Genomic DNA, 56980 nt, shown 5'->3' on the forward strand with positions numbered 1-56980 from the left:
ACTAATCTGGCGTTGATTTTTGGCACGCTGTTGAGTTCTCAAGGTGCGGACGCTTCCTTCGTTCCTGTTTCCAGGCCCTCCGGGCGCTTCCTTCGGTATTTCGTGTTTCCAGTCTAGCAGATCCGATTTCCGTTTCTGCCACCCGCTGGAGCGGGCTGCTGGGATTGGAATTGGCTTTCGCTTTTCCCGTTCCCGGCGGGGTCAAACATTACCAGGCTTTCTCGGTCCCGCTGACCACGTCCTCCGCGAGCATGCAGAGGTGTAGACCACTGGGGTTAGGATCTGGCTTGATAGGTGCTGCCGACCCGCGACTCAAGGCCGCGTTGGGGTCAGGCAGGAGTACGACAGTACATCCCACCGCCAGTAGAGGCAAATCATCGCTGGTGGTCCCTAGCTCCGCCCAACTGGTACGTCTCGTGCGGAACTGGGACTTCCTATGACATACGCTTCAGAACAGTACGCCGTCCAGGACAGGTAGTGACGGCGCCACACAATCTCCGCCCCTGGGAGGCTTCCCATGACAACCGTGACGTCGCCGCTTGTTGGACGCGCCATCGGTCTCTCCGCAGTTCCCGACCCGGTCTTCTCCGGTGCGATGGTCGGTCCGGGTACCGCCATCGATCCCGTGCGCGAGCCTTCGGAGGCGGTGTCCCCCATTGACGGGGTCGTCGTCTCCATGCACCCGCACGCCTTCGTCGTCGTCGACGATCAGGGACACGGTGTGCTGACCCATCTGGGCATCGACACCGTCCAGCTGAACGGGGAGGGCTTCGAGCTCCTCGTGAACAAGGGTGACACCGTGACGCGCGGACAGGCCGTCGTGCGCTGGAACCCGGCCGCGGTCGAGGCCGCCGGCAAGTCCCCCATCTGCCCGATCGTGGCCCTGGAGGCCACTGCGGACTCGCTCGTCGACGTCGTCGAGGACGCCGACGTGAAGGCCGGCGACCAGCTCTTCGGCTGGAACTGAGCCGGTTCGTCCTGGTGACGACCGCGAGTTCGACATTCAACGCGGCGGCCGGGGCCGTCGCTCAATCGGAGACGGGTGAGATGGAGACAACGCTGCGAGGCGTCGGCGTCAGCCACGGGGTGGCGATCGGCGAGGTCCGGCACATGGGCACGGCGGTCCTCGAGCCGCCGGCCAAGCAGATTCCGGCCGATGAGGCGGAGCGCGAACAGGGGCGCGCCCGTCAGGCCGTGGAGGCTGTGGCTGCGGACCTCAATGCCCGGGGCAACCTGGCCGGTGGTGAGGCCCAGGCGGTGCTGGAGGCCCAGGCGATGATCGCCCAGGACCCGGAGCTCATCGCCGACGTCGACCGCCGGATCGCGGTCGGCAGCACGGCCGAGCGCGGTATCTACGACGCCTTCTCGCACTATCGCGAGCTGCTCGCGGGTGCCGGTGAGTACATGGCCGGGCGGGTCGCCGACCTCGACGACGTGCGGAACCGGATCGTCGCGCGGCTGCTGGGCGTGCCGATGCCGGGCGTGCCGGACAGCGACGAGCCGTACGTGCTGATCGCGCGGGACCTGGCGCCGGCCGACACGGCGCTGCTCGACCCGGCGCTGGTGCTCGGCTTCGTGACGGAGGAGGGCGGGCCGACCAGCCACAGCGCGATTCTGGCGCGGGCGCTGGGTGTGCCGGCCATCGTGGCGCTGCCGGGTGCGGGTGAGCTGGCCGAGGGCACGCTCATCGCGGTCGACGGTTCCACGGGTGAGCTGTTCGTGGACCCGAGCGAGGAGAAGAAGGCGGAGCTGACCGAGGCCGCCGCCGCGCGGAAGGCCGCGCTGGCGACGTCCAGCGGTCCGGGTGCGACGTCGGACGGTCACAAGGTGCCGCTGCTGGCCAACGTCGGTGGTCCGGCGGACGTGCCCGCGGCGGTGGAGGCCGGTGCCGAGGGTGTCGGTCTGTTCCGTACGGAGTTCCTCTTCCTGGACGACAGCAAGAAGGCGCCGTCCGAGGAGAAGCAGGTCGAGGCCTACCGCAAGGTGCTCGAGGCTTTCCCCGAGGGCCGTGTGGTCGTGCGGGTGCTGGACGCCGGTGCGGACAAGCCGCTGGACTTCCTGACGCCGGCGGACGAGCCGAACCCGGCGCTCGGTGTGCGGGGTCTGCGGTCGCTGCTCGACCACCCGGACGTGCTGCGGACGCAGCTGACCGCGCTGGCGAAGGCGGCCGAGGGGCTGCCGGTGTACCTCGAGGTCATGGCGCCGATGGTGGCCGACCGTACGGACGCGAAGGCGTTCGCCGACGCGTGCCGTGAGGCGGGGCTGCGGGCGAAGTTCGGGGCGATGGTCGAGATTCCCTCGGCCGCGCTGCGGGCGCGCTCGATCCTGCAGGAGGTCGAGTTCCTGTCGCTGGGCACCAACGACCTGGCGCAGTACACCTTCGCGGCCGACCGCCAGGTCGGTGCGGTGTCCCGGCTGCAGGACCCGTGGCAGCCTGCGCTGCTCGACCTGGTGGCGCTGTCCGCCGAGGCGGCGAAGGCCGAGGGCAAGAGCTGTGGTGTCTGTGGCGAGGCCGCCTCGGATCCGCTGCTCGCCTGTGTGCTGACGGGTCTGGGGGTCACCTCCCTGTCCATGGGTGCGGCGTCGATCCCGTACGTACGGGCGACGCTGGCCAAGTACACGCTGGCCCAGTGCGAGCGGGCCGCGGCCGCGGCGCGTGCGGCGGACACGGCGCACGACGCGCGGATCGCCGCGCAGGCGGTGCTGTCCGGGGAGTGATCCCGGGCGTCCGGCACTGATCGAAGGGGCTTTCCGTCATGTGGGTGATGGGAGGCCCCTTCGGCATGTGCGGGGTCAGTGGTGGAAGGGGTGGTCGTCGTCGGGGTCGGGGGTGAGGGGGAAGCCGGCGCGGTAGGCGACTCCCGGTTCCGGGGGGAGGGGTTCGCCGGTGCGGGCGTCGGTGCAGTAGGCGGCGAAGACCTCGGCTTCGGTGAGCGGGGTGAGGGTGCCGTCCGTGAGGCGCCAGCCGTGGAGGTGGTCGGGGACCTCGGGGGTGGCGGTGCGGAGGACGAGTCCCGCAGGTGCGGCGAGGGCGATGCCGGCGGCGAGGACGGCGGTGAACTCGGTGGTGCTCGAGTCGTCCGGTCGGGTCGTGCCGTCGGTGTGGAGGACGGCGAGGAGTTGGTCGTCGGCGGCGGGGACGCTGCAGACGAGGTGGTGGGTGCCGGGTCCGGCGGCTTCCAGGAGTCGTCCGAGCAGGCGATCGGCCCGTTCGAAGGCGGCGCGGCCGATGTCCTCGCCGCAGTCGGCGCAGGAGCCCGCGGTGGCGAGGACGGTGGTGGCGTACTGCCAGGTGGCGTGGCGGACGGCGGTGTCGACGAGCTCGGGGAGGAGGGCGGTGAGGGGCTGCCCGGTGTAGGTGACGCGGGCGCCGGTGGCGGCGAGGTGGGCGGTGAAGCGGCTGCGGCTGGTGGGGTGGTCGGGGTCGAGGGCGGTCTCGGTGCACCAGGCCGCGTACTCCTCGGGGTCGAAGAGGGTGACGGTGGTGTGGCCGCCCTGGCCGGCGAGGGTCTTGAGGAGGGCCTCGACCTGCTGGAGGTAGGTGGTGTGGTCGTCGAAGGCGAAGGTGCGGTAGCGGCGCATGGCCGTGAAGTCGTGCTCGTCGGCGAGGAGGCCGACGGTGCTGGGGACCTCGCGGCGCAGGGCGCGGCGGAGGCGGGTCGTGGTGGTGCCGGTCCGGGTCATGTCTCCCCCTGGTGACGCTTCGATCAGTGCTCACTCACCGTAACCTTCGCCACTGACAGTGACGGTCCGGTGAGGCGTCGGCGGACCAGGCGGTGCTGTGCGGCGCAGGTGGCGACGAGGGCGGCGCCGAGGAAGGGCCAGGCGAGGGGGCCGGCGGAGACCAGGCCGGTCACGACGAGGGGGCCGGCGAAGCGCTGGGTGGACTGGGCGAGGCCGTGGACGCCGAGGTAGGCGCCCTGGGCGTCGTCGGGTGCGAGGGCGATGGAGATCTCCCAGGACGCGATGGTGTGGAGCATCTCGGCGAAGGTGAGGACGACGGCGGCGGTGACCAGGGCGGTGACGGCGAGGGTGGGGCCGCCGAGCGGGGAGACGGCGAGGCAGAGGGTGCCGGCGGCGAAGAGGGTCGCGAGCGGGGTGAAGAGGCGGCGGGCCGCTTCGGTGGTGCCGCCGTAGCGGGAGAGCGGGACCTGGAAGACCACGACGAGGGCGCTGTTGAGGACCATCAGGAGGGGTGCGAGGCCGACGGGGGCGTCGGTGGCGTGGACGATCCAGAGCGGGAGGGCGACCTGGAGGATCGAGTCGTGGAGGAAGAAGACGGACTCCCCCGCGGTGAAGGCGAGGAAGCCCCGGTCGCGCCAGGGGTTGGAGCGCTCGGCGGCGGGGGGCGCGTCGGTGGAGGCGGCGGCGACGCGGGAGGGGGCCGGGGAGGGCGGTTCGGCGCAGCGGAGGGTGAGGGCGGCCATCACCAGGTAGGAGAGGGCGTCTCCGACGAGCAGGAGCTGGAAGGCGGTGGTGGAGCCGACGGCGAGGGCGGCCGCGGCGCCGAGTCCGCCGAGGGTCCAGCCGATGTTGGAGGTGGTGCGGTTGATGGCCTGGTAGCGGACGCGGTCGGGGCCGGCGACCCGGGCCGCGTACAGCTTGGTGAGGACGTTGGTGGCGCGGTCGGGGAGGGCGCCGGCGGCGGAGAAGAGGACGAGGAGGAGGTAGTCGTCGGTGGTGAGGAGGGAGAGGAGGGCCGCGGCGCGCAGCAGTTGGGTGCAGATGATGACGCGGACGAGGGGGAAGCGGTCGGCGAGTCGGCCGCCGAGGGGGGCGCCGGCGATGCCGGCGGCGCCGGAGAGGGCGACGAGGAGGCCGACCTGGGCGAGGCCGAGGCCGGTGACGTAGGTGAAGTAGAGCGCCATGGCCGTGGACCAGAGTCCGCTGCCGCACTTGTCGATGAAGCCGATGACGAGCATGCGGCGTCCGTCGCGGCCTCCCGGGATGCGGTCCCTGAAGGGTGGGCGGGGCGGGCGGGTGGTGCGGCTCATGGGTCCCCCTTGCGCATTCTTTTGTATTGATACATAATTGGTTACGTGGCAGCACAATATGTGATCGAGGGCACGACAGCCAAGGGGATTTCCGCGTCCGTCGAGCGGGGCGTGGCCGAAGGGGGGCTGGCTCCGGGAGACGCCCTGCCTCCCGTGCGACGGCTCGCCGACATGCTGGGGGTGAGTCCGGGGACGGTGGCGACGGCCTACAAGGAGCTGCGGCAGCGGGGGCTGATCGTCACCCGCGGCCGGGGCGGGACGGTGGTGGCGGAGGCGCCTTCGGTGGCGTCCCGGCGTCCGCCGCGCGTGCCCGACGGTCTCGTGGACCTGGCCGGCGGCCATCCGGATCCCGCCTTCCTGCCCGTACTGCGGCCGCCGTCGGCCGTCTCCCCCGTGTACGGGTCCCATCGCGCGGCGCCGCGCCTGGCCGTCCTGGAGGACCTGACCAGGGAGTGGTTCGAGCGGGACGGGGTGCCCGCCGAGTACGTGACGTTCGCGCACGGCGCGCTCGACTGCATCGCGCGGCTCCTGTCGACGGAGCTGCGGCCCGGTGACGCGGTGGCCGTGGAGGATCCCGGTTTCCACCACCTGCTCGACCTGGTGCCCGCGCTCGGGCTGCGGATCGTCCCGGTGGCGGTCGACGGGGAGGGGCTCGTACCGGACGCCCTGCGGACGGCGCTGCGGGCCGGGGTGCGCGCAGTGGTGTGCAGTCCGCGGGCCCAGTCCCCGACCGGGGCGTTCTTCACCCGGTCGCGGCGGGACGAACTGGTCTCGGTGCTGAGGGAGTTCCCCGAGGTGCTCGTCGTCGAGGACGACCACAACGCGGAGATCGGCGGAGCGGCGGCCCACACGCTGGCGGCGGCGGGGCTCGGCCGGTGGGCGCAGGTGCGGACCGTGTCGAAGCACCTGGGCATCGACCTGCGGTGGGCCGGGGTCGCGTGCGACGCGGTCACGGCGGCGCGCCACGACGGGCGGATGCTGATGACGTCGGGCTGGGTCAGCCACGTGCTCCAGGAGACGGTGGCCGGCCTGTTCGCCGACCCGGCCGTACGGGAGCTGGTGGCGGCGGGCGAGGCGGCGTACGGGGAGCGGCGGGCGGCACTGATCGACGCGCTCGGCGCACACGGGATCCGTGCCGTCGGCGCCAGCGGGCTGAACGTGTGGGTACCGGTGCGGGACGAGTCGGCGGTGGTGAACGGGCTGCGGACGCAGGGCTGGTGGGTCGCGGCGGGCGCGCGGTTCCGGATCGCGGCGCCGCCCGCGGTACGGATCACGACGGCGACGCTCGCACCGGCGGACGCGGTGCGCCTCGCGGCGGACTTCGCCGAGGTGCTCGGGGACGCGCAGGCGACGTACGGCGGGTGACGTGCCCGCAGGTGACGCGCGGACGCTCCGGGGAGGGTCGAGGCCTTTCCCGGAGCGTCGGCGCGTGTCGGGGCGCGGTGCGGTTCAGCGGGTGCGGTAGGCGTTGCGCAGGGTCTGGGTGAGCGTGTTGCCGTTCGTGTCGGTGAGTTCGGCGCGGAGCGAGACGGTCCGGCCGGCGGCGGGGGTGCGGAAGCCCACCTGGCCGTCGACGACGGGGACGCGGGTCCAGGTGGCGCCGAGGTCGGTCGACATCGACACGGCCAGGGACCGTACGCCGGTCGTGGCGGCCGCGCCTTCGACGGTGACCGGGACCCGGACGGGGGTGCCGGCCGGGGCGGTGCCGTCGAGGGCGAGGTCCGGGGCGAAGCGGACGGTGCTGAGCGGGAGCGCGGTGGGGCCGGAGGTGCCGGCCGAGGCGAAGGTCCAGGACGCGGTGACGCGGCCGCCGGCGCTCGGGCCGCTGCCGTGGGTCGCCGTGGCGGTGAGCCTGTACGCGGCGCGGCCGGGCGTGGTGGTGAACCGCGCGCGGCCGGGGTCGCCCTGCCGGGTGCCGATCAGGACGCCGTCGCGGTGGAGCGTGGTGGTGGCGCCGTGGAAGCGGGGCGCGCTCGGGGCATGGCCGTCGCCGTCGGCGAGCAGGGGGATGTCGAGCGCGAGGGTGTCGCCGTCGCGGACCCCCGCCGGGCGGGCGCCGGGCGTGCCGGCGAGGACGGGGCCGAAGACGGCGTTGCCGAAGGTGTGGGTGGTGGTGGCGCCGGCGCGTACGGCGATCCCGTCGGCGGAGTAGCGGTTGGGCGGCGTCTCGGGCGCGGCGGGGCCGGAGTGGGTGACGTCCCACCGGCCGCGCTCGGGGGTCACGAGGACGGTCGCGGTGTCGAGCGGCTCGAGTGGGGAGGCCAGGCCGATCGTGGGGCCGGCGCTGGGCTGGATCGAGACGAATCCGGGGTCGGTCGATCCGTCGGGGGCGGCTCCGCGGATCCTGACGGTGGCCAGGTCGGCGGTGGCGGGGCGCTTGACGAGGCCGGTCAGGGCGCGGCCGGAGGTGAAGGTGTAGCCGAGCGCGTAGTCGGCGCTCGCGCCGGACCAGTAGGTGTCGAACCATTCCTTGACCGAGCCGGACTCGGCGTCGGGGCCGAGGTGCGCCACGCGCAGTCCGTCGCGCGCCACCATGACGTTCGCGGAGCGGGTCGTGCCCTCGTGGGTGACCTCGACGACGGCGATGCTGTTCAGGTAGCGGGCGGCCCGGTCCGGCGGGCGGACGTCCACCGGCGCGGTCGTGCGGGCGTCGACGGTCACGGTCGTGTCGCCGGTCAGGTCGAGGCGGGGCTGGACGACCCAGTCGGTGCCGGTGGCCGGGTCGGGGCCGTTCAGCGTGGAGTCGAGCAGGTAGCGGCCCTTGGGCAGGCGGACGGTGACCGTGCCGGACGCGTCGTAGGGCGCGGCCTCCTCGGCGGCTCCGGGGCCCGAGACGCCGGTGACGTGGGTGAGGTAGCCGCCGGTGGCGGCGCCGGTGCGGTCGAGGTGCCGGATCGTCAGCGCGTACGTCTCGGGGGTTCCGGTCGCCGCCACGGCGCTCGGGGGCAGTGCTGACAGGGTCGTTCCGGCGAGGACGGTGGCGACGGCCAGGTTGCGCAGGACCGTGCGGCGGCTCGCGCCGGGGGTCGTGCGGCCAGCGCCCGCCGAGCTCGCGGCCGGGTTCGTACGGGGTGCGTTCCAGTGATCGTTCATGCTCAGCACTGCTCGCGGCGGGCCGGGCGTTCCCGTGACCTGGGCCACATCGGCGCGGCGTGTGGCCCAGGTCACGGGAACCCGGACGAACCGGCGCCCAGTGCCAGATGTGGAATCACCTATGAGAGATCGTTTCCGCGCCGGGGACCCCTCGGCGCTCGGCGAGGCGTACGACGAGCACGCTCGTGTGCTGTACCACTACGCCTACCGGGTGTGCGGGGACCGGGCGGCCGCGGAGGACGTCGTCTCCGCCGCGTTCCTGGAGGCCTGGCGCTGCCGCGACCGGGTGCACGCCGACGGCGGGAGCCTGCGTCCCTGGCTGCTCGGCATCGCCACCAACATCATGCGCGGGGCCGCGCGGGAGGCGCGCCGGCGGGACGCGGCGCTGGCCAGGCTCCCGGAGCGGGGCGTCCTGCCGGACTTCGCCGACGACGTCCTCGCCCGGATGACGGACGGGGAGCAGGTACGGGCGGCCCGCGTCGCGCTCGGCAGGCTCCGGCGGCGTGAGCGGGAGGTCTTCACCCTCGTGGTGTGGGCCGGCCTCGACTACGCGGCGGCCGGGGAGGCGCTCGGCGTCCCCGTCGGGACCGTGCGGTCCCGGTTGTCCCGGGCCCGCGAGCGGCTCCGGAAGCTCGCCGAAGCGGAACTGCGGGCGGCGCGGCGGCGGGAGCGGTCGGCGGCCGTCGCGGTGCGCTCGGGCGGGCGGGTGGCCGCGCGCGGTGCCACGGCCGGGGGTCCCGCCCCGGGGCCGGGCGGCGTGGCCCGCGCCGCGGAGGTCGCCGCTGGATCCGCGTCGGAAGGCCGGGCTTCCCCGGGTGTCGGGGCGCTGCCCGTACCCGGGTCCGAGCTGTTCGACGTATCCGGGGTACTGCCCGGATCCGGGCCCGGGCGCCTCGACACAACGGGGGCCCCGCCCGGGCCCGGCCGCCTCGACGCAACCGGGCCGACGCCCGGATCCGGTACCGCGCCCTTCGTCGGGTCCGGCGCCGTCGCCGTCCGCTCGACCGTCCGACCGGCCCTCGCGCCCCGACCCAACACGGAGAACCAGGCATGAACGCCTTCACGCCCCGCACGACGCACGCGGACACGGACGACCTCCTGCGTTCCGAGCTCACGGAGTTGCTGCCCCCGCCGCCGGTGCCGGACCTGACGCCGGAGCGGGAGCGGCACCTCAGGTACGCCGTCCTGCGGACCGCCCTGGAGGCCGGGGACGGCGTGGGGGCCCGTCCGGTCCGCGCGGCCCGTCCGCGGCGCGGGCGCGGGCGCGGTTGGATCGCCGCGCCGGCGGTGGCCTGCGCGGTGATCGCGGGTGTCGTCGTGCTCGCGCCGCGGGAGACGCCGGCCGGGTCCTCCACCGGGCGGGTGTCGGCCGGGGAGTCGGCGTCTCCCGACGCCGTGCGGGTCCTTTCCGGAGCGGCGCTCGCCGCGGCGGCGGCGCCCGCGCCGGACGCCGGGCCCGGCGGCTACGTGTACATCCGCAGCCTCGTCGCGTACGCGGGGCGCGGTGCGGACGGCGGGACCGCCGCGCTGCCGCCGGCGCACCGGCGCGAGGTGTGGCTGTCCTCCGACGGCAGCCGGCCCGGGCTGCTGCGCGAGCCCGGGGTCGCCGACTCCCCGCTCGGCGCGGAGCTGCCCGTGTACGAGCTCGACCACCGCGGGGCCACCCCCCGGAAGTCCACGCTCGCGACGGCGCCGCCGTCGGTGACGAACCCGACGCACGCGTACGTGGCGGCCCTTCCCACGGATCCGGACGTGCTGCTGCGGCTCGTCCGGGACGGCACGCGCGCGGGTGGCGGCGACGCCGACCAGCGGGCGTTCACCGCGATCGGGACCCTGCTCGCGGAGACCTGGGCCCCGCCGAAGGTCACCGCCGCGCTGTACGGGGCGGCGGCGCGGATCCCCGGCGTGACCGTGCTGGCGTCCGCGCGGGACGCGGCCGGGCGCGAGGGCGTCGCCGTGGCCCGTACCGCTCACGGCGAGCAGACCCAGTGGATCTTCGACCGGAGGACGTCCGCGTTCCTCGGGGAGCGGACCGTGCTCGCGGAGGACACGTCGGCCGGACGTGCGGGGACGGTGCTCGGGGTCTCGGCGGTGCTGGTCAAGGCGGCCGCCGGTGCCACGGGAGAGCTGCCCGAGGGGGTTGACGCGAGGGGTTGACGTGAAGGGTCGGCCAGCCCGGCAGGTCGGCCGGAAGGGGCGGCCCGTACGGCCGGGGGCCCGCTGATCCTGTCGGATCGGCGGGCCCCCGGTCGTGGGCGGGAGCGGCCGGGGCCCGTCACGGCCCCTGCCGCGGTCTGCCGGGCGGGCCCGAGCCGAGCGGGACTTTCCGGACAGGACCTGACGAGCTCGTCAGCCGCGGCGGTTGGCCGCGAGGGACTCGTAGAAGTGGAGGAGGCCGAGGTCGTCGACGGAGCCGGCGTTGACGGCCTTGGCCAGGGGGGTGCCCTGGAGGAGGCGCTTGACCGGGACCTCGATGCGCTTGCCGGTGAGGGTGTGGGGGACGCCGGGGACCTCGATGATCTCGTCGGGGACGTGGCGCGGGGAGAGTTCGCTGCGGATCGTGCGCTTGATGCGGCCGATCAGTTCGTCGTCGAGGGTGGCGCCTTCGACGAGGTGGACGAAGAGCGGCATCCAGTAGCCGCCGTCCGGCTCCTCCAGGCCGATGACGAGGGACTCGCGGATCTCCGGGAGGCGTTCGACGGCCTCGTAGATATCGGCGCTCCCCATCCGGACGCCCTGCCGGTTGAGGGTGGAGTCGGAGCGGCCGTGGATGACGACCGAGCCGTGGTCGGTGATCGTGATCCAGTCGCCGTGGCGCCAGACGCCCGGGAACATCTCGAAGTAGCTGTCGCGGTAGCGGCTGCCGTCGGGGTCGTTCCAGAAGTGGATCGGCATCGAGGGCATGGGGTTGGTGACGACCAGTTCGCCGACCTCGCCGATGAGGGGCTTGCCGGACGGGTCCCAGGACTGGAGGTCGGTGCCGAGGCCGGCGGCCTGGAGCTCGCCGATGTGGACCGGGAGGGTGGGGACGGCGCCGGCGAAGCAGGAGCAGACGTCCGTGCCGCCGCTGACGGAGGCGATCCAGAGGTTGTCGCGGACCTCGTCGTGCAGCCAGCGGAAGCCGTCGGGGGGTAGCGGCGAGCCGGTGGTGGCGACGCACTTCACGGCCGAGAGGTCGAAGTCGCGGCCCGGGTGGACGTCCGCCTTGGCGCAGGCCATCACGTAGGCGGCGGAGGTGCCGTAGAAGGTGGCGCGGGTGCGTTCGGCGACGCGCCACTGGGCGGCGGTGTCGGGGTAGCCGGGGCTGCCGTCGTAGAGGACGACGGTCGTGCCGGTGAGGAGGCCGGAGACGAGGAAGTTCCACATCATCCAGCCGGTGGAGGTGTACCAGAAGAACACGTCGTCGGGGCCGAGGTCGCAGTGCAGGCCCAGCTGCTTGACGTGCTCGACGAGGATGCCGCCCTGGGACTGGACGATCGCCTTGGGCAGGCCGGTGGTGCCGGAGGAGTACAGGACCCACAGGGGGTGCGCGAACGGCACCTGCTCGTAGACCGGCTCGACGTCGGCGGCGACGAGGTCGTCCCAGGCGAGGGTCCCCTCGGGGGCCGGGGTGCCCAGGAGCGGGATGTGGACGACGGCCCGGAGGGTGGGGAGCTCGGCCCGCAGTTCGGCGACGGTGTCGCGGCGGTCGTGCTCCTTGCCGCCGTAGCGGTAGCCGTCGACGGTGAAGAGGACGACCGGCTCGACCTGCTGGAAGCGGTCGAGGACGCTGCGGGCGCCGAAGTCCGGGGCGCAGGACGTCCACACGGCGCCGACGGCGGCGGTGGCGAGCAGGGCCACGACGGACTGCGGGACGTTCGGCAGGTAGCCGCTGACGCGGTCGCCGGGGCGTACGCCGAGGGCGCGCAGTTCGGCGGCGAGGGAACCGACCTGGCGGCGGAGCTCGGCCCAGGTGGTCGGCGCGGGGTCGTGCGTCTCGTCCACATGGAGCAGCGCCGTGTCGTGGGGACGTTCGTCGGCGGCGCGCAGGGCGTGCTCGGCGTAGTTGAGGGTGGCTCCGGGGAACCACTCGGCGCCGGGCATCGCGCGGTCGCCGAGGACCCGCTCGTACGGGGTGGCGAAGCGGATGTCGAACCATTCGGCGATGGCCTGCCAGAAGGCTTCGAGCTCGTCGACCGACCAGCGGTGGAGCGCCGGGTAGCCGCCCTCGGCCGGGGCGCCGTGGTGTTCGGCCGCCCAGGACTGGAAGCGGGTGACGGCAGCCGAGGCGATGCGTTCGTCGTCCGGCTGCCAGAGCGGATCGGTCTGGGCTGATGTCATCGGGTGGCTCCCTGGCTGTACGCGGGGTCGGCGTGTGTCGGGCGCACGTGCTGGGGTGTGCGCGTGACGCGGCTGACAGGACGATGCCATGTGATCGTCTTTCGCACCAGGGCTGGCCGCCCATGGTCGGCCAGTTGAATATGTGCTCCCACCATGGGTGAACGGAAGTTGAACGAAGCTTGTATCGCCCCAGGTGGGTGGCAGGGTGATCGTCATGGACGGTCGTGAACGGGTGCGTTCGATCAAGGTGTTCGGTTCGATCAAGGTGTTCGGTTCGGTACAGGGGTTGCGGACGGTACGGGCGGCGTGGCGGCGGCACCGTGCGGACGCGTGGGGGCTGCCGCCGCGCGGGGCGGAGCGGGCGCGCGTGCCGGGGCTCGCGGTGGAGGCGGAGGCGGGGCCGGGTGGGGGAACCGTCCGGTTCGCACGTTCCTCGCTGCGGATCTGCGTGTCGGCGGGCGGCACCGTGTTCTGGGGTTGGGACGGGGCCGGGCCCCTGCCCTCGTACGCCGTCGCCGCGGGGGCGCCTGAGCCTGATCCGCGGGCCGTGCTGGAGCCGGACACGGACGGCGGGTGGCGGATCGTGTCCGAGCGGGTGACGGTCGCGGTGTCCCGGCACGGGGCCGTGGAGATCCGCACGCCCGGTGGGGTGATGCTGCGGCGGGACCTGCCGCCGCGCTGGTGGGAGCCGGTGGCCGGCGGAAAGGACGAGCGGCCCGGCGGGACGGAGGCGCGGTGGGTGCAGCGCAGTGAGGTGCCGGCGGACGCGCGGTTCTTCGGGCTCGGCGGGCGGTCGGCGGGGCCGCGGCTGCGGAACGGCTCGTACCGGCTGTGGAACACGGACCCCAAGGGGCGCTTCACGCCGGGCGACGATCCGCTGTACATCACGATGCCGGTGCAGTTCGTGGTCGCGGACGCCGGCACGCACCTGGCGTTCCACGACAACTCCTGGGAGGGCCGGGTCACGCTGGCCGAGGGCGAGGAGGGGGACGGCTCGGGCCACGACCGGCCTGGCAGCGTCGAGGTGCGGATGGGCGGCGGGCCGCTGCGCTGCTGGGTGGTGGTCGGCACCCCCGCGCGCGTGCTGCACGGCTGGGCGGCGCTGACGGGCGCGCCCGCACTGCCGCCGTCCTGGGCGCTCGGCCCGCAGCACGCGCGCTGGGGGTTCGGCAGCGCGCGCGAGGTGCGGCGGGTGGTCGCCGGGTACCGGGAGCGGGGGCTTCCGCTGTCCGCCGTTCACCTGGACATCGACCACTACGACGGGCACCGGGTGTTCACGGTGGACCGGGAGCAGTTCCCCGATCTGCCGGGACTCGCCGCGGAGCTGCGGGAGCAGGGCGTGCGGCTGGTGTCGATCGTGGACCCGGCGGTGCCGGCCGAGCCGGGGAACGCGGTGTACGAGGAGGGGCGGGCGGCCGGGGCGTTCGTGCGGGACGGGCGGGGCCGGGAGGTCCACGGCGAGGTGTGGCCGGGCACGTGCGCGTATCCGGACTTCACCGATCCCGCGGTACGGGAGTGGTGGGGCGGGCTGTACGAGGAGCGGCTGCGGCAGGGCTTCTCCGGCGTCTGGCACGACATGAACGAGCCCGTGTCGTTCATGCCCTTCGGTGACCCGACGCTGCCCCGTTCGGCGCGGCACGACCTGGACGGACGGGGCGGTGACCACCGGGAGGCGCACAACGTGTACGGGCTCGCGATGGCCCGCGCCGGCTACGAGGGGCTGCGCAGACTGCGGCCCGACGAGCGGCCGTTCCTCTTCTCGCGTTCGGGCTGGGCGGGCATGCAGCGGTTCGGGGGCACCTGGTCGGGCGACGTGTCGACGGGGTGGCCGGGGCTGCGGGCCTCGCTCTCCCTGGTCCTGGGGCTCGGACTGTGCGGGGTGCCGTACTCGGGGCCCGACGTGGGCGGCTTCGACGGGAGCCCGTCACCGGAGCTCTTCCTGCGCTGGTACCAGCTGGGGGCGTGGCTGCCGCTGTTCCGTACGCACGCGGCGATCGACGCGGGGCGGCGCGAGCCGTGGGAGTTCGGGCCCGAGGTCCTGGAGCACGCGCGCGTGGCGCTGGCCGAACGGGAGCGACTGCGGCCGTACTTCGAGACGCTCGCCCGGCTCGCGCGGATGACGGGTGCCCCGTACGTGCGGCCGCTGTGGTGGGGGACGCCGGAGGACCGCCTGCTGCGGGACTGCGAGGACGCGTTCCTGCTCGGCGACTCGCTGCTGGTGGCGCCGGTCCTGACGCGGGGGGCCGACCGGCGGGCGGTCCGGCTGCCGCGCGGGCACTGGTACGACACGGCGACGGGGCAGGTGTACGAGGGCCCCGGGCAGGTGCTGCTCGACGCCCCGCTGTCCCGGGTGCCGGTGCTGGCCCGGGCGGGGACGGTGCTCGCGGTGCGCGGCGACGACGGCGGCCTCGCCCTGGAGGTGTGGGCGCCCGCCGCGGGGCGGACCGGCGGCGGGCTCGTCGTACGGGACACGGGGGACGGCTGGGAGCCGGCCGAGATCGAGCGGTACCAGTCGCGTCTCGTCGACGGCCGGGTGGTCGTCGAGCGGGTGACGGACGACGGGGTGGAGGAGGCGGGGCTGCCGGTGCGCGTCAGGGGCCTCGACGGCTGGGGGACGCGCCCGGCCGCCGGAGCGGAGGTGCCGGCTGCCCGGGCCTGAGACGCGTGCGGGTCTCGGCCGGGCGGCTTGGGCCGCACGGGGTGGACTTCTCGGCCGCACGGGGGGCCGTGAGCCGTCCGGGGTCCGGTGGGCTCTCGGCCGCACGGGGTGGGCCGTGAACCGTCCGCGCCGGGCCGTCGGCCGCACGGGGTGGGCCGCCGGTCGCCGGTCACTCGTAGCGGCCCGCGAACCATCTGCGTACCGCCTCCGTGTGGAGGGGGAAGGCCAGCTCCTGGGGTGAGTGGAGCACGTGGTGGCCGCTGGTCTCGTCGGTGGGGACGGAGGGCGGGAGGGTGGCGGCCGGGCGGGGCGGGAGGAGGCCGAAGAGGAGGAGGTGGCCGGCGGGGGAGCTGAGGGCGTCGGCCAGGCGGACGTCGGCGGCGGAGGCCGTGATGCCGGTCTCCTCGCGCAGTTCGCGGGCGACGGCGGCGCGCCAGTCCTCGGCGTGGTCGATGAAGCCCCCGGGGAGGGCCGTACCGCCGCGCATGGGCTCGATGGTGCGGGTGATGACGACGAGTCCGGTCCCCGGTCCATCGGTGACGGGGAGGAGGGCGACGGCGACGGGCAGCGGGTTGCGGTAGGCGGTGTCGCCGCAGGCCGGGCAGGTGCGGGGCCAGCCGGCGCCGGCGGTGTGGGCCGCGCCGCAGGAGGAGCAGTGGGAGTCCTTCACGGCCCGACCGTACGCGATCGGCCTTGCCCGCGTACGCGATCGCCCGTTCCCGCGTACGCGATCGTCCCTTCCCGCGTACGCCACATCGGCCTTCGCCACGTACGCCATCGGCCTTTCCCGCATACGCGATCGCTCTTTCCCGGCGCTGCCGGAACTGGTAGACGGTGCGCATGACAGGACTCGCATCCGCTTTACGTACCCTCGCCGTCACGGCCGCGGCCGGGCTGCTCGCCGTCTCGGGAGCCGTCGCGGCCCCCGCTCCCCCGGCGTCCGCCGCGCCGGAGCCGAAGGCGCCACGGGAGTTCGTGGCGCTGAGCTCGGTGGACCGGACGATCATCCAGGAGATGCGCTACACGACGGCGCACAACTTCGTGGGCGAGCCGGTCGACGGCTACCGGCAGCCCTTGTGCATCCTGACCCGGCCGGCGGCCGAGGCGCTGCACCGCGCGCAGGTGAGGCTGCTGGCCCGGGGCTACTCGCTGAAGGTGTACGACTGCTACCGGCCGCAGCGGGCCGTCGACCACTTCGTGCGCTGGGCGAAGGACCTGGCGGACGAGCGGATGAAGGGGGAGTTCTATCCGCTGGTCGACAAGTCCCGCCTGTTCGCGGACGGTTACATCGCGGAGAAGTCGGGGCACAGCCGGGGTTCGACGGTGGACCTGACGGTGGTGCGGCTGCCGGCGGTGCCCACGCGCGCGTACGTGCCGGGCGAGCGGCTGGTGGAGTGCTACGCGCCCCGCGAGGAGCGGTTTCCGGACAACTCCGTGGACATGGGGACCGGGTACGACTGCTTCGACACCCGGTCGCACACCGACGACCCGCGGATCCAGGGGGTCCAGCGGGCCAACCGGCAGCTCCTCAAGGGGGTGCTGGCCGAGCAGGGCTTCGTGAACCTGCCGGAGGAGTGGTGGCACTTCACGTTCAAGCCGGAGCCGTTCCCCTCGACGTTCTTCGACTTCCCGGTGGCGAGGCGGTCGGTGGCCGGGCACTGAGTCTTCCGCGTCGGGGCCGGCCCGTGCCACACTCCTGACGGTTCGTCAGATCAGTGGTGATCGGCGGTACGGGAGGCCTCGATGGCGCGGACGCGCAGACCGGTGGTGGACGGCTGGTTCACCGACGACACCGTGCCGGAGGCGGAGTTCCGGCTGCTCGGCACCCGCTGCTCGGCCTGCGCGTCGGTCTTCTTCCCGCGCGAGGACGGCTGGTGCCGCAACCCGGGCTGCCCCGGCGGCGGCGAGCTCGCGGAGGTGCCGCTCTCGCCGCGCGGCCGGGTCTGGTCGTACACCGACGGCCGCTACCGCCCGCCCGCCCCCTACGTCTCCGACCCGGAGGCGCCCTGGGAGCCGTACACCCTCGTCGCGGTCGAGCTGGCGGCCGAGGCGATGGTGGTGCTCGGGCAGGCCGCGCCCGGCGTGTCGACGGCCGATCTGACCGTCGGCACGGAGGTCGAGGTGGTGCCGGGGATCCTGAACGAGGACGACCGGCACGTCTGGACCACCTGGAACTGGCGGCCCGTGGCACAGGAGCGGCGGGAGGAGCGGTCGTGAACGACATCGCCGTCCTCGGGGCCGGGATGCACCCGTGGGGCAAATGGGGCCGGAGCTTCGTCTCGTACGGGACGGCCGCCGCCCGCGCCGCGCTCGCCGACGCCGGTCTGGAGTGGTCCGACATCGGCTCGGTCGTCGGCGCCGACACCGTGCGGTGCGGATACCCGGGATACGTGGCCGGGGCGACCTTCGCCCAGGCGCTGGGGTGGCAGGGGGCACGCGTCACCAGCGTGTACGCCGCCTGCGCCTCGGGCGGCCAGGCCATCGGGACCGCGCGGGCGCAGATCCTCGCCGGGCTGGCGGACGTGGTCCTGGTCGTCGGCGCGGACTCGACGCCCAAGGGGTTCTTCGCCCCGGCGGGCGGCGAACGCCCGGACGACCCGGACTGGCTGCGGTTCCGGGTCCTCGGGGCGACCAACCCCGCGTACTTCGCGCTCTCCGCGCGCCGCCGGATGGACCTGTACGGCGACACCGCCGAGGACTTCGCCCGCGTGAAGGTGAAGAACGCGGCGGTGGGGGCGCTCAACCCGCTCGCCCGGTACCGGAAGGCGGTGACCGCCGAGGAGGTCGCGGCCTCCGCCGTCGTCGCCGACCCGCTGCGGCTCCTCGACATCTGCGCCACCTCCGACGGCGGCGCCGCGCTCGTGCTCTCCAGCATGGAGTTCGCACGGCGCCACGGGCACCCCGACCCGGTCCGGGTGCGGGCGGTGTCCACGGTCTCCCCCACCTACCCGAAGGCGGTGCTCGACCTCCCCGACATAGCGACCGACTCGGCGGTGGCGGTCTCCCCCGCCGCGCGCACCTTCCGCGCGTCGATCGCCCGCGCCGCGTACGAGGAGGCGGGGATCGGGCCCGACGACCTGTCCCTCGCCGAGGTGTACGACCTGTCCACCGCCCTGGAACTGGAGTGGTACGAGGACATCGGGCTCTGCGCGGCCGGCGAGGGCGCCAAGCTGCTCCGGGAGGGCGCCACGGCGCTCGGCGGGCGGCTGCCCGTCAACACCAGCGGTGGGCTCGCCTCGTTCGGGGAGGCCGTGCCCGCCCAGGCCATCGCCCAGGTCTGCGAGCTGACCTGGCAGCTCCGGGGTACGGCGGGCGACCGCCAGGTGCCCGGGGCGCGGGTCGGCGTCACCGCCAACCAGGGTCTGTTCGGGCACGGCTCGGCGGTGGTGGCGGTGCGCTGAGGGCGCGCGGCGGGCGGTCCTCGCGGCGTGGGTCGACGGTCGCCGTCCGCCGAGGGCGCGCGCCCGGTGCTGGTCGCGGAGGAGGCCCCGGTGGGGGCCTCCCGTCAGGTCGTCGCCGCCGCGTGGGTCCGGTCGGCGAGGACGAGGGCGTGCTCGACGACGGCCACGAGGACGTTCTTCACCGACTCGCGGTCGCGCGCGTCGCACATCAGGAGCTCGACCTCCGGGTCGAGGTCGAGCGCGCCGCGCACGCTCTCGGCGGGGAACCGCTGCGCGCCCTCGAAGCAGTTGACGGCCACCGTGAACGGGATGCCGCGCCGCTCGAAGTAGTCGATGGCGGCGAAGCTGTCCTCCAGGCGGCGGGTGTCCGCCAGGACGACCGCGCCGAGCGCGCCCTGCGCCAGCTCGTCCCACAGGAACCAGAAGCGGTCCTGGCCCGGCGTGCCGAAGAGGTAGAGGACGAGGTCCTCGCGGAGGGTGATCCGCCCGAAGTCCATGGCGACCGTGGTGGTCGTCTTGGCCTCGACGCCGTGCAGGTCGTCGACGGGACGGCCCACCTCGCTGAGGATCTCCTCGGTCCGCAGCGGCCGGATCTCGCTGACGGCGCCTACCAGCGTCGTCTTGCCCACCCCGAAGCCGCCTGCGACCAGGATCTTCAGGGTCACCGGTTCGACGAAGGACTTCTTGCGGCTAGAGCGCCCGAAGGCCATTGATCACCTCGCGAAGAATGCTCACGTCCGGCAGCTCGGCCGGCGGAACGGGGCGGGTCACGTGGACGAGTTCGTCCTCGACGAGGTCGCCGACGAGGACCCGGACCACCCCGACGGGGAGGTCGAGGCCGGCGGCGAGCTCGGCGATCGACTGGGGCTGCTCGGAGCAGCGTTCGACGATCTCCACGTGTTCCGGGGAGAGCGTCTGGTCCCGGCCCGGGTCGTCCGCCGCGGGCTCGGGCACCACCACCGCGATCAGGTCGAGCCGGTGGCGGGTGGCGGCGCTGGTCCGGCCACGGGTCATCGCGTACGGACGGACCACGGGCCCGGCGTCGTCGTCGAACCAGTGGTGGTGGCCGGGGGTCCGGCCCTGCTTCAGCTGGTTCCGCTCGGCTGCGTCACTCATGCCGTCCCGCTCACCCTCCCGAGGGCAGGCCGGTCCGGGGTGCCGTCGTGAGGTGGGCCCCGACCCGCTTCACCATCAGCGTCATCTCGTAGGCGACCTGGCCGACGTCGGAGTCGGCGTCCGCGAGCACGGCCAGGCAGCTGCCGTCGCCGGCCGCCGTGACGAACAGGAAGGCGTCCTCGAGCTCGACGACCGTCTGGCGGACCTTGCCCGCCTCGAAGTGGCGGCCGACGCCCTTGGCCAGGCTGTGGAAGCCGGAGGCCACCGCGGCCAGGTGCTCGCCGTCCTCCCGGGTGAGCTCCTGGGAGGCGCCGGTGGGGAGGCCGTCGCTGGAGAGCACCAGGGCCTTCCGGATGGAGCCGACGCGCTGGACGAGCTCGTCGAGGAGCCAGTTCAACTCGCCGTTTCCGTGTCCGTGGCCGGAGGTGGTGCTGTGTGCTGCGGCGTTCGGTGCGGTCATCGACCGTCCCCCTCGGGTGTCGTTCCTGGTGCTGTCGGGTCGTCCTGGCCGGCGTCGTGCCGTCGCCCGCGCTGCCAGCCTCGCTGCATGGCGGCCATGCGCGCGCGTACCTCCTCGGCGTCGCGCTCGAAGGACTCGGGTCGCTGGTCGTCGGCGGTCGTACGCGATCCGGCGCGCGCTCCCGTGCCGCGGTCGGCCGGGCGGTCGCCCTCGCGCAGCTGCGGCGCGAGGCTCGCCTGACGCACCCGGCGGGGCAGCCCGCCGAACGGGTCGTGGCTCTCCGGCGGCACGAGGCCGTCCGGTACGAGGCCGTCCGGCAGGAGGCCCGCCGGCGGCACGGGGCCTTGCGGGGGTACGGGGACGAGGGTGGGGCCGGTGGCGCGCGCGGAGCCGGTCGGGGCGTCCTGGCCGGCGCGGTGGGCGTGCGGCCGGGAGGCGCCGGGGCGCTCGGTCGCCCCGCCCTGGTCGGGGTGCGCCCGGCCGGGAAGCGGATGGGCGCGCTCCGGAAGCGGGTGGACGCGGTCGGGCCCGCCCGCGCGGTCCGGCTCGTCGACCCGGCGGCCGTGGTCCACGACGAGCGTGGGGGTACGGCGGCGGGGCAGCGGTACGGGGCCGGCGACGGCGCCGTCGGCGGGCGCGTCGTCCTCGCCGCGGCGGGTCGTCTGGTCCGGGGCCTGCTGGTGCTGCTCGTTCGCCGGCGCGAGTCCGCCGCGGCGCCGGTCCCGGGGCCGGAAGAGGCCGCCGCGCTCGCTCTCGGTGTCGAGGAGGTCCGCGGACCGGTCGATGAGCACGTCGAAGTCGTCGCTGCCGAGCGGGGCCTCCAGCTCGACCGGGCCGTCCAGCGGGACGGGCGCCTCGGCCGCGTCCGGCACCCTGGCGAGGGCCGGCCGGCGGAGCGGCATCGTGCCGCTGTCGGGGGACGCGTCCTCGGGCCTCTCCACGCGCTCCAGGGACTTGCGGTCCAGCCGGAATCCGGCGCCCTGGGTCTCGGGGGCGTCGGTGAGCAGCGCGGCCGGGATGAAGACGACCGCGGTGGTGCCCCCGTACGGGGAGGTCTGGAGCGAGACCCGGACGTTCTGGCGCTGGGCGAGCCGGCTGACCACGAAGAGGCCGAGGCGGTCGGTGTCCGAGAGTTCGAACTCGGGGGTCTCGGCGAGCCGCAGGTTGGCGTCGAGGAGGGCGTCCGGGTTCATGCCGAGGCCGCGGTCGTGGATCTCCAGGGTGAAGCCGTTCGCGACCCGCTCGCCGAGCACCTGCACGGCGGTGTGCGGGGGCGAGAACACGGTGGCGTTCTCGAGGAGTTCGGCGATGAGGTGCGTGAGGTCCGCGACGGCGGGACCGCCCACGCCGAGGCGGGGCAGCCGGCGCACCTCGATCCGCTCGTAGTCCTCGACCTCGGCGACGGCGGCGCGGACCACGTCCATGAGCTGGACGGGCTTGCGCCACTGCCGGGAGGGGGCGGCGCCGGAGAGGATGACGAGGCCCTCGGCGTGCCGGCGCATGCGGGTGGTGAGGTGGTCGAGCCGGAACAGGTCGGCCAGCTCGTCGGTGTCCTCGGTGCGCCGCTCCATCGTGTCGAGGAGGGTCAGCTGGCGGTGCAGCAAAACCTGGTTGCGGCGGGCGAGGTTGACGAAGACCTCGGAGACGCCGCGGCGCATGTCGGCCTGCTTGACGGCGGCTTCGACGGCGGCGCGCTGGAGGGTGTTGAGGGCCTGGCCGACCTGGCCGACCTCGTCGTCCCCGTACCGCAGGTGGGGCACTTCGGTGCCGACGTCGACCTGCTCGCCGGCGGCGAGCCGCCTCATCACGCTGGGCAGGCGCACGCCGGAGACCTCTTGGGCCTCCTTCTGGAGGCGCCGCAGGTCGCGGACGAGTTCGCGGCCGATGCGGACGGAGATGGCGATCGAGGCGAGCAGCGCGAGGAAGCCGAGGACGCCGGCCACGCCGACCTTGAGGAGGACGCTGTAGGCGGCGGGCTGGACGCGGTCCTGGTAGCGGTCGCCCGCGGCGGTGTTCTCGCGGGCGAGGTCGTCGAGGACGGGGCTCGCCTGGTCCTGCCAGCGCGCGGCGGTGACGGCGCGCGGGCTGTCGGTGGCGCCCTCGGTGATGATCGCGTTCTCGGCGGTGCGCAGCGGCTGGGTGTCGGGGCTGCGCCAGAACTTCTCGAAGCGCTCGCGCTCGGCGGCGGGCAGGAGTTCGAGGTTGACCGCGTAGAACTGCTCGCGGTTGGCGACGAGGTCGGATATCGCGCGGATCTCCTGCGTGGTGACGCGGTCGGCCACGAGCGCGGACAGGACGAGGGCGTCCTCGCGGGAGAGCAGTTCGCGGGCGCGGGTCACGCCGACGAGCGCGCGGCCCTGCTTGTCCATCTCGACGTTCTCGAGGGCGTGCAGGGTGACGAGGAAGCTGTAGCAGGGGTCGACGAGCCGGTTGTAGAAGTCGAGGGCCTGCATGCGGCCGATGCTGCGCTTCTCGACGGAGCGGCGCAGCGAGGCGAGGCCGTCGAGCGCTTCGAGGAGGGAGTTGAGGCGCTGGGCGGTGACGGGCCGCATCTCCTCGCGTACGCCGGGGTCTTCGGCGTTGGCGCGGATGCGGGCGATCTGCCGGTCGGTGGCCCGGCGGGTCTCGCGGAGGGAGTCGAGGGCGTCGGAGCCCCGGGGGTCGGCGAGGTAGATCAGCGACTGCCGGCGTTCGAGCTGGATGACCCGTGCGGTGTCCTCCAGGGGGTAGCCGACCTTCTCGACGATGTAGCCCACGTCGAGGAGTTGGTCGGCCTCGCGGCCGGTGAGGACCGTGGCGAAACCCCACAGACCGGTCAGGGAGACGAGCGGTACGAGGAGCAACGCCACGATCTTCCGGCGGATGGACTTCCCGCGAAAGCGCATGGCCTCCCCCTGCTCGGCCCCCGCGCGCCACGGAGGTCCTTCACGTTCGTGACATCCGGCGTCAACACGCGGCGTCAACCTTCGGTTTCAAACAAACGGCGGCGCGAGCCTACTACTGCATCACGGCCATCTCGAAGGCACGTCCGCGCGATTTTCAGCCTGTCGAGTGAGCGTTGATCATGACTTGTCCTGGTATTCGGGGAGTTGGGATCGGCCACTGTGGCGTAGGACACCTGATGGCATGCCATTCCCCCCACCGGCGGGGATGGCTGGAAGTGTTCGTTCCGGTCGGACTCCGGTCGCGTTCACCCCGGGGCGGGCGAAACCTTTTCCCTCTGCCGTGCGTCAATAGGTACGGGGAGGGTTCTGTCCGCGTAAAGGCGCTCACAACGGGCAGCCAACCCTGAGGGTCTTTCAGCGGTGGGGAGTGACGGAACAATGGAACACGAGGCGCGGTTCGCGCGTCAGTTGTGGGTGGAGGACACGAAGGGCCGGCAGCGGATGCCGGACCCGGTCCGGAACGCCGCCGTACGGGCCGTGATGATCACCTCGGTGACGCTCGTCCAGGCCGTGGTGGCGTTCTACTGCACGATCGCCGGGGCCTGGCTGGCGTTTCCGATGACCATCAGTTCGGTGGTGTCGACCGTCGTGGCCACGTGGAGTGTCCTCGACGTCTGGATCACCCGCCAGGTGTGGCGCCAGCGCAACGGAGTGGTGTCGGAGCCGAGCAGCACGGCGCGCCAGGCACGCCGTGAGCGGCGCGAGGAGGGCCGGTCGGAGACGGCACAGTTGTCCGAGGCCGCCTGATCCCGCGGACGACGGCGAACGGCCCGGCCCCGTGAGGGGGCCGGGCCGTTCGTGCGTTTCCGGAGGTGGACGGGTCGTTCGTTCCCTGAGGGGGACGGGTCGTTCGTGCGTGCCTCCCGTCGGCCCGTCCGCTTCCCGTCAGGACGAGGGGACCGGGGCGGGGTCGTCGGACTGGTGGCGGCGGAACATCCGGGTCGCGGTGATCTCGCCGTGGACGGCCTCCCCCTCCGCGCCGGGCTGCGGCAGGCCGGGGCGGAGGTGCTCCTCCACGCTGATGTACTTCAGTCCCGCCCGGAGGTCGGCGTCGTTGCGGAGCCGGATGACCAGCGGGAACTCGGCCAGCGCGGTCGTGTCGAACAGGCCGGTCGTGTACAGGAGCTGGACGCCGAGGGCGTCGGACACGGCCCGCTGGAGTTCCAGCAGGTACGTGGCGTTGGCACGGCCGATCGGGTTGTCGAGGAAGAGCGTGCCCGCGTGCCGGTGCTTGTCGCGGCCCCGATCGTTGGAGCGGAGCGCCGCCATCGTGCAGTACAGGGCGATGGCGGCGGTGAGCAGCTGCCCGCCGGAGAAGACGTCACCCATCTGCCCGACGGGCACCCGCTCGGCGCGGAGCACCGCGTCCGGCTTGAGGATCTCGACGGAGACGCCCTTGGGTTCGAGGGCCGCCTGGACGCCCCTCAGCAGCAGGGACATGCCGTCGCGCCGCAGGTCGGAGTTCTTCTTGACGGCGGCGCGGGTGGCCTCGTCGACGACCTCGCCGAGCCGCTCCGCGAGGGTGGCCTGGTCGGGCTCCTCGAAGCGGATCCGCAGGAACTCCTGGCCGGACCACTCTCCGAGGCCCTCGGGGAGCCGGGAGAGCCGCTGGGCGGAGCGGAGGGTCGCGAGGGAGGACTCCACGAGGCCGCGGAGCCGGTCCACGATCGAGTCGCGGTTGCGCTCCAGCTGCTCCAGCTCGTCGGTGAGGACCCGCAGCCGCGGGGCGAACGCCTCGGCCCACTTGGCGGCGTGCTCGGGCAGCGCGGACGCGGGCAGTTCGCGGATCTGCTGGCGGGCCGGGGTGCGGACCTGCTCGTAGCGGGTGGAGTTGGCGTGCCGGACGAGGACGTCGCTCGCCTCGCGGACGGCCGCGTCGGCGGCGGACAGCTCGGCGGTGAGGCCGCGCAGCGAACGGCGCGCCTCGGCCGCCACCGTACGGGCCTCCTCCAGGGTGCCGCGGAACGGCTCGGGCTCCTCCCGCTCCTCGTCCGCGTGGTCGCGGAGCAGGTCCCGCAGGAGGGCGGCGGTCTCGTCGAAGCCGCCCGCCGCGTCCTCGGCGGTCCGGTGGTCCCGGAGCAGGCCGGAGTGGGCGGCGCGGGCCGACTCCAGGGCGATGGTGCGGGAGGCCAGTTCGGCGGTCGCGGTACGGAGCAGGGCCTGCGCCCGCTCGGCGTCGGCGGGGACCAGCTCCTCGGGCAGCTCGGTGTGCGCCTCGCCGTCCTCGGGGGCCAGGCGCTCGGCCTCGCCGCGCAGCCGGCCGAGCTTCTCGCTCGCCTCCGAGGCGCGGGTCTCCAGCATCTGGACCAGGGCCTCGGCGCGCGCGGCCGCGGCCTGGCGGGAGGGGCCGTCGGCGCCGTCGGTGGACTCCAGGAGCTGTTCGGCGCGGGTGCGGACCTTGTTGGTGAGGCGGTCGAGCTCGGCGAGGGCGGCGGACTCGTCGCTCTCGGCGCGGGCCTGCTCGGCGCGCAGGTCGGCGCCGACGCCGACCTTCTCGTACAGCTGGGACGCGGCCCGGTACGCCTCGCGGAGGGTGGGGAGCGCGGTACGGGGCGCGGCCGGGTCCTCCGCGGGGAGGGTGTCGGGGGCGCCGGCGATCTCGGCGCGCTCGGCGCGCAGGGCGCGGGCGGTGCGGTGGGCGTCGTCGGCGGCGCGCTGGGTGGCGCGACGGTCCTCGTCAGCGGCCCTCGCGCGCTCCAGGCAGGTCTGGGCGCGGGCCTCGGACTCGGTGGCGTCGTCGGCGAGTTCACGGAGCTTGGCCTGCCAGGCGGAGCGCTCCCGCAGGCGGAACGCCAGGCCCGCGAGGGCGTCGGCGACCCGGCGGGCGCGCTGCGCGGCCTCCTGGCGCTCGTCCCTGACCTGGGCCGCGTCGGTGGCGGCCTCGTCGGCCTCCGCCCGCGCCGTGCGGGCCTCGTCGAGGGTCGCGGCGGCGGCCTCGGCGGTCTCGCGCGCGGTCGTGGCGACGGCCGCGAGTTCGGCGAGCATGCCGGGCGGGCAGTCGGCGCGCCAGGCGCCGATGCGGGCGGCGAGGGCGCGGTCGCCGGCGAGGCGGGAGGCGAGGGCGCGGATCTCCTCGTCGCGGGCGGCGGCGCGGGCGCGCAGGGCGTGGCGCTCCTCGTCGGCCGCGTGCTCGTCGTGCATGGCCGGGTTCGGCGGGACGAGGAAGACGCCGGTGTCCTCGGCCGACTCCCGCGCGGGCACGGGGGCGAGCAGGGCGGCGGCGGTGCCGACGGCCACGGCGGAGCGGGGCAGCAGGGCGGCGGTGCCGAGGACCTCGCGGGCGCGCCCGTACGAGACGGGGTCGGTGATCACGACGCCGTCGACGAGTTCGGGGCGGGCGGCGAGGACGCGGGCGTGGTCGGCGGGGTCCACGGCCTGGGCGAGGTAGCGCCAGCCGGGGAGGGCGGGGATGCCGTGCTCGCCGAGGAACTCGACGGTGGCGAGGACGTCGGGGCCGGGCGGCAGCAGGCCGCCGTCGCCGAGGGCGCCGAGGATGCGGGAGTCGTCGGCCGCGGCGGTGCGCAGGTCGAAGAGCTGGCGCTCGGCGGAGGTGACGGCCTGGTCGAGCATGGTGCGGAGCTCGTCGGCGTACCGGTCGAACTCGGTGACGGTGAGCGGTCCCTGGGGGGCTCCGTCGTCCGGCGCGGAACCCTCGGCCGGGCCGGACGGGTCGGCGGCTCCGGCCGCGCGCTGGCCCGGGAGCGGCGAACCCCCGGCCGGGCGGGCGGGGAGGTCGCCGGCCGGGAGGCTCAGGAGGTCGGCGAGGCGCTCCTCCGCGGCGAGGGACTCGGCGGCGCGGCGCTCGGCGTCGTAGGCGTTCCCGGCGGCCTCGGCCGCGTCGGCGGCGCGGGCGGCGGCGAGTTCGGCGCGGGATTCGGCGCCGGCGGCCTCGCGGGCCCGGTCGGCCGCCGTGCGGGCGGCCTCGCGGGCCGTGTCCCAGGCGGCGACCGTGGTCTTCTCCGCGTCGCTCGCGGCGAGGGCGGCGCGGGCCGGGTCGGCGTCGGGCGCGGAGTCGTCGAGCCAGCCGGCCCGTACGGCTTCGGCGGTCTCCTGCTCGACCTCGGCGAGCCGCTGGCGGAGGTGGCCGGCCTCGCTGCGGGCCCGCTGGGCCTCGGTGGCGGCGGCGGTGGCGTCGCGGTGGGCGGTCTCGCCGACCTCCTGGAGGGCGGTGGAGCGCTCCTCCTCCTCGGCCGCGCGGCGCTCGCCCTCCTCGGCGGCGGTGGCGAGGGCCCGTACGAGGTCGGCGGCGGCCTTGGCCCGGGCCGCGAGGGCGGGGGCGGCGTCCCGCTCGGCCTCGCGGATGGCGGCGGCCACGCGCGCGGAGCGGTCGCCGGCGGCGCGGTGGCGGAGGACCGCTTCGGCGGCCTGCCAGGCGGAGTGCAGGGTGCGGGCGTCGGTGAGTTCGCGGCGCTGGGAGGCCGCGCCCTTCTCGCCGGCGGTCAGCGCCAGGGAGGCGTGCCGGTAGGCGAGTTCGGCGGCGATGAGGGCGCTGCGACCGCGGGCGGTCTCGGCGTCGTCGACGGCGTGCGCGGCGGAGGTGACCTGCTGGGCCAGCTCGGCCGCGCGGCCGCGCTCCTCCGCGGCGCGGGCGGAGAGCCTGCGGGCGAGGGTGCGGGTGCGCCGCTCGGCGCCCGCGTGGACGTCGCGCGCGTGGGACCGGGTTCCGGCGGCGTCGACGATCCGGCCGAGGAGGTCCACGGAGCCGGCCGTGAAGTCGCGCTCGGCGGTCAGTTCGGCGCGGCGGCCCAGCTTGTTGCCGAAGCCGCCGACGAGGTCGGCGAGGCCGTCGGTGTCGCGGGTGTCGGTGACGGCGCGCAGCAGCAGGTCGGTGAAGTCGGAGTCCTTCTTGACCGCGAAGAGGCCGGCGGCCTCGCCCTCGTCGGCGTTCATCTCGCGCTGGTAGCGGAAGAGTTCGGGGTCGAGTCCGAGGTCGCCGAGGTGCTCGTTCCAGCGGTCGTGGATCTCCTCCCAGACCACCTCCAGGTGCGGGTAGGCCTTGCCGGCCTCGGTGAGGGCGTCGCGGAAGCCCTTCATGGTGCGGCGGCGGCCGGTCGCGCCGGAGGCGCCCTCGACGGGCGGGCGGACCGAGGTCGCCTCGGCGACGGGGAGGTTGTCCAGGCTGAGTCCGGGGCCGGGACGGAACGAGTACCAGGCCTCGGCGAACTTCCTCGGGTCGTTGGAGACCTGGCGGCCGCGCCACTCGCTGGCCTTGCCGACGACGACGAGTTCGCCGGTGAGGGTGTGCTGCCACTCCAGGGCGACGTGTCCGCAGTCGTCGGCGAGGAGGAACTTGCGCAGCACGCCGGAGCTGGCGCCGCCCAGGGTGTTGCGGTGCCCCGGGAGCATGACCGAGAAGATCAGCTTGAGGAGGACGGACTTGCCGCCGCCGTTCTCCAGGAACAGCACGCCCGCGGGGGCCGGGCGGCGCGGCGGGCCGACCGGCTCCTCCTCGAAGAACTCCGCCTGGGTGGGGGCGGGGTGGGGCACGGGTGCGCCGACCCCGCGCAGGTCCAGGACGGTGTCGGCGTAGCGCGCACCGGCGGGGCCGATGGAGTAGAGGCGGACCCGGGACAGCTCGTACATGGCGAGGAACTCTCGTGCTCGTCGTGCTCAGGAAGGTCGGTTGCGCGGGGAGGTCACGCGGGGCGGTCACGCATGGAACGGCAGTCCCGCGTCGGCGGCGAGTTCCAGGTCGTCGCCCTCCGGCGGCGGGAGGAGCGTCGCGGATCCGTCGCTGACGGGGACGACGCCGAGTTCCAGCAGCTCGGCCATGGCGGCCGAGCCGGCCATGTCGCGGACCTGGAGCTGGTAGCGGGCCGTGGTGCGGTAGGAACCGCCGCCCTCGTCGCCGGTGCGCTGCAGGAAGCCGGAGTCGGTGAGGAACGCGGCCGCCTTGCCGACGATGCCGGTGGTGGATCCGGCGAGCCTGCGGGCGTCCTTGGTGGCACCGGTGGCGCTGCGCCGGGCGTAGATCCGCCAGGCCGCCTCCAGGCCGGGCGCGTCGGACGCCGGGTCGGTGTTCTCGCCCTGCTCCTCGGCGCGCTGCTCCAGGCGCAGGCAGGCCTGGCGCACGAAGGCGTCGACGCCGTTGACGGTGAGGCGGCCGATGTACGCGTCGTCGGCGAGGTCCTCCGGGCGGGGGAACGCCATCGCGGCGACGGCGAGGTGGGCCAGGCCGTGCAGGAACCGGTCGGCGGAGTCCGTGGAGGCGCGGCGCGCGTAGTCGCCCATGCGGACGGCGAAGACGGAGTCCTCGCCGGCGGTGACGGCCATCCCCGCGCGCGGGGAGACCTCCAGGACGATGAGGCCGAGGCCGGTGGCGACGGCGTCGGCGAGGCGCGCGAAGCCGGGGTCCTCGCGGTAGCGGCGGAGCAGCTCGGTGTACTCGGCGTCGCGGGCCGGGAGCAGCTTCGGCTGGAGCCCGAAGGAGACGAGCCGGGCCGCGTCGGCGGCGTCCGCGGGGGTGACGGCGGACGCGCTGACGCCCCCGGTGGAGGGGGCCGGGTGCTGCGGGGGCTCCTGCTCGCTCCACGCGTCGGCGTACTCGACGTGGGTTTCGCTCACGGCTGGGGCTCCTCGGTACGGCTCTCGTTCGGTACGGCTTCGGTGCTGGTACCGGTGCCGGTGCCGGGTCGCGGCAGGGGCAGCGGGACGGGGGTGACGGCCGCGGCGGCCGTGGAGGCCGGGCGGTCGGCGGGCGCGGGCGGCTCGTCCGTCAGCCGCACGGCCCGTACGGACGGCAGGTCCCGGCGCCGCGCCTGCGCGGCGCGGGCCGGCATCGGCACGGTGCCGAACCGCGGCCGGGCGCCACCGGCCGTGGCGGGCTCGTCCCCCGCGCCGGACGCCTGCGGGGGCGTGGCCTTGCCGTCGCCGCGCACACCGGTCGGCGGGTGCACGAGCACGGCGCGCAGACGCGGACCGGCGGACGGCTCGGCCGCGCCGGTCCGGTCGGCGTCCGGCTCATGGTCCGGTACCCGGTCCGGCTCATGGTCCGGTACCCGTACGGGGTCGGCGGCCGGCTCCGGTACGACGGCGACGGCGGCCGGCTCCTGATCGGGGGCCGGTGCGACGGCGGGTGTTGGTGCCGCGGCGGGTGCCGGTTCGACGGCGGGTGCCTGTGCGGGTACGGCGGGGAGGGCGGCGGGTACGGCGGGGAGCGTGGTGTCGGGGGCGGGCACGGGGGCCTGCGGGACGAGGGTCACGTGGCCTCCGTGCGGTCGGCGGCCATGCCCGCCGCGTCGAGCAGGGCCGTACCGACGATGAGGTCGGCACCGCCGAACTCGGGGTCGTCGAGGGGGGTGCCGTCGTCGACGGCGAAGAGCAGGCGCTCCTCGCCCTGCCGGTAGGCGGTGCCGACCGGGGGGCTCGCCGCGTGGACGGCGAGGAGGGCGACGAGGTACGGCAGGTCGGGGTCGAGGCGTCGGGCGTCGGCGAGCAGGCCGGAGAGGCGGCGCGGGGCGTCGTGCTCCAGGTCGAGCAGGCGCTGGGCGCTCGCGAGCTGCTCCTCGCTGAAGCGGGAGTCGTCGGGGGTGGCGATGAGGTCGGGCTCGGGCATCTCCGCGCCGAGGTGCTCGCGCTCCACGGGCGGGGTGAGCAGCAGGTCGACGAGATCGCCGAGGCGGACGGAGGCGGGGGTGCGCAGTCCGGTGCCGCGGGCGAAGAAGGCGTCGGTGACCCGGGTGGCCTGCTCGACGGGGAGCGGCAGGACGGGGGCGACGAGCTGCCCGTACAGGTCGAGTCCGGTGTACATGGCCGGGGCGGCGAAGGCCTGCCGGTCCTGCTCGGCCCGGAAGAGGGGGCCTGCCTCCAGGAGCCGCGACTGGAGCTGGGTGTGGCGCCGGATGCAGTCCTTCACTATGTCGACGAGCTCGGCGGCGCGCCGCTTGTGCTCGGCCGTCTTGGCGTCGGAGGTGGCCTCGGCCTCGTCGCGGGCCCGGCGGATGTTGGTGAGGATCGCGTTCTCGTGGCGGTAGCGGTCGGCGACGTGGTCGAGCGCCTCGGCGATCATGTCGGGGACGGTGTTGAGCCAGTCCACCGCGCGGACGTTGCGCCGGGTGGCCTCCAGGGTCTTGCGGAGGACCTCGGCGTACTGCACGGTCCGGTAGCGCGCCTGCTCGGCGGCGAGCTGGGCGTCGGCGAGGCGGCCCCGGTTGATGAGGACCTCCAGCTTCACCTCGGCGGCGATCTGGGCGCTGGTGACGTCGGTGTCGAGGGCGCCGACGAGGACGTTGACCGCTTCGTCGGTGGTGCGGAGGTAGACGCCGCCGCCGTATCCGGGGACCTCTTCGATGAGCTTGAAGTCGTAGTCCCTGCGGACGTAGACCCCGTCGGTCCCGAAGGTGCCGTAGACCGCGCGGAAGCCGCGGTCTACGCTGCCGACGTTGATGAGGTTCTCCAGGACCCAGCGGGCCACGCGCTCGTGTTCGGTGGCGGGGCGGGTGGGGGCCTGGGCCGCGACGCGGGGCAGCAGGCGGGCGACGATCTGCTCGTGGTCGGCGCCGGTGTCGAAGTCCATGTTCAGCGTGATGAGGTCGATCGCGGCGAGGGCCACCTCGGCCATCGCGTAGACCGTGTACTCGCCGGCCAGGTTGGCCTTGCGCGCGTCGAGGTCGTGCAGCGGGGCGGTGCACGCGAGCGCGCGGAGGCGCCGCGCGAGCCCTTCGTCGGCGGCCGGACCCTGCGCGGGCCGCGGCCCCGCGCTGAGCTGGGGCGGAGCAAGGTCCGTCGAGGCAGGCGAAGTCACGGTGGACAGATTAGGTCCTCGAACTGACAACGGTCGAAACGGCGCAGATGAGACCGGGCTCCGGGAGGGCGTGCGACCGGGCCGCGGAAGGCCCCGCCGGCGGGGTGGCACGGGCCTCGCCGCGGGTTCCCGGAGGGCCCGGGGGCCGGACCTCGGTGCTCCCGGGGTGCCCGGAGGTCAGTCGGCGGCCGGACCGGTCGGGGCGTCGACGGCGCGGGCGTACGCGGCCGCGACGCGGGTGCGGGACTCGTCGAGGTAGCGGGCGAGGAGCCGTTCGGCGGTGGTCCGCTCGCCGGCCCGCAGGGCGTCCAGGATCTCGCGGTTCCGTACGAGGTAGGGCTCGTGGAGGGCACGCGGGTCGTCGACCACGTGGAAGGCGAGGCGGAGCTCGGCGAGGACGCCCCGCATCAGCTCGTCGGTACGGGCGCTGCCCGCGAGGGCGACGAGCTCCCGGTGGAAGTGGATGTTGGCCGTGGAGACGCCGTTCCAGTCGTCTGTGCGGGCCGCGGCCTCGCCGTCGGCGACGGCGACGCCGAGGCCGTCGAGGGGGTACGGGGGCTGCCCGAGGCCCCGTACGACGGCGCACTCGACGAGCCTGCGGGTGCGGTAGATGTCGTCCACGTCACCGACGGCGAGGACCCGGACGAAGACGCCCCGGTTGAGTTCGTGGACGAGCAGGCGCTCGTGGGTGAGGAGCCGGAAGGCCTCCCGGAGTGTGTTGCGGGACACACCGAGGGCGCCGCCGATGCCGTCCTCGGAGAGCCGCGCGCCGGGCGGGAAGTAGCCCTCCGCGATCCGCGTCCGCAGGATGTCGGCGACCCGCTGCGCCGTGCTCGTGCGCCCGAGCAGCGCGCGGTCGTCCGCCAGTCCCCCGGCCTCGACGGTCGCGTTCGCGTCCACGGCGTCCCTTCCCTTCCTCGCGTCCGCGGCCGAGTCAACCCCAGATACGGGGAGGCGACAACATGCCTCTTGTTGGATTGTTGAACGATCCTTTATTTTGGCGGCCACCGGACCGCCACCGCACCGCCGTCCGACCTCCACCGGCACGGGAAAGGACACGGGACAGACATGGACTCGTCCTCGATCGACCTCAGGTCCCCGATCGACCTCAACGCCGACCTCGGCGAGGGCTTCGGCCGCTGGACGCTGACCGACGACGAACAGCTCCTGTCCGTCGTCACCAGCGCCAACGTGGCCTGCGGCTTCCACGCCGGGGACGCGGCCACCATGCGGCGGGTGTGCGAACTCGCGGCCGAGCGGGGGGTGCGGATCGGGGCCCAGGTGTCCTACCGGGACCTGGCCGGCTTCGGGCGGCGGTCGATGGACGTGCCGGCCGCGGAACTGGCCGCCGAGGTGGCGTACCAGATCGGCGCCCTGGAGGTGTTCGCGCGGGCCGCGGGGTCGCGCGTCGCGTACGTGAAGCCGCACGGCGCCCTGTACAACCGGGTGGTCCACGACGAGCCGCAGGCGGCGGCGGTCGTCGAGGGCGTGCTCCTCGCGGACCGGACGCTGCCCGTCCTGGGCCTGCCGGGGTCGCGGCTCCACGAGGCCGCCGCGGCGGCGGGGCTGCCGGTCGTGTCCGAGGCGTTCGGCGACCGGGCCTATCGGGCGGACGGGTCCCTGCTGCCCCGCGGGCAGGACGGGGCCGTCGTCACCGACCCCGCCGAGGTGGTGGAGCGATCGGTGTCCATGGCCCGGTTCGGGGTCGTGACGGCGCACTGCGGTGCCTCCGTCGCCGTCCGGGCCCGGTCGCTGTGCCTGCACGGCGACACCCCCGGCGCGGTCGGCCTCGCCCGGCGGGTCCGGGAACGCCTGGAGCGGTCCGGCGTACGGGTGGAGGCCTTCGCGTGACCGGCGCGGGGCCCCGGGTCCTGCGGGTGGGCGAGCGGGCGCTCCTGGTGGAGCTGGGCAGCGGTGAGCGGACGGAGGCGTTCCACGCCGAGCTGCTGCGCCGGCGGGCGGCCGGTGCGCTGCCCGCCGTACGCGAGATCGTGCCGGCCGCGCGGACCGTACTGCTCGACGGGGTCGCGGACCCCGACCGGCTGGCCGCCGAGCTGCCCGGCTGGGAGGTGGGGCCGCTCCACGCGCGCGCGGGCCGGACGGTCGAGGTGCCGGTCCGCTACGACGGGCCGGACCTCGCGGAGGTCGCCGCGCTGTGGGGGGTGTCCGCCGACGAGGCGGTGCGGATCCACACGGCGGCCGAGTTCCGGGTCGCCTTCTGCGGGTTCGCGCCGGGCTTCGGCTATCTGACGGGGCTCGACGAGCGGTACGAGGTGCCGCGGCGGGCCACTCCCCGGACAGCCGTCCCGGCCGGCTCGGTCGCCCTCGCCGGGCCCTACACCGGCGTGTACCCGCGCTCCTCCCCCGGCGGCTGGCAGCTGATCGGCACCACGGACGCCGTGCTCTGGGACGCCTCCCGGGAACCGGCGGCGCTCCTCGCGCCCGGCACCCGGGTCCGGTTCACGGCCGTGGACGCCTCGGCCGCCGGAGTCACGGCCGGGGCCACCGCACGCGTGGCGGAGGGCGGGCGATGAGCGACCGTGCCGTCGCCGTGGTCCGGGCCGGGGCCCTGACCACCGTGCAGGACCTGGGGCGCGCCGGGTACGCGCACCTCGGCGTGCCGCGCTCCGGCGCGCTCGCCCCGACAGCCGTACGGCTCGTCAACCGGCTCGTCGGCAACGCGGAGTCGGCGGCGGTCCTGGAGACCACCGTCGACGGCTGCGCGCTGCGGCCCCGGTGCGCGGTGACCGTCGCGGTCGGCGGCGCCCCGTGCCCGGTACGGGTGGACGGGCGCCCGGCGGCCTGGGGAACCGGGGTCCGGGTGGCGGCCGGTGCCGTCCTGGAGATCGGCGCCGCCGTACGCGGACTGCGCTCGTACGTGGCGTTCGGCGGCGGGATCGGCGCCGAACCGGTCCTCGGCAGCCGCTCCACCGACCTGCTGTCCGGGCTCGGCCCCGAGCCGCTGACGGAGGGGACGGTCCTGCCGCTGGGCGCGGAGACGGCCGTACGGGGGCGGGTCGACGCGCCGCCCTGGCCGGGCCCTCCGGACGAGCTCGTCCTGCGCGTCCGGCTCGGGCCCCGCGACGACTGGTTCACGGCCGCCGCCCTCCGCACCCTCGCCACGCGCGCGTACCGGGTGTCCCCGGCGAGCAACCGGATCGGCCTGCGGCTCGAAGGGCCGGCCCTGGAGCGGGCCGTGCCGGGGGAGCTGGCGAGCGAGGGCATGGTCCTCGGCGCGGTCCAGGTTCCGCCGGACGGACACCCCGTGGTCTTCCTCGCGGACCATCCGACCACCGGCGGCTACCCGGTGGTCGGGGTGGTCCGGGAGGCCGATCTGGAGGCGGCGGCGCAGGCGGTGCCGGGGACGGCCGTGCGGTTCGTGCCGGTGCGGTGAGCGGGGTTTCGTGCCGGTGCGGCGAGCGGGGTTCCTGCCGGTGCGGTGAGCGGGGTGACGGGCCTTCCGGTCGGGCGCGTGCGGCTGTGGGGCCTCACGCGTCCTTCGTCGGCGGGCCGTAGCCCCCGCCGCCCGGGGTGCGCAGGACCAGGACGTCGCCGGGGCCCACCTCGGTGGTGGCGGCGGCGCCGAGATGCTCGACCGTGCCGTCGGCGCGCTCCACGAGGTTCTCTCCGAGGGCGCCCGGCTCCCCTCCGGCCATGCCGTACGGGGGGACCCTGCGGTGGCCGGTGAGGAGGGCCACCGTCATCGGTTCGAGGAAGCGGATGCGCCGCTCCACGCCGTGGCCGCCGTGCCAGCGGCCGCGACCGCCGCTGTCCTCCCGTACCGCGAAGGAGTCGACCCGGACGGGGTAGCGCCACTCCAGGACCTCGGGGTCGGTGAGCCGGGAGTTGGTCATGTGGGTCTGGACGGCGTCGGCGCCGTCGAATCCGTCCCCGGCGCCCGAACCGCTCGCGACCGTCTCGTAGTACTGGACGCGCGCGTTGCCGAAGGTGACGTTGTTCATGGTGCCGGAGCCCTCCGCCTGGACGCCCAGGGCCGCGTACAGGGCGCCCGTGACGGCCTGGGACGTCTCGACGTTCCCGGCGACGGTGGCTGCCGGGTGGACGGGCGCGAGCATGGAGCCGGGCGGGACGCGGATCTCCAGGGGCTCCAGGCAGCCGCTGTTGAGCGGGATGTCCTCGTCGACGAGGGTGCGGAAGACGTACAGGACGGCGGCCATGACGACGGCGGTGGGCGCGTTGGCGTTCCCGGGCAGCTGCGGCGAGGTGCCGGTGAAGTCGAGGACGGCGGAGCGCCGTTCGCGGTCGACGCGGACGGCGACCTCGATGACCGCGCCGCCGTCGGTCTCGTAGCGGTACGCGCCGTCGTGGAGGCGGGCGACGATGCGGCGCACGGACTCCTCGGCGTTGGCGCGGACGTGGCGCATGTAGGCCCGGACGACGTCGAGTCCGAACTCGTCGACCGCTCGGCGCAGTTCCTCGATGCCCTTCTCGTTGGCGGCGATCTGGGCGCGGAGGTCGGCGATGTTGGTGTCGGGATCGCGGGAGGGGTGGCGGGCGCCGGTGAGCAGGGCCCGGGTCTCGGTCTCGCGCAGCTGGCCGTCCCTCACGAGCAGCCAGTCGTCGAAGAGGACGCCCTCCTCGTCGACGGTCCGGCTGAAGGCGGGCATGGAGCCGGGGGTGATGCCGCCGATCTCCGCGTGGTGGCCCCGGGAGGCGACCAGGAAGCGGAGTTCGTCGCCGGTGTCGTCGAAGACGGGGGTGACGACGGTGACGTCGGGCAGGTGGGTGCCGCCGTGGTACGGGTCGTTGACGGCGTACGCGTCGCCGGGGCGCAGGTCGTCGCCGCGCCGCCGCAGGACCTCCTTGATGGACTCGCCCATGGAGCCGAGGTGGACGGGGATGTGGGGCGCGTTGGCGATGAGGTTGCCTTCGGCGTCGAAGAGGGCGCAGGAGAAGTCGAGGCGTTCCTTGATGTTGACCGACTGGGCCGTGTTCTCGAGGCGGACGCCCATCTGTTCGGCGATGGCCATGAAGAGGTTGTCGAAGACCTCCAGGAGGACGGGGTCGACGTCCGTGCCGGCGGCCACGCGCGCGGGGCGGGCGGTGACGCGGTGCAGGAGGAGGTGGCCTGCGTCGGTCGCGGTGGCCCGCCAGCCGGTGTCGACGACGGTCGTGGCGTCGGCCTCGGCGATCAGCGCGGGGCCGTCCACGGCGTCGCCCGGCCGCAGGGCGTCGCGCCGGTGGAGCGGGGCGTCGTGGGCGGTGCCTCCGCTGTGCATCCGTACGGTCGTGCCGGGCTCCGGCGGGCCGGCGCGTTCCGTCGGGTCGACGAGCACCGGGCCGAGCGGGCCGGCGGTGCCGACGGCCTCCACGGAGACGGCCTCGACGACGACTTCCCGGTCCAGGGTGAAGGCGTACCGCGCCCGGTGGACCGCTGTGAACGCGGTTTTCATCGCTTCGGCGGGGGCGAGGTCCACGGGCAGGGCCGCGTCCGTGCCGGCGTACCGCAGGAGGACGCGCGCGCGGGTGCTGATCGCCTCGTCGGGCAGTCCGTCGGAACGCAGCTCCTCCCGGGTCCGGTCGGCGAGTTCGTCGCAGAGCGCCGTCACGCGCGCGTGGGTCCCGGGATCGTCGAGCGCCGCCTCGACGGACCGCTCCCGCATCGCGGTGGCGTCGGCGAGGCCGATGCCGTACGCGGAGAGCACTCCGGCGAGCGGCGGGACGAGGACGGTGTCGATGCCCAGGGCGTCGGCGACGGCGCAGGCGTGCTGGCCGCCGGCGCCGCCGAAGCTGGTGAGGGCGTACCGGGTGACGTCGTGGCCGCGCTGGACGGAGATCTTCTTGACCGCGTTGGCCATGTTGAGGACGGCGATCTCCAGGAAGCCGGCCGCGACCTCCTCGGGGGTGCGGCCGTCGCCGATGTCCGCGGCGAGGTCCGTGAACCGCCGCCGCACGACGTCCGCGTCCAGGGGCCGGTCCCCGGCGTCGCCGAACACGGCCGGAAAGTGGGTGGGTTGGACGCGGCCCAGCATGACGTTGGCGTCGGTGACGGTGAGCGGGCCGCCGCGGCGGTAGCAGGCGGGGCCCGGGACGGCGCCCGCCGAGTCGGGGCCCACCCGGAAGCGGCGGCCGTCGTAGTGGAGGACGGAGCCGCCGCCCGCCGCGACGGTGTGGATGCTCATCATCGGGGAGCGCATCCTCACCCCTGCGACCTGGGTGCCGAGTTCGCGCTCGAAGGTCCCGGCGTAGTGCGACACGTCGGTGGAGGTGCCGCCCATGTCGAAGCCGATGACCCGGTCGTGTCCCGCCGCCGCCGAGGTGCGGACCATGCCGACGACGCCGCCGGCGGGCCCGGACAGGACGGCGTCCTTGCCCCGGAAGTGGGCCGCCTCGCGCAGTCCGCCGTTGGACTGCATGAACATGAGGCGGATGCCGGCGAGTTCGCGGGCGACCTCGTCGACGTACCGGCGCAGGGTCGGGGAGAGGTAGGCGTCGACCACGGTGGTGTCCCCGCGCGGGATCAGCTTGATGAGCGGGCTGACCTCGTGCGAGCAGCTGACCTGGGTGAAGCCGGCGGCGCGGGCGGCCGCCGCGACGCGGGTCTCGTGCTCGGGGTGGCGGTAGCCGTGCAGGAGCACCACGGCGGCGGAGCGGAAGCCGTCGCGGTGGGCGGCGGCGAGGGCTTCGGCCACGGCCGGCTCGTCCAGGGGGCGGACGACCCCGCCGTGGGCGTCGGTCCGTTCGGGGACCTCGATCACGCGCGCGTGGACCGGCTCGGGGAGCACGATGTGGCGGTCGAAGAGCCGGGGCCGGTTCTGGTAGGCGATGCGGAGGGCGTCGCGGAAGCCCTCCGTGACGAGGAGGACCGTCGGTTCGCCGCGCCGCTCCAGGAGGGCGTTGGTGGCGACCGTGGTGCCCATCTTCACGACGGCGATCCGGTCGGCGGGCACGGGTTCGTCGGGTCCCAGGCCGAGCAGGAGGCGGATGCCCGCGACGGCGGCGTCCTGACGCCGCGCGGGGTCGTGGGAGAGCAGCTTGCGGGTGACGAGCCGGCCGTCCGGCCGCCGCCCGACGACGTCGGTGAAGGTGCCGCCCCGGTCGATCCAGAACTCCCAGCGCCCGTCCATCTCCCCATTGTGGCCGCGAGGGCGGCGGCGAGCTCGGCCTCCGCGCGCGCGTCGAGGGGCGCGCCGCCGCTGCCGTCGGCCCAGTGGCGCAGTTCGGCGGCGGCAAGCAGGACGAGCTGCGGCAGCAGGTCGTGACTGCGCCGCAGGACCCAGCCGGTGCCCGCGGTGGCGAGCCAGCACAGGGTCTCGGACCGCGTCGGTGGCGGCTCGGCCGGCTCCCGCGCGGGCGGCGCACCGTGCGCGAGCCCCCGGGCGGCGAGGAGCCGGTGGAACTCCGCCGCGACGGCCCGGTGGCCCCGCTCGCCCGGGTGCAGCCGGTCGGCGCTCCACAGGGTGCGGTCGTCGGTCCAGGCCGGGTCGGCGAGGTGCAGGTGGACGGCTCCGTACCGGGCGGAGAGCGCGTGCACGACGGCGTTGACGGAGCGCTGCCGGCGGGCCAGCGGCCGTGCCAGGGGCGGCGGCAGGCCGAGCATCCGGCCGGGATCGGGGAGGCAGGCGGTCAGGAGTACGGCTCCGGCGGCGTCGAGGTCGGCGCAGACGCGGTCGAGGCGGCGGGCGAGGAGCCCGATGTCGAACGTGTGGCGCAGGGTGTCGTTGACGCCGACCACGACGGAGGCGAGGTGCGGCCGGAAGGCGAGGGCGCGGGTGGCCTGGCCGCCCTCGACGTCCGCGCTGAGGGCCCCTCCGGCGGCGAGGTTCAGGAGCTCCGTCCGCCGCCCCTCCGCCGCGAGCCCCTCGGCGAGCAGCGCCGCCCATCCCCGCCACTCCCCGTCCACCTGGTCGCCGATCCCCTCGCTGAGCGAGTCGCCCAGGACGGCGAACCGGAGCGGCACGTAAGGGGCGGAGGCCACCGCCCCGGCCGCCGTCCCGCCCCGGACGGGCCCCTCCTCCGCCCGGCGGGCCGGGCTGCTCCCGGTCATCGGCGGGTCTCCTCGGAGCGGCGGGGGTCGGGGGCGGGGAGGGCGTCGTGGGCCCGGAGGAAGGCGGTGACGGAGCGGTCCCAGGAGAAGCCTTCCGCACGCGCGCGTGCGGCCCGCCGCCGGTCGGCCTCCGGGATGGCGAGGACGCCCCGGACGGCGGTGGCGAAGGCGGCCGGGGTGTCGGCCGCGGAGGCGCCGGCGGTGCCGACGACCTCGGGCAGCGCGGAGGAGGCGCTGGCGACGACCGGAGTACCGCAGGCGAGGGCTTCGAGGGCGGAGAGGCCGAACGTCTCCGCGGGTCCCGGTGCCAGGCACACGTCGGCGGCCGCCTGGAGGTCGGCCAGGGCCTCCCGGTCGGCGACGTGCCCGAGGAACCGCACCGGGAGGCGCCGCTCGCGGGCCCGTCGCTCCAGGGCGGCCCGCAGCGGCCCGTCTCCGGCGACCACGAGCGTGGCGGCGATGCCCGTGTCCCGCAGCGCCTCCAGGGCGTCCAGGGCGGTGCCGGGCCGCTTCTCGACGGAGAGGCGCGAGCACAGCAGGAGCACCACCCGCTGCCCGTCCGCGTAACGGGCGCGCAGCGCGGTGCCTCGGCGGCCGGGCCGGCAGCGCTCCAGGTCGACGCCGAGCGGGGCCCGTACGACGTTGCGGGCCCCGATCCGTACGAACTCGCGCTCCGCCCACTCCGTCGTGCAGACGATCCGCGCGAAGGCCCAGGCCGTGCGGCGGTTGAGCCGGTCCGCCGCGCGGGCCGCGAGGGCGGGCGGCACGCCCCAGGTGCGCAGCACCCCGTCCGCGGTCTCGTGGGAGACCATGACGGCCGGTACGCGGGCGCGTCGTGCCCACTCCCCCGTCCAGCGGAGGGTCGTGCGGTCCGAGACCTCGATCCGGTCGGGGGCGAGGTCGTCGAGGAGGCGGCGTACCCGGCGCCGGTCGGCGAGGACCCGGTAGCCGCCGGTGCCGGGCAGGACGGGCCCGGGCAGGGTGACGACCCGGCCCTGTTCGGTGAGGTGGTCGCCCGCGGCGTCGCCGGGGACGACGAGGACCGGTTCGTGTCCGGCCTCCAGGTATCCGCGGCCGAGCCGGTCGAGCGCGGTGCGCAGGCCGCCCGACGTGGGGGTCACGAAGTTGGCGAGGCGCACGATCCGGAGCCCGCCGCCCGGTGCGGAGCGGGCGTCCCGGACAGCGGTGTCCGAGCCGGCGGCACGTGCGCCGTCGTCCGTGCGGAGTCCGTTCACGCCGCCACCGCCGTCCGCTCGCGCAGGACCTCCCGGTAGTGGCCTATGAGTTCGTCGCCGAGGGCTTCCCAGGTGCGGCCCTCGACGGCGGCCCGGCCGTTCCGGCCGTGGTCCGCGCGTCTCTCCGGTGCGGCCGCGAGGGAGGCGACGGCGTCCCGCAGCGCTTCCGGGTCGCGGGGCGGTACGAGGAGCCCGGTCCGCCCGTGGTCGACGAGGTCCAGCGGCCCGCCGGCGGCGGGGGCGATCACCGGGACCCCGCTCGCCATGGCCTCCTGGACGGTCTGGCAGAAGGTCTCGTACGGGCCGGTGTGGGCGAACACGTCGAGCGAGGCGAAGATCCGGGCGAGGTCGTCGCCGGTGCGGCGGCCCAGGAACCGGGCGCCGGGCAGCGCGGTGCGGAGGGACGTTCCGCTGGGTCCGTCGCCGACGACCACGACCCGTACTCCGGGCAGCGCGCAGGCGCCGGCGAGCAGGTCCACCCGCTTCTCGGGGGCGAGGCGGCCCACGTAGCCGACGAGGAGTTCCCCGCCGGGGGCGAGTGCGCGGCGGAGTGTCTCGTCGCGGAGTTCCGGTCGGAAGCGGTCGGTGTCGACCCCGCGCCCCCAGAGCCGGACGCGGTGGACTCCGTGGTCCGCCAGGTCGCGGGCGGCGGCGGACGACGGGGCGAGGGTGCGGTCGGCGGCGCCGTGCACGGCGCGGAGGCGCCGCCAGGCGGTGGCCTCGCCCGTCCCCACGTACGTGCGCGCGTAGCCGGCGAGGTCGGTCTGGTAGACGGCGACGGCGGGGATGCCGAGTCGGGCGGCGGCGGTCATGCCGCGCACGCCGAGGACGAAGGGGCCGGCGAGGTGGACGATGTCGGCGCGGTGCGCGGCGATGGCGGCGGCGACCCGGCGGCTGGGCAGGGCGACGCGGACCTGGGGGTAGCCGGGGAGGGGCAGGGAGGGCACCCGGACGACGGCGCAGGGCGCGTCGGCGTCCGCCGCCGGGTCGGCGACGGCGGGGGCGATGACAAGCGGGGCGTGGCCCCGTCGGGCGAGGTGGCGCGCGGTCTGCAGGGCGCAGTGCGCCACACCGTTGACGTCGGGAGGGAAGGATTCGGTGACGATGACGACACGCATACGGGTGTTGTCGTCGCACTTGGCGTGTACCCGCCGACGTCGATCTGGACGGGGAGGGAACGTCCCGTGAGCGTTTCCCGCCGGGGCCGGAAGGGGCCGCCGGCCGCCCGGGGCGGGGCCTCGGTCGGCGGGTTCTCCGCCGCGGGCCGCGCCGCCCCGGGGCCGGGTGGCGGGTGACCGGGTCGCTCAGGTCGGGCCGGGAGGGGTTGGTCGGACCTGTCGCTGACGGGGGCCGGGTCAGACCTGGAGGTCGGGCCCTATCCGGTTGCGCACCGCGGTCTGCACCTCGGCCTCCTCGGCCGGGTCCGCGGCGAGGCGGCGCAATCGCTCGGCGACGCGGACGTCACCGGTCTCGGCGTGCAGGGCCGCGACCTCGCGGGTGGTCTCCTCGCAGTCCCAGAGGCATTCGACGGCGAAGCCGGTCGCGAAGGTGGGGTCGGTGGCGGCGAGGGCGCGGGCCGTGCGGCCGCGCAGCTGGGAGGAGGCGGTCTCGCGGTAGACGTGGCGCAGCACGGGGGCCGCGCAGGCGATCCCGAGGCGTCCGGCCCCGTCGACGAGGACGGCGAGCTCGGGGGCGTCGGGTCCCGCGGAGCGTACGGTGCCGCGCAGCGCGCCGAGGACGAGGGTGGCGTCCTGGGCGGTGCCGCGGGAGGCGAGGACCTCGGCGGCGGCGGCGCCGAGGGCGTCGGTGCGCCGGACCCACGCGCGGGCGCGGGCGACCGCGTCCTCGCCGCACATGCGCCGGTAGGCGGCGACGGCGGCCTCGGCGACGGCGGAGGAGTCTCCGTCGGCGGCGGCCTCGACGAGGTCGAGGACGGCGGGGTCCCGTGACGCGGCGAGGTGGTGCAGGGCGGCGCCGCGCGCTCCCACGGCGCCGTGGCGGGCGGCGGCGAGGAGCTCGGGCCGGTCCTCGGGTCCGGCGACGGCGGCGAGGCAGCGGGCGGCGGGGCCGTCGAGGACGGCGCCGCGCTCGTATCCCTCCTGCGCCCAGTCGAGGACGGCGCGGACGCTCCAGCCGGGGCGGGGTCCGGTCGGGCTCATCTGGCGCTGCCAGCGGTCGAAGGAGCCCTGTTCCCGGGCGGCCCTGACGCGGGCGCCGACGGCGTCGCGCGGGTCCTCGGCCCACAGGCGCCACGGGCGCGGCTCGTAGGCGTCGCGCACGGTGGCGGCCAGTTCGGCGTCGCCCTCCGGGCCGGCCGGGAAGCGGGCCAGTACGGGCAGGGCGAGCGCGCGGAGTCCGGTGTCGTCGTCGCGCAGGGCCAGCTCGTCCAGGGCCCAGGCCCAGTTGGTCCCGGTCGCGGCGTAGCGCCGGAGCAGGAGCAGGGCGTCCTGGCGTCCGTAGGAGGCGAGGTGTCCGAGGACGGCGAGCGCGAGCCCGGTCCGGGACTCCTCGGTGTCGAGGTGGTCCTCGGCGCCGAAGAGGTGCGCCTGGATCTCGTCGAGGCCTCCGTGGAGGTCCAGGTAGAGCCGGGCGTAGTACAGGGAGCGGTTCTCGACCTGCCAGTCGTGGCGGGGGTCGTCGAGAACGCAGTGGTTGAGGGCCGCGAGGGCCTCGGCGCGTGGCGCGGCGAGCGCGTGCAGGGTGCCGTCGCCGCGGCCCCGCTGCAGCAGGCCGAGCAGGGTGCCGCTCGGCGCTATGACTGGATCGAACATGGGAAGACGCCTCACATCAAGCTGTCGACACGACCGGGGGATACCGGGATGACCCGGGTCAGGCGGTACATCGCTGTACGCCTAGGCCGTGCGGCAACATGTCGGGCCGCCCGTCGTCCTGCGCTTGCCAGTGACCATCTTCCTCTGCCTCTCGTCGGTGGCCCGATTTGCCGGGCCCGACGTCATGATGACCCAGCCGTTTCGCCGCCGCGACCACATTTACGATGCCGCTCTCACCTGGGGTTCAGTACCCGTTCACCGGGATCCGAACAGCTCGAGGAGTTCGGCCTTGCCGAACATGCGGGCGGTGTCGACGGCGGACGGAGTCCCGGCTTCCGGATTTGCGCCGCCGGCGAGGAGCGCCCGGATCACCGCGTCCTCGCCCTTGAAGACGGCGCCGGCGAGCGGGGTCTGGCCCCGGTCGTTGGCGCGGTCGGCGTCGGCGCCGCGCTCCAGGAGGGCGGAGACCGCGGCGGCGTGGCCGTGGTAGGCGGCGAGCATGACGAGGGAGTCGCCCTTGTCGTTGGTGAGGTTGGCCGGAACGCCCGCGTCCACGTAGGCGGCGAGGGCGGCGGCGTCACCCGTGCGCGCGAGGTCGAAGACCTTGGACGCCAGCTCGATGACCTCGGGGTCCGGAGTCTCGCTCATCAGGTGGGACCGCCTCTCCTGCTGTGTTGACGCGGCCACGTGGACCACTGTTCCGAGCTGCGCACGGCAAGCGCCGCCGTACGAGTGAATCGACAGGGTACTGCCCGTTCGATGACATGACCGCGCCCGTCCACGGCAAAGATCACCGCAGCCCACCCCCGGCCCGATCACCGGGACACGCTCTAACGCACCGCGGGCATTTCGCCACCCGGGGAAGCGCGCGGCGTCCGCCGGTCAAGTGAAAACACCAGCTTTTCACCCGCATGCACCTTTAGTCACATAGATACTTGCTGTGAAGCTGGAAGGACTCATGGTGACTGTCCCCTCAACCAGGAGAACACCCAATGATCCTGTCCATCTCAGGCGTGGTCCTGCTCGGCATCATCTGCTTCCTGTTCTTCAAGAAGGACGGGATGAAGGCCTCGCACGCCCTCGTCAGCGCGCTGTTCGGCTTCTACCTCGCGGGCACCGCCATCGCACCGAGCATCACGGCGGGCGGCCAGAGCCTCGCCGGCCTCCTGGGCGGGATCAAGTTCTGACGCCCTTCCGTCCCTTCCACCACTTCAGGAGTACTTCGTGGCCCGGCGACCACTCCCCCGCATTCTGAGCAGCGGCAGCGCACAGATCGCTCGCAGTCGAGAGATCGCGCGCACGGCCGCCGACAGCGCCACCGACGTGCTCCATCCGCTGATCACGGTCTCCCGTGGTCTGCGGAAGCTGGCCGCGACCGCGCGCGCCAAGTGGGCCGCGACCCCCAAGGAGCGGCGTGGTCCCACGCTGCTCCTGGTCGCGGCCTGCGTCCTGGTCGTCGCCCTCATGCCGTACGGGCCGCTCCTCGCGCTCGTGACGCTCATGGGCGCGGCCGCGTGGAAGGGGCGCGAACGCCCGGTCGTCAAGACCGGGCCCGACGACGCCGAGATCGCCCGGCTGAAGGGCCTGTACGAGGCCCTCGTGCCGTACTTCTCCGTCCCCGACGACCCCTCCCCGCTCTTCTCCCACGGCGGCGAATGGAGCGGCGCCTTCGGGGAGTACGCCTTCGACGACGACGGGCGGATCAACCGGCTGCGGATCGCCTACCCGCCGTACTTCACCGACGGCGAGCCCGCCGCGCGCGCCCGCATCGAGCACCTGCTGCACGCCAAGTCGGGGCGCGGCCGCGAGTACCGCTTCGACTGGGACGAGGAGGGCAACCGGCTCGACATGAGCGTGCTGCCCGCCCTGCCCACCACCATCGCCGCCCAGCGGTTCGTCACCGTGCCCGGCGAGACCGTACTCGGCTTCACCGACGCCGACGCCGTGCGGCGGACCGTGCCCGTGGTCGCCGCCGACGGCACGGAGGACGCGCCCGCCGTCGTCTGGCGCACCGGCCCCCGCTCCACCGAGCCGCACCTGCTCGTGGTGGGGCAGCCCGGCAGCGGCACCACCTCCCTGCTGCGCTCGATCGCGCTCCAGGCCCTCCCCCACGGGGACGTGCTGATCGTCGAGGGCGCCGGCACCGGCGAGTACGCCTGCCTCACCGGCCGCGACGGGGTCCTCGCCGTCGAGTGCGGCCTCGCCGGCTCCCTGGCCAGCCTGGAGTGGGCGGCGCACGAGACCGAGCGGCGGCTCATCGCCGCCAACCGGGCCCGGCAGGCGGGCCAGCCGGCGCCGGAGGACACCCGGCGGCCGCTGTGGATCCTGCTCGACCGGCCGAGCGTCCTCGGCCACCTGGCCGCCGCCGACGGCCGCCCCGACCCGCAGGAGCTGCTCCAGGTGCCGCTCCGGCACGGGCGCGCGGCGCAGGTCACGGTGGTGGTCGCCGAGCAGTTCGACAGCACGGACACCCTGGGCGAGGCGGTGCGGACCCACACCAGGGCCCGGATCGCCCTCGGCCCCGCCGACCCGGAGCAGATCGCCGCCGTCCTCGGCACCGCGCCGCACACCACGCCCACGGCCGAGGTCCCACCCGGCCGGGGATACGCGCGCCTCGGCACCGGCCCGGTCCTGCGCCTCCAGGTGCCGGCGACGCCCGACCCGTACGACGACGCCACCAGCGAGGCGCACCGCAAGGCGGTCCTCGACCTGCTCCCGGAGCGCCGCACGGCCGCGGTCGTCGAGGCGGTCCCCGGCACCGCCCCCGAGCCGGCACCGGCACTCCTCGCCGCGGCCGATCCCGCCCCCGCGCCGCGGGTCCGGCCGGACCCGGGCCCGGCACCGCTGCACGCCCCCGTCCCCGCCGAGGGCTGAGCGGCCCGCACGACGACGGAGAGGCCGGTACCGACCCCTGGTCCGTACCGGCCTCTCCTCCGTTTCACGAGCGGGTCACGCCACGAACGACCGGGGCGACTCGGCTCCTCCGACCGCGCCCGACTCGACCAGGCGGGCCGCGGCGGCCAGCCGGACGGCGGCCTCGTCGGCGACCGGTCCGCCGACCGTGAAGGGCAGCCGGACGAAGCCCTCGAAGGCCCCGTCGACGCCGAACCTCGGTCCCGAGGGGACGCGGACCCCGACCCGTTCGCCCGCCTCGGCGAGCCGGGAGCCGGAGAGGCCGCCGGTGCGGACCCAGAGGGTCAGCCCGCCGCGCGGCACGGCGAACTCCCACTCCGGGAGCTCCCTGCGGACCGCGGCGACGAGCGCGTCCCTGTTCTCCCGCGCCTGGTCGCGCCGGAGGGTCACGGCCTCCTCCCAACCACCGGTCCGCATGAGCCAGTTCACGCCCAGCTGCTCCAGCACGGGGGTGCCGAGGTCCGCGTACGCGCGCGCGGCGACCAGGGAGCGGATCACGTCGGGCGCGGCCCGGACCCAGCCGATCCGCATGCCCGCCCAGAAGGCCTTGCTGGCCGAGCCGACGGTCAGGACCGTGGAGCCGGCAGGGTCGAAGGCGCAGACCGGCCGGGGCATCTCCAGGTCGTCGTCGAGGTGGAGCTCGGCCATGGTCTCGTCGACGACGAGGACCGTGCCGGCCGAGCGGGCCGCCTCGACCAGCTGCCGCCGCTGGTCCTCGTCGGCCAGCGCGCCGGTCGGGTTGTGGAAGTCGGCGACGACGTACGCGAGGCGGGGCGCGGCGTCGCGCAGCACCTGCCGCCAGCGGCCCAGGTCCCAGCTGCCGAGGCCCTCGGACATGGCGACGGGCACGAGGCGGGCGCCGGCCTCCCGCATCAGCTGGAGGATGTTGGCGTACGAGGGCGACTCGACGGCTATGCGCTCGCCGCGCCCCGCGAAGAGGTGGCAGATGGCGTCCATGGCCCCCATGGCGCCGGTCGTGACCATGATCTGCTCGGGCATGGTCGGGATGCCGCGGGCGGTGTAGCGGTCGGCGAGCATCTGCCGCAGCGCCGGCAGCCCGGCCGGGTAGTCCCCGTGCGTGTGGGCGTACGGCGGCAGCTCCTCCAGGGCTCCCTGGACACCGCGGGTGAGCCACGGTTCGGGCGCGGGCAGGGCCGCGCAGCCCAGGTCGATCATGGAGCCGAGCGCCTCCGGGGGCAGCGGTTCGAGACCGCGTGCGGGCAGCGGGTTCCCGGCCGGGACGGCGGTCCAGCTGCCGGCCCCCCGCCGGGACTCCAGGAAGCCCTCGGTGCGGAGCGCCTCGTAGGCGGCGGCCACCGTGGTCCGGCTGACGGTGAGGGCGAGGGCGAGCTCCCGCTCGGCGGGCAGCCGGGCGGCGACCGGCACGCGCCCCTCCAGGACGAGCAGGCGGATGCCGTCGGCCAGCGCGCGGTAGGCGGGCGGCTTCCGGGTGCCGGGGGCGGCGGGCCTCGGCTGCTGCGCCTGGAGCTGCCGGGCGAGCTGGGCCGGCCCCACCGCCGAAGTCCACTGAGCCATCGAAATCAGTCCACCTTCATCGAATTGGCCATGGTTGGCACCGGATCCCCCGCCACAGAGTGTCATGAGTCAGTCCACTACCACCACCCTGGGGGGCAGTCCCTTGTCCATCGCCTCCGGCCTCCACGGCCGGCACCTCACCCGTCGGCTCGTCCAGCTCTACGTCGGACTGACGCTGTACGGGGCCAGTTCGGCGCTCCTCGTGCGGAGCGGTCTCGGGCTCGAACCCTGGGGCGTCCTCCACCAGGGCCTCGCCGAGAAGTCCGGGCTGACCATCGGTGTGGTGTCGATCGTCGTCGGGGCGGTGGTGCTGCTGCTGTGGATCCCGATCCGGCAGCGGCCGGGGCTCGGCACGGTCTCCAACGTCTTCGTGATCGGCCTGGCGATGGACGGCACCCTGGCGCTCGTCCCCGAGGTCCACGGCCTGGCGGGGCGGATCCCGCTGCTCGTCCTCGGCATCCTGCTCAACGGCGTGGCGACCGGCCTGTACATCGCGGCCCGGTTCGGCCCGGGTCCCCGCGACGGCCTGATGACCGGTCTGCACCGGCTGACCGGCCGGTCGATCCGGCTGGTGCGGACGGCGATCGAGATCGCCGTGGTCGCGACCGGCTTCCTGCTCGGCGGCTCGGTCGGCATCGGCACGGTGCTGTACGCGCTCGCCATCGGGCCGCTCGCCCAGTTCTTCCTGCGCTGGTTCGCCGTACCGGAGCCGGAGACCGCTCCCGGCGGGGCCGCAGGGGTCGTCGTGGCCGCCGGGACCGCCTCCGCACGGGAGGCCGACCGCCTCGACGCCGCCCCGGAGCCGGGCCCCGGCCCCTCCGCGGTCGCCCCGGCGACACCGGAACAGGCCATACTGCGGCCGTGACTCGCGTACGCCACCCCTACCTCGACCATTCCCTCCCCCTCGCGTTCGCCCATCGCGGCGGCACGGCGAACGGCCTGGAGAACACCGCGGCCGCCTTCCGCCGGGCCGCCGCGGCGGGCTACCGCTACTTCGAGACCGATGTGCACACGACGGCCGACGGCGCCCTCGTCGCCTTCCACGACGCGACGCTCGACCGGGTCACGGACGCCTCGGGCCGGATCCGGGACCTGCCGTGGGCGGCGGTCCGCGAGGCCCGGGTGGCCGGCCGGGAGCCGCTCCCGCTCTTCGCGGACCTCCTGGAGGAGTTCCCCGAGGCCCGCTGGAACGTGGACCTCAAGGCCGAGTCGGCCCTGGTCCCGCTGGTGGAGCTGATCCGCAGGACCGGCGCCTGGGACCGGGTCTGCGTGGGCTCCTTCACCGAGTCGCGGGTGGCCCGCGCGCAGCGCCTCGCCGGTCCGCGGCTCGCCACCTCGTACGGGGTGCGCGGGGTGGTCGGACTGCGCCTGCGTTCGTTCGGCATCCCGGCGGCGCTGCGGGCCGGGGCGGTGGCGGCGCAGGTGCCGGAGCGGCAGGGCGGGATCCCGGTGGTCGACCGGCGCTTCGTGCGGGAGGCCCACGCGCGCGGGCTCCAGGTCCACGTGTGGACCGTCAACGATCCGGCCCGGATGAACTCTCTCCTGGACCTCGGGGTGGATGGCATCATGACCGATCGACTGGAGACGCTGCGTTCGGTGCTGACCGAGCGCGGCGCGTGGGTCTGAGTCCGCGAACCCCGTGAGCCGGGGACGGCTCACGGAACGAACAGGGGGCGCGGCCTTGACCGCTGACACCACCGAGCCGGAGGAGTACGCCGTCGATCCCGCCGAACGGCGGCGGGAGCAGCGGGGCTGGTACTTCTACGACTTCGCGTGCTCGGTGTACTCGACGAGCGTGCTGACCGTGTTCCTCGGCCCGTACCTGACCTCGGTGGCGCGGGCCGCGGCCGACGCCGAGGGGTTCGTCCACCCGCTCGGCATACCCGTGCGGGCGGGGTCGCTCTTCGCGTACGCCGTCTCGGCCTCGCTCGTGGTCGCGATCCTGGTGATGCCGCTGGCGGGCGCCGCGGCGGACCGCACCGGCCGGAAGAAGCCGCTGCTCGCGACGGCGGCGTACCTGGGGGCGGCCGCCACGGCGGCGATGTTCTTCCTGGCGGGCGAGCGCTATCTGCTCGGCACGTTCCTGCTGATCGTGGCGAACGCCTCGCTGTCCGTCTCGATGGTGCTCTACAACGCCTATCTGCCGCAGATCGCGGAGCCGGACGAGCGGGACGCGGTCTCCTCCCGCGGCTGGGCCTTCGGCTACACCTCGGGCGCGCTGGTCCTCGTCCTGAACCTGGTGCTCTACTCGGCGCACGACTCCTTCGGCCTCACGGAGGGCGAGGCGGTCCGGATCTGCCTGGCCTCGGCCGGCGTGTGGTGGGGCGCCTTCACCGTCGTGCCGCTCCGGCGGCTCCGCGACCGCCGCGTCGCACCCGAGGGCCGCGGCGGCGGGGGCGCGGTCGGCAGCGGCTGGCGCCAGCTCCGGGCGACCCTGAAGGACATGCGCCGGCACCCGCTGACGCTCTCCTTCCTGCTCGCCTACCTGGTCTACAACGACGGCGTCCAGACGGTGATCTCCCAGGCCTCCGTGTACGGCTCGGAGGAACTCGGACTCGACCAGACGACGCTCATCACCGCGGTCCTGCTCGTCCAGGTCCTCGCGGTCGCGGGCGCGCTCGGCATGGGGCGACTCGCCCGGTCGTACGGCGCCAAGCGGACGATTCTGGGGTCACTGGCGGTCTGGACGCTGATCCTGCTGGCCGGCTACTTCCTGCCCGCCGACGCGCCGGTGTTCTTCTACTGCCTGGCGGCGGCGATCGGTCTGGTCCTGGGCGGCAGCCAGGCCCTGTCGCGCTCCCTGTTCTCCCACCTGGTGCCGCGCGGCAAGGAGGCGGAGTACTTCTCGGCCTACGAGATGAGCGACCGGGGGCTCAGCTGGCTCGGCCCGCTCGTGTTCGGTCTCGCGTACCAGCTGACCGGAAGCTATCGGGATGCCATCATCTCCCTCGTGATCTTCTTCGTGGCGGGCTTCGCGCTGCTCGCCCGGGTCCCGGTACGACGCGCGGTGGAGGCGGCGGGGAACCCGGTACCGGACCGCGTTTAGACGTGGCATCGAAAGGGCGGTAGTGTACGCGTTTGGCCTGCCAGGCGGACCGTTACTGCGTGCTGCTTTAGTGAAGACATCAGGTCATATCTGCCGTCAGATGTGACAAAACGGGCACTGGTGGGTACAACAAGGGGCGGCACGACGGGCGACGCATGACCCGGCACGGGAATCTTTACCGCCGACCGGACGTTGACCGGATAACGACGACAGCGACACCTGTCCTGTGGGCGACAAGCCCGGGAGGCACGATTCATGAGTGAGCGAGCTCTTCGCGGCACGCGCCTCGTGGTGACGAGCTACGAGACCGACCGCGGCATCGATCTGGCCCCGCGCCAGGCGGTGGAGTACGCATGCGAGAAGGGACATCGCTTTGAGATGCCCTTCTCGGTCGAGGCGGAGATTCCGCCGGAGTGGGAATGCAAGGTCTGCGGAATCCAGGCTCTCCTGGTGGACGGGGACGGACCCGAGGAGAAGAAGGGCAAGCCTGCGCGTACGCACTGGGACATGCTCATGGAGCGCCGTACGCGCGAGGAGCTGGAGGAGGTCCTCGCCGAGAGGCTGGCCGTCCTGCGCTCCGGCGCGATGAACATCGCCGTGCATCCGCGCGACAGCCGCAAGTCCGCCTAGCGGGCGACCGGTCGCACAACGCCGCGGGGCCCGGTACACGGATCGTGTACCGGGCCCCGCGGCGTTTCACGTGCACGCCCGCGGACCGGATCCGGGGATCCGGGTCTCCGGTCTCCGCCGGAGTGGACCGGAGCGGATGCGCCCCCGGACCCGTGACCGCCGCCCCCGGAGAAGCACCCGGGGGCGGCGGTCGCACGTCGGGCGTCGGGTCAGGGCGTCAGGGGCGGGCGGGGCTCGTCGCTCCGGCGGGGACCCTGCGCCGCGTCCTGGCGGATGACCTCACCCTGCACGACCTTTCCGTCGGGCCGGTGGATGCGCGCCTGCCGGAAGGCGTCCTGGAGGCTACCGGCGGGTGCGGCGCTCATCCGGCGCTCGACGGCCTTCTCCGCGGTCCGGCCGAGGAGGGAGCGGACCTGCGGGATCAGCAGGAGCAGGCCGGCCGCGTCCGAGATCAGGCCGGGGATCATCAGGAGCAGGCCGCCCAGCATCAGGAAGCCGTTGCGGTCCTCTGCGGCGGCCCGGTCCGGCGACGGCGGCACCGCGCCGGTCTGCGCGGCGGCCTGGGCCTGCTGGAACGTCGAGGTGAGGTTGCGGAAGGCGCGTCGGCCCGCCCGCTTGATGACGACGGCACCGAGTACGGCGCCGCCGACGAGGAGGGCGAGCACGGTCAGCCCGCCCGCCGCGTTCGCCACCACCGTGAGCAGCCAGATCTCCAGGACCAGCCAGGCGGCGACGCCGAGCGGGAGGAACGTGCGCGCGCGTGAGCGCTTGGGGGCGAGGGGGGGCGGTGCGCCGGTCGTCATGGTCCCCAGTGTGCCTGGCACCCCGCAGGAACGTCGTAAAGGAGGGATCAGCGCGTACGGACGGGGACGGACGCGGGAAACCCCGGACGGACGAAACCTCAGGCGGACCTGCGGCCGATCAGCCGGCCGGCCTTCTCGGCGCGCGCGGCCAGCCCCCAGCCGGTGACCCGCCACAGCGCCTCGACGACGATGCCGCGGCTCATCTTCGAGTCGCCGGCCTCCCGCTCCACGAAGGTGATCGGGACCTCGACGACGTGGAAGCCGGCGGCGACCGCGCGGCGGGCCAGGTCGACCTGGAAGCAGTAGCCGGCCGAGGCCACGTCGCCCAGGCCCAGGCCCTCCAGGGTCTCCTTGCGGAAGGCCCGGTAGCCTCCGGTGACGTCCCGGATCGGCACGTCGAGCATGAGCCGCGAGTAGAGGCTGCCGCCGCGGGAGATGAACTCGCGGGACTTGGGCCAGTTCACGATCCGGCCGCCCGGCACCCAGCGGGAGCCGAGGACCAGGTCCGCGCCCTTGAGGGCGGTGAGCAGTCGGGGGAGCTCCTCGGGCTGGTGGGAGCCGTCGGCGTCCATCTCGACGAGGACGCCGTACCCCTGCTCGATGCCCCAGCGGAAGCCGGCGAGGTAGGCGGCACCGAGCCCCTCCTTGCCCTCGCGGTGCAGGACGTGCACGTGGTCGTCCTCGGACGCGATCTCGTCCGCGAGCTTGCCCGTGCCGTCGGGGCTGTTGTCGTCGGCCACGAGGACGTGCACCTCGGGTGCGGCCGCCCGCACCCGGGCGACGATCGGCTCGATGTTCTCCGCCTCGTTGTAGGTCGGGATGATCACCAAGGCCTTGCCGAGCGGGCCGTAACGCCTCTGGTCACCGTCGTTCACTACTGCCCCTTCGGATAACGCGGAACCCCACCATAGCGAGGTCCGCGGAACGCTCCGTCGCGGCGGTTCGTGCGGGAACGGGCGGCGTGTGCGGTGCGGGGCCCGACGTCCTTCGGTCCGACCTGGGATCCGCTGGCTGCGGGTCGACCGAGAGCCGTTGTCTACTGAACGTCCGGGCCCCACCCGGGTCGCACCTTCCGCCGGAGAAACCTTCCCTCGCGACCGAGGCGCGGGCGGCGTTCGGCGACTGCGGGGGCGGTTCGGACCGGTCGGACGTCCTGTGGTGGACGCGGAGAACCTATCCGCCGACGACGGTCGACTGTCAACACCCGCTTGACCTGCGGAAATTCCCCAAAAGGCCAGGCCAGAGGGGAAGATCCGCAGGTCGGGGACAAGCGTGCGGAGCGGGGATCGGGAGTCTGAAATATCCCCATATCACTCGTTCGGTCGTACGAACACCGTCTGTCCGTACACCACCGTGCGCAGGCAGACGGGCAGTTCGGCACCCGGCGACAGATCGGGCAGGCCGGGCGTACCGGAACGCGGATCGGTGGACCAGCGGGCGACCCGGTCGTCCGGTGCCTGGACGAGGAGCTCGCCCGTGCGCCAGATCGCGTAGTCCGCGGGGGCGCCGGGGACGAGCGTCCCCGCGTCGTCCCGTCCGACGGCCCGCCAGCCGCCCCGGGTGTGGGCGGTGAAGGCGGCCCGGACGGAGATCCGGTGCTCGGGAGTGTGGTGGAAGGCGGCGGCCCGGACGGTGCCCCACGGGTCGAGCGGGGTGACCGGGCTGTCGGAGCCGAAGGCCAGCGGCACACCGGCCTTGAGCAGCGCCGCGTACGGGTTCAGGGTGCGGGCCCGCTCCACGCCGAGGCGGTCGGCGTACATGCCCCGCTCGCCGCCCCAGAGTGCGTCGAAGGCGGGCTGGACGGAGGCCGTGAGGCCCAGCTCCGCGAAGGCGGCGATCGTCTCGGGGGTGAGCATCTCGACGTGCTCGACGCGGTGTCGGGCGGCCCGGATCCGGGCCAGGCCCAGCTTCTCGGCGGCGGCCCTGACGCCCTCGACGACCGCGGTCACGGCGGCGTCGCCGATGGCGTGGAAGCCTGCCTGGAGCCCTGCCTCGGTGCAGGCCACGACGTGGAGGGCGACGGCGGTGGCGTCCAGGTGGGCGGCGCCCGTGTGGCCGGGGTCGGTGTGGTCGGCGTACGGCTCGTGGAGGCAGGCGGTGTGCGAGCCGAGGGAGCCGTCGGCGAACAGGTCGCCCGCCGCGCCCAGGGCGCCGAGGGCGCGCGCCCGCTCCACGTCGACGTCGGCCCAGTAGCCGACGACCCGGGGCCCGGCCTCCTCGCGGGCCAGGTCCAGGAGACCGGTGAAGTCGTCCTCGGAGGAGATCTGCGGGCCGCCGCACTCGTGCAGGGTGCCGATGCCGAGGGAGGCCGCGCGGCTCCGGGCGGCGCGCTGCGCCTCGGTGCGCTGGAGCGGGGAGACGGCGCCGAACGCAGCGGCGCGCACGGCGTGGTGCGCGTCGCCGGTGAGCGGCCGCTGCCCGTCGTGGAAGCCGTCCAGGTCGCGGACGCCGGGGACGAGGTCGAGGAGTGCGGTGGTGACGACGGCCGAGTGGACGTCGATCCGCGTGAGGTAGAGCGGGCGGCCGCCGGTGAGCTCGTCGAGCTCGGTCCGGGTGAGCGGCCGGCGCTCGGGCCAGCGCGAGGCGTCCCAGCCGTGGCCGATGAGGATGCGGTCCTCCGGGCGGGCGGCGGCGTGGGCCCGGATCAGCTCCGCCGCCTCGGCGAGCGAGGCGGCGGAGGACAGGTCGAGGCCGGTGAGGGCGAACCCGGTGGCCGTGGTGTGCACGTGGGCGTCGACGAACGCCGGGGTGACGAGCGCGCCCTCCAGGTCGACCACCTCGTCCACGCCGGAGGCGAAGGCGTCGGCCGCGCCCTCCGAGCCCACCCAGGCGACGTGCCCGCGCTCCACCACCATGGCGGTGGCGAAGGGGTCGGCGGGGCTGTGGACTTCTCCACCGCGCAGCAGCACGGTGCGGTGTTCGATGGCAGACGCGGTCTCACTCATGCGACCAGGCTAGGACCTGACCGGACCCGGTTTGTCCGGCAGGTCCCCCCGCGGGGTCGCGGGGCGGTCAGATGCGCGGCGGCCTGGCCTCGTACGGGGTGGAGAGGACGACGGTCGTACGGCTGGAGACACCGGCCTGGGAGCGGATGCGGCTGAGCAGGTGCTCCAGCTCCAGCGGTGTGGCGACCCGGACCTTGAGGATGTAGTTCTCCTCGCCCGCGACGCTGTGGCAGGCCTCGATCTCGGGGATGTCGGCGAGCCGGTCGGGGGTGTCGTCGGGGGCGCTGGGGTCGAAGGGTTTGACCGAGATGAAGGCGGTGAGGGGAAGACCCACGGCCTCCGGGTCGACGACGGCGGCATAGCCGCGGATGACACCGCGCTGCTCGAGGCGGCGGACGCGCTGATGCACCGCCGACGTGGACAGGCCGGTGGCCTTGCCCAGGTCGGTGTAGCTCATGCGCCCGTCCTTGACGAGCAACTCGACGATCTGACGATCCAGCTCCTCCATGCGGTGACCCTATGGCCCCCGAGAGGGCGGGGCACCGCCGGGGGCTACCTGTTTGCGGCGCTTTGGGCGGTCACGGGGCACCTGCGACGGGCATGTGACGAACGCCACATGTTTGCCACCTGCCTGGGGTGCCGCCTCACGGTTATGCGGAGTTCCGCATGGGAAGTGCTTGCTGTGGTCGAGGCCGAACAGATCCGGCCGACCCAGCCGAGGGGGAGATTCTCCATGCAGGAGCCTGTTGATTCGGTCGACACGTCCGACGAGCTCGACGCGTACGACACGTTTGAGATGTTCCGGGTCGTCTGCCCGGAGTGCGTGCAGCCGATCGCGCTGCTCGCGGACGAGGACGAGCTGCCGGAGCACGCGCTGTGCCCGACGCCGTGGAACCCCTTCGTCCTGACGGTCTGCCCGGGCACGGGTCTCTCGGCTTCCGCGGCGCGCCCCGCCGACGACACCCTGGAGGTGCAGGAGCAGGACACCGCGCTGCTCCTGACGCTCCCCCAGGGCCTCGACTGGCGGACGCAGCCCTTCTCGCACGTCGGCGGTCCGGGCTCGCGTCCGATCCGGGTGCCGCAGATGCGGCGCGCGGCCTGAGGCCGTCGTCTACCAGTAGCTTCCCCGCACCATCGCCGCGAGCGTGGCGTGGTGCAGGATCAGCCCGTCGAGGTCCGCGGGGACCTCGACCTCGCCGAAGTGGGCCTGGCGGTACGCGATCCTGAGCATCACGATCGCGTGCCGCAGCGCCGCGTAGAGGGTGTGGAACTCCATGTCCCGCGGGGTGTGTCCGGTCAGTTCCGCGTAGCGCCGTTCGACGGCGTCGCGCCGCAGGAAGTCGGGCAGCCCCGGCTGCCCGA

Annotated in this window: 45 protein-coding genes and 1 pseudogene (1 of these 46 cut by a window edge); 20 read left to right on the forward strand and 26 right to left on the reverse strand. The window is 74.7% G+C overall.

Annotated features, from left to right (window positions below; all coding sequences use genetic code 11):
- Positions 1–517: 517 nt before the first annotated feature.
- Together ACIQFX_RS17235 and ptsP are read left to right on the forward strand one after the other, a co-directional pair.
- Complete coding sequence (locus ACIQFX_RS17235; RefSeq protein ID WP_402463870.1) at positions 518–967, forward strand: PTS glucose transporter subunit IIA; 450 nt, start codon at positions 518–520, stop codon at positions 965–967.
- Between the two features lie 80 nt (positions 968–1047).
- Positions 1048–2718 (forward strand): phosphoenolpyruvate--protein phosphotransferase, encoded by a 1671-nt coding sequence (gene ptsP, locus ACIQFX_RS17240; RefSeq protein ID WP_402463872.1) that lies wholly within the window; start codon positions 1048–1050, stop codon positions 2716–2718.
- 75 nt (positions 2719–2793) lie between these two features.
- Here the strand turns inward: ptsP and ACIQFX_RS17245 are convergent, their stop codons facing one another.
- Together ACIQFX_RS17245 and ACIQFX_RS17250 are read right to left on the reverse strand one after the other, a co-directional pair.
- Positions 2794–3684: a hypothetical protein gene (locus ACIQFX_RS17245; protein ID WP_402463874.1), complete on the reverse strand. Its 891-nt coding sequence runs from the start codon at positions 3682–3684 to the stop codon at positions 2794–2796.
- 23 nt (positions 3685–3707) lie between these two features.
- A complete protein-coding gene (locus tag ACIQFX_RS17250; RefSeq protein WP_402463876.1) occupies positions 3708–4994 on the reverse strand; it encodes an MFS transporter in 1287 nt (428 codons plus the stop codon).
- A gap of 45 nt (positions 4995–5039) precedes the next feature.
- Here ACIQFX_RS17250 and ACIQFX_RS17255 point away from each other — a divergent pair, with 45 nt between their 5' ends.
- A complete protein-coding gene (locus tag ACIQFX_RS17255; protein WP_402463878.1) occupies positions 5040–6359 on the forward strand; it encodes an aminotransferase class I/II-fold pyridoxal phosphate-dependent enzyme in 1320 nt (439 codons plus the stop codon).
- 84 nt (positions 6360–6443) lie between these two features.
- Here ACIQFX_RS17255 and ACIQFX_RS17260 read toward each other — a convergent pair whose 3' ends face one another.
- Positions 6444–8087, reverse strand: a complete 1644-nt coding sequence (locus ACIQFX_RS17260) for a serine protease (RefSeq protein WP_402463880.1) — start codon at positions 8085–8087, stop codon at positions 6444–6446.
- 121 nt (positions 8088–8208) lie between these two features.
- Here ACIQFX_RS17260 and ACIQFX_RS17265 point away from each other — a divergent pair, with 121 nt between their 5' ends.
- Positions 8209–9141 carry an RNA polymerase sigma factor gene (locus tag ACIQFX_RS17265; protein WP_402463882.1) on the forward strand — a complete coding sequence of 311 codons (933 nt, stop codon included), beginning with the start codon at positions 8209–8211 and terminating at the stop codon, positions 9139–9141.
- Entirely contained in the window at positions 9138–10244 is a 1107-nt protein-coding gene (locus ACIQFX_RS17270; protein ID WP_402463884.1) for a CU044_5270 family protein, read from the forward strand. The genes ACIQFX_RS17265 and ACIQFX_RS17270 overlap by 4 nt, the downstream gene beginning before the upstream one ends.
- A gap of 192 nt (positions 10245–10436) precedes the next feature.
- Here the strand turns inward: ACIQFX_RS17270 and ACIQFX_RS17275 are convergent, their stop codons facing one another.
- Positions 10437–12407, reverse strand: coding sequence for an acetoacetate--CoA ligase (locus ACIQFX_RS17275; protein WP_402463886.1), 1971 nt, complete (start codon positions 12405–12407; stop codon positions 10437–10439).
- Between the two features lie 214 nt (positions 12408–12621).
- On the opposite strand from ACIQFX_RS17275, the gene ACIQFX_RS17280 reads away from it, so the two are divergent.
- Complete coding sequence (locus ACIQFX_RS17280; RefSeq protein ID WP_402463888.1) at positions 12622–15066, forward strand: glycoside hydrolase family 31 protein; 2445 nt, start codon at positions 12622–12624, stop codon at positions 15064–15066.
- A gap of 169 nt (positions 15067–15235) precedes the next feature.
- Here ACIQFX_RS17280 and ACIQFX_RS17285 read toward each other — a convergent pair whose 3' ends face one another.
- On the reverse strand, positions 15236–15736 hold the full coding sequence (locus ACIQFX_RS17285) for an NUDIX domain-containing protein (RefSeq protein WP_402463890.1): 501 nt from the start codon (positions 15734–15736) through the stop codon (positions 15236–15238).
- A gap of 170 nt (positions 15737–15906) precedes the next feature.
- Here ACIQFX_RS17285 and ACIQFX_RS17290 point away from each other — a divergent pair, with 170 nt between their 5' ends.
- From ACIQFX_RS17290 to ACIQFX_RS17300, 3 genes are all read left to right on the forward strand, one after another.
- Entirely contained in the window at positions 15907–16728 is an 822-nt protein-coding gene (locus tag ACIQFX_RS17290; RefSeq protein ID WP_402463892.1) for a M15 family metallopeptidase, read from the forward strand.
- A gap of 81 nt (positions 16729–16809) precedes the next feature.
- Positions 16810–17283 (forward strand): Zn-ribbon domain-containing OB-fold protein, encoded by a 474-nt coding sequence (locus ACIQFX_RS17295; RefSeq protein ID WP_402463895.1) that lies wholly within the window; start codon positions 16810–16812, stop codon positions 17281–17283.
- Positions 17284–17309: 26 nt separating this feature from the next.
- Positions 17310–18467, forward strand: coding sequence for a lipid-transfer protein (locus ACIQFX_RS17300; RefSeq protein WP_402464615.1), 1158 nt, complete (start codon positions 17310–17312; stop codon positions 18465–18467).
- Positions 18468–18571: 104 nt separating this feature from the next.
- Here ACIQFX_RS17300 and ACIQFX_RS17305 read toward each other — a convergent pair whose 3' ends face one another.
- From ACIQFX_RS17305 to ACIQFX_RS17320, 4 genes are read right to left on the reverse strand one after another with little or no spacing between them, the layout of a single operon-like run.
- Positions 18572–19177: a GTP-binding protein gene (locus tag ACIQFX_RS17305; RefSeq protein ID WP_402463897.1), complete on the reverse strand. Its 606-nt coding sequence runs from the start codon at positions 19175–19177 to the stop codon at positions 18572–18574.
- Positions 19158–19583 carry a DUF742 domain-containing protein gene (locus ACIQFX_RS17310; RefSeq protein WP_367827814.1) on the reverse strand — a complete coding sequence of 142 codons (426 nt, stop codon included), beginning with the start codon at positions 19581–19583 and terminating at the stop codon, positions 19158–19160. Before ACIQFX_RS17310 ends, ACIQFX_RS17305 begins: the two co-directional genes overlap by 20 nt.
- 10 nt (positions 19584–19593) lie before the next feature.
- Positions 19594–20043 (reverse strand): roadblock/LC7 domain-containing protein, encoded by a 450-nt coding sequence (locus ACIQFX_RS17315; protein WP_367827815.1) that lies wholly within the window; start codon positions 20041–20043, stop codon positions 19594–19596.
- Entirely contained in the window at positions 20040–22928 is a 2889-nt protein-coding gene (locus ACIQFX_RS17320) for a nitrate- and nitrite sensing domain-containing protein (RefSeq protein WP_402463900.1), read from the reverse strand. Before ACIQFX_RS17320 ends, ACIQFX_RS17315 begins: the two co-directional genes overlap by 4 nt.
- 438 nt (positions 22929–23366) lie before the next feature.
- Between ACIQFX_RS17320 and ACIQFX_RS17325 the strand changes: the two genes are divergently transcribed.
- Positions 23367–23735 carry a hypothetical protein gene (locus tag ACIQFX_RS17325; RefSeq protein WP_402463902.1) on the forward strand — a complete coding sequence of 123 codons (369 nt, stop codon included), beginning with the start codon at positions 23367–23369 and terminating at the stop codon, positions 23733–23735.
- Between the two features lie 138 nt (positions 23736–23873).
- Here the strand turns inward: ACIQFX_RS17325 and ACIQFX_RS17330 are convergent, their stop codons facing one another.
- The 5 genes from ACIQFX_RS17330 to ACIQFX_RS17350 all read right to left on the reverse strand — a co-directional run bounded on the left by ACIQFX_RS17330 (position 23874) and on the right by ACIQFX_RS17350 (position 32631).
- The gene (locus tag ACIQFX_RS17330; protein WP_402463904.1) at positions 23874–28571 is read right to left on the reverse strand and encodes a hypothetical protein; all 4698 of its coding nucleotides are present in this window, start codon (positions 28569–28571) and stop codon (positions 23874–23876) included.
- A 66-nt stretch (positions 28572–28637) separates the two neighbouring features.
- The gene (locus ACIQFX_RS17335; RefSeq protein ID WP_402463906.1) at positions 28638–29552 is read right to left on the reverse strand and encodes a hypothetical protein; all 915 of its coding nucleotides are present in this window, start codon (positions 29550–29552) and stop codon (positions 28638–28640) included.
- On the reverse strand, positions 29549–30190 hold the full coding sequence (locus tag ACIQFX_RS17340) for a hypothetical protein (protein ID WP_402463908.1): 642 nt from the start codon (positions 30188–30190) through the stop codon (positions 29549–29551). Before ACIQFX_RS17340 ends, ACIQFX_RS17335 begins: the two co-directional genes overlap by 4 nt.
- Complete coding sequence (locus ACIQFX_RS17345) at positions 30187–31731, reverse strand: hypothetical protein (protein ID WP_402463910.1); 1545 nt, start codon at positions 31729–31731, stop codon at positions 30187–30189. The genes ACIQFX_RS17340 and ACIQFX_RS17345 overlap by 4 nt, the downstream gene beginning before the upstream one ends.
- A 177-nt stretch (positions 31732–31908) precedes the next feature.
- Positions 31909–32631: a GntR family transcriptional regulator gene (locus tag ACIQFX_RS17350; protein ID WP_402463912.1), complete on the reverse strand. Its 723-nt coding sequence runs from the start codon at positions 32629–32631 to the stop codon at positions 31909–31911.
- A 168-nt stretch (positions 32632–32799) separates the two neighbouring features.
- On the opposite strand from ACIQFX_RS17350, the gene ACIQFX_RS17355 reads away from it, so the two are divergent.
- Genes ACIQFX_RS17355 through ACIQFX_RS17365 form a run of 3 tightly spaced genes read left to right on the forward strand, consistent with a single transcriptional unit; the run spans position 32800 to position 35125 of the window.
- Entirely contained in the window at positions 32800–33582 is a 783-nt protein-coding gene (locus tag ACIQFX_RS17355) for a LamB/YcsF family protein (RefSeq protein ID WP_402463914.1), read from the forward strand.
- Entirely contained in the window at positions 33579–34265 is a 687-nt protein-coding gene (gene pxpB / locus ACIQFX_RS17360) for a 5-oxoprolinase subunit PxpB (RefSeq protein ID WP_402463916.1), read from the forward strand. The genes ACIQFX_RS17355 and pxpB overlap by 4 nt, the downstream gene beginning before the upstream one ends.
- Positions 34262–35125 (forward strand): biotin-dependent carboxyltransferase family protein, encoded by an 864-nt coding sequence (locus ACIQFX_RS17365; RefSeq protein ID WP_402463918.1) that lies wholly within the window; start codon positions 34262–34264, stop codon positions 35123–35125. Before pxpB ends, ACIQFX_RS17365 begins: the two co-directional genes overlap by 4 nt.
- 94 nt (positions 35126–35219) lie before the next feature.
- Here the strand turns inward: ACIQFX_RS17365 and ACIQFX_RS17370 are convergent, their stop codons facing one another.
- The 6 genes and pseudogenes from ACIQFX_RS17370 to ACIQFX_RS17395 form a co-directional block, all read right to left on the reverse strand.
- The gene (locus tag ACIQFX_RS17370) at positions 35220–38819 is read right to left on the reverse strand and encodes a hydantoinase B/oxoprolinase family protein (protein WP_402463920.1); all 3600 of its coding nucleotides are present in this window, start codon (positions 38817–38819) and stop codon (positions 35220–35222) included.
- Positions 38820–39151: 332 nt separating this feature from the next.
- A pseudogene (locus ACIQFX_RS17375) lies at positions 39152–39739 on the reverse strand (SGNH/GDSL hydrolase family protein); the annotation flags it as partial.
- Positions 39736–40974, reverse strand: a complete 1239-nt coding sequence (locus ACIQFX_RS17380; RefSeq protein ID WP_402463922.1) for a glycosyltransferase — start codon at positions 40972–40974, stop codon at positions 39736–39738. The pseudogene ACIQFX_RS17375 and the gene ACIQFX_RS17380, both read right to left, overlap by 4 nt.
- Complete coding sequence (locus tag ACIQFX_RS17385) at positions 40971–42092, reverse strand: glycosyltransferase family 4 protein (RefSeq protein WP_402463924.1); 1122 nt, start codon at positions 42090–42092, stop codon at positions 40971–40973. The genes ACIQFX_RS17380 and ACIQFX_RS17385 overlap by 4 nt, the downstream gene beginning before the upstream one ends.
- Before the next feature lie 237 nt (positions 42093–42329).
- Positions 42330–43745, reverse strand: a complete 1416-nt coding sequence (locus ACIQFX_RS17390; protein WP_402463926.1) for a HEAT repeat domain-containing protein — start codon at positions 43743–43745, stop codon at positions 42330–42332.
- A 255-nt stretch (positions 43746–44000) separates the two neighbouring features.
- Complete coding sequence (locus tag ACIQFX_RS17395; protein ID WP_376487377.1) at positions 44001–44393, reverse strand: ankyrin repeat domain-containing protein; 393 nt, start codon at positions 44391–44393, stop codon at positions 44001–44003.
- Between the two features lie 344 nt (positions 44394–44737).
- On the opposite strand from ACIQFX_RS17395, the gene ACIQFX_RS17400 reads away from it, so the two are divergent.
- Together ACIQFX_RS17400 and ACIQFX_RS17405 are read left to right on the forward strand one after the other, a co-directional pair.
- Positions 44738–44932, forward strand: a complete 195-nt coding sequence (locus ACIQFX_RS17400; protein WP_015032212.1) for a hypothetical protein — start codon at positions 44738–44740, stop codon at positions 44930–44932.
- 37 nt (positions 44933–44969) lie between these two features.
- Positions 44970–46619 (forward strand): hypothetical protein, encoded by a 1650-nt coding sequence (locus tag ACIQFX_RS17405; RefSeq protein WP_402463928.1) that lies wholly within the window; start codon positions 44970–44972, stop codon positions 46617–46619.
- A 75-nt stretch (positions 46620–46694) separates the two neighbouring features.
- On the opposite strand, the gene ACIQFX_RS17410 is transcribed toward ACIQFX_RS17405, so the two are convergent.
- Positions 46695–48194, reverse strand: a complete 1500-nt coding sequence (locus ACIQFX_RS17410; RefSeq protein WP_402463930.1) for a PLP-dependent aminotransferase family protein — start codon at positions 48192–48194, stop codon at positions 46695–46697.
- A gap of 64 nt (positions 48195–48258) precedes the next feature.
- Between ACIQFX_RS17410 and ACIQFX_RS17415 the strand changes: the two genes are divergently transcribed.
- From ACIQFX_RS17415 to ACIQFX_RS17430, 4 genes are all read left to right on the forward strand, one after another.
- Positions 48259–49059, forward strand: coding sequence for a YitT family protein (locus tag ACIQFX_RS17415; RefSeq protein WP_402463932.1), 801 nt, complete (start codon positions 48259–48261; stop codon positions 49057–49059).
- Positions 49056–49820 (forward strand): glycerophosphodiester phosphodiesterase, encoded by a 765-nt coding sequence (locus ACIQFX_RS17420; RefSeq protein WP_402463934.1) that lies wholly within the window; start codon positions 49056–49058, stop codon positions 49818–49820. Before ACIQFX_RS17415 ends, ACIQFX_RS17420 begins: the two co-directional genes overlap by 4 nt.
- Positions 49821–49875: 55 nt before the next feature.
- Positions 49876–51240, forward strand: a complete 1365-nt coding sequence (locus ACIQFX_RS17425) for an MFS transporter (RefSeq protein WP_402463936.1) — start codon at positions 49876–49878, stop codon at positions 51238–51240.
- A 255-nt stretch (positions 51241–51495) separates the two neighbouring features.
- Positions 51496–51870 (forward strand): RNA polymerase-binding protein RbpA, encoded by a 375-nt coding sequence (locus ACIQFX_RS17430; RefSeq protein WP_015032218.1) that lies wholly within the window; start codon positions 51496–51498, stop codon positions 51868–51870.
- A 209-nt stretch (positions 51871–52079) separates the two neighbouring features.
- Here the strand turns inward: ACIQFX_RS17430 and fxsA are convergent, their stop codons facing one another.
- The 4 genes from fxsA to ACIQFX_RS17450 all read right to left on the reverse strand — a co-directional run bounded on the left by fxsA (position 52080) and on the right by ACIQFX_RS17450 (position 56126).
- Positions 52080–52673 carry an FxsA family membrane protein gene (fxsA, locus tag ACIQFX_RS17435; protein WP_402463938.1) on the reverse strand — a complete coding sequence of 198 codons (594 nt, stop codon included), beginning with the start codon at positions 52671–52673 and terminating at the stop codon, positions 52080–52082.
- A 98-nt stretch (positions 52674–52771) separates the two neighbouring features.
- Complete coding sequence (locus ACIQFX_RS17440; protein ID WP_402463940.1) at positions 52772–53548, reverse strand: polyprenol monophosphomannose synthase; 777 nt, start codon at positions 53546–53548, stop codon at positions 52772–52774.
- Positions 53549–53983: 435 nt separating this feature from the next.
- On the reverse strand, positions 53984–55618 hold the full coding sequence (locus ACIQFX_RS17445) for an amidohydrolase (protein WP_402463942.1): 1635 nt from the start codon (positions 55616–55618) through the stop codon (positions 53984–53986).
- Between the two features lie 67 nt (positions 55619–55685).
- Positions 55686–56126, reverse strand: coding sequence for an Lrp/AsnC family transcriptional regulator (locus ACIQFX_RS17450; protein ID WP_024760806.1), 441 nt, complete (start codon positions 56124–56126; stop codon positions 55686–55688).
- A 225-nt stretch (positions 56127–56351) separates the two neighbouring features.
- Here ACIQFX_RS17450 and ACIQFX_RS17455 point away from each other — a divergent pair, with 225 nt between their 5' ends.
- Positions 56352–56720 (forward strand): hypothetical protein, encoded by a 369-nt coding sequence (locus ACIQFX_RS17455; RefSeq protein WP_402463945.1) that lies wholly within the window; start codon positions 56352–56354, stop codon positions 56718–56720.
- A 9-nt stretch (positions 56721–56729) separates the two neighbouring features.
- Here ACIQFX_RS17455 and ACIQFX_RS17460 read toward each other — a convergent pair whose 3' ends face one another.
- Positions 56730–56980: the 3' end of a phosphotransferase family protein gene (locus ACIQFX_RS17460; protein WP_402463947.1), read on the reverse strand. Its footprint extends 838 nt past the window's final position; only the last 251 of its 1089 coding nucleotides appear in the window; its start codon lies off the right edge, out of view; its stop codon occupies positions 56730–56732.

Source organism: Streptomyces sp. NPDC093089, assembly GCF_044754405.1.
GTDB lineage: Bacteria > Actinomycetota > Actinomycetes > Streptomycetales > Streptomycetaceae > Streptomyces.

Bases quoted from the DNA above. Each gene is read 5' to 3' on its own strand.
- ACIQFX_RS17235 (WP_402463870.1), top strand. From the start codon at position 518: ATGACAACCGTGACGTCGCCGCTTGTTGGACGCGCCATCGGTCTCTCC.
- ptsP (WP_402463872.1), top strand. From the start codon at position 1,048: ATGGAGACAACGCTGCGAGGCGTCGGCGTCAGCCACGGGGTGGCGATC.
- ACIQFX_RS17245 (WP_402463874.1), bottom strand. From the start codon at position 3,684: ATGACCCGGACCGGCACCACCACGACCCGCCTCCGCCGCGCCCTGCGC.
- ACIQFX_RS17250 (WP_402463876.1), bottom strand. From the start codon at position 4,994: ATGAGCCGCACCACCCGCCCGCCCCGCCCACCCTTCAGGGACCGCATC.
- ACIQFX_RS17260 (WP_402463880.1), bottom strand. From the start codon at position 8,087: ATGAACGATCACTGGAACGCACCCCGTACGAACCCGGCCGCGAGCTCG.
- ACIQFX_RS17265 (WP_402463882.1), top strand. From the start codon at position 8,209: ATGAGAGATCGTTTCCGCGCCGGGGACCCCTCGGCGCTCGGCGAGGCG.
- ACIQFX_RS17270 (WP_402463884.1), top strand. From the start codon at position 9,138: ATGAACGCCTTCACGCCCCGCACGACGCACGCGGACACGGACGACCTC.
- ACIQFX_RS17275 (WP_402463886.1), bottom strand. From the start codon at position 12,407: ATGACATCAGCCCAGACCGATCCGCTCTGGCAGCCGGACGACGAACGC.
- ACIQFX_RS17280 (WP_402463888.1), top strand. From the start codon at position 12,622: ATGGACGGTCGTGAACGGGTGCGTTCGATCAAGGTGTTCGGTTCGATC.
- ACIQFX_RS17290 (WP_402463892.1), top strand. From the start codon at position 15,907: ATGACAGGACTCGCATCCGCTTTACGTACCCTCGCCGTCACGGCCGCG.
- ACIQFX_RS17295 (WP_402463895.1), top strand. From the start codon at position 16,810: ATGGCGCGGACGCGCAGACCGGTGGTGGACGGCTGGTTCACCGACGAC.
- ACIQFX_RS17300 (WP_402464615.1), top strand. From the start codon at position 17,310: ATGCACCCGTGGGGCAAATGGGGCCGGAGCTTCGTCTCGTACGGGACG.
- ACIQFX_RS17305 (WP_402463897.1), bottom strand. From the start codon at position 19,177: ATGGCCTTCGGGCGCTCTAGCCGCAAGAAGTCCTTCGTCGAACCGGTG.
- ACIQFX_RS17310 (WP_367827814.1), bottom strand. From the start codon at position 19,583: ATGAGTGACGCAGCCGAGCGGAACCAGCTGAAGCAGGGCCGGACCCCC.
- ACIQFX_RS17315 (WP_367827815.1), bottom strand. From the start codon at position 20,043: ATGACCGCACCGAACGCCGCAGCACACAGCACCACCTCCGGCCACGGA.
- ACIQFX_RS17320 (WP_402463900.1), bottom strand. From the start codon at position 22,928: ATGCGCTTTCGCGGGAAGTCCATCCGCCGGAAGATCGTGGCGTTGCTC.
- ACIQFX_RS17325 (WP_402463902.1), top strand. From the start codon at position 23,367: ATGGAACACGAGGCGCGGTTCGCGCGTCAGTTGTGGGTGGAGGACACG.
- ACIQFX_RS17330 (WP_402463904.1), bottom strand. From the start codon at position 28,571: ATGTACGAGCTGTCCCGGGTCCGCCTCTACTCCATCGGCCCCGCCGGT.
- ACIQFX_RS17355 (WP_402463914.1), top strand. From the start codon at position 32,800: ATGGACTCGTCCTCGATCGACCTCAGGTCCCCGATCGACCTCAACGCC.
- ACIQFX_RS17365 (WP_402463918.1), top strand. From the start codon at position 34,262: ATGAGCGACCGTGCCGTCGCCGTGGTCCGGGCCGGGGCCCTGACCACC.
- ACIQFX_RS17370 (WP_402463920.1), bottom strand. From the start codon at position 38,819: ATGGACGGGCGCTGGGAGTTCTGGATCGACCGGGGCGGCACCTTCACC.
- ACIQFX_RS17385 (WP_402463924.1), bottom strand. From the start codon at position 42,092: ATGCGTGTCGTCATCGTCACCGAATCCTTCCCTCCCGACGTCAACGGT.
- ACIQFX_RS17390 (WP_402463926.1), bottom strand. From the start codon at position 43,745: ATGTTCGATCCAGTCATAGCGCCGAGCGGCACCCTGCTCGGCCTGCTG.
- ACIQFX_RS17395 (WP_376487377.1), bottom strand. From the start codon at position 44,393: ATGAGCGAGACTCCGGACCCCGAGGTCATCGAGCTGGCGTCCAAGGTC.
- ACIQFX_RS17400 (WP_015032212.1), top strand. From the start codon at position 44,738: ATGATCCTGTCCATCTCAGGCGTGGTCCTGCTCGGCATCATCTGCTTC.
- ACIQFX_RS17410 (WP_402463930.1), bottom strand. From the start codon at position 48,194: ATGGCTCAGTGGACTTCGGCGGTGGGGCCGGCCCAGCTCGCCCGGCAG.
- ACIQFX_RS17415 (WP_402463932.1), top strand. From the start codon at position 48,259: ATGAGTCAGTCCACTACCACCACCCTGGGGGGCAGTCCCTTGTCCATC.
- ACIQFX_RS17430 (WP_015032218.1), top strand. From the start codon at position 51,496: ATGAGTGAGCGAGCTCTTCGCGGCACGCGCCTCGTGGTGACGAGCTAC.
- fxsA (WP_402463938.1), bottom strand. From the start codon at position 52,673: ATGACGACCGGCGCACCGCCCCCCCTCGCCCCCAAGCGCTCACGCGCG.
- ACIQFX_RS17445 (WP_402463942.1), bottom strand. From the start codon at position 55,618: ATGAGTGAGACCGCGTCTGCCATCGAACACCGCACCGTGCTGCTGCGC.
- ACIQFX_RS17450 (WP_024760806.1), bottom strand. From the start codon at position 56,126: ATGGAGGAGCTGGATCGTCAGATCGTCGAGTTGCTCGTCAAGGACGGG.
- ACIQFX_RS17455 (WP_402463945.1), top strand. From the start codon at position 56,352: ATGCAGGAGCCTGTTGATTCGGTCGACACGTCCGACGAGCTCGACGCG.